Source organism: Streptomyces sp. WAC 04229, from assembly GCF_003947455.1.
In the GTDB taxonomy this organism is placed as follows: Bacteria; Actinomycetota; Actinomycetes; order Streptomycetales; family Streptomycetaceae; genus Streptomyces.
Genome location: NZ_QHJH01000044.1, coordinates 1 through 45859, shown reverse-complemented (window position 1 = coordinate 45859; position 45859 = coordinate 1). Strand labels below are relative to the sequence as shown.

General features: G+C 72.6%; 32 protein-coding genes and 1 pseudogene. 16 read left to right on the top strand and 17 right to left on the bottom strand.

From position 1 onward, the window contains the following. Positions 1-214 precede the first annotated feature (214 nt). From DMH12_RS15020 to DMH12_RS14980, 9 genes are all read right to left on the bottom strand, one after another. Positions 215-868, bottom strand: coding sequence for a maleylpyruvate isomerase N-terminal domain-containing protein (locus tag DMH12_RS15020; protein WP_125492066.1), 654 nt, complete (start codon positions 866-868; stop codon positions 215-217). 74 nt (positions 869-942) lie between these two features. Continuing rightward, a complete protein-coding gene (locus DMH12_RS15015) occupies positions 943-2049 on the bottom strand; it encodes an AI-2E family transporter (protein WP_125492065.1) in 1107 nt (368 codons plus the stop codon). Between the two features lie 70 nt (positions 2050-2119). After that, complete coding sequence (gene glpK / locus DMH12_RS15010) at positions 2120-3643, bottom strand: glycerol kinase GlpK (RefSeq protein WP_122619255.1); 1524 nt, start codon at positions 3641-3643, stop codon at positions 2120-2122. Between the two features lie 25 nt (positions 3644-3668). After that, positions 3669-4514, bottom strand: coding sequence for an MIP/aquaporin family protein (locus DMH12_RS15005; RefSeq protein ID WP_125492064.1), 846 nt, complete (start codon positions 4512-4514; stop codon positions 3669-3671). 244 nt (positions 4515-4758) lie between these two features. Beyond that, entirely contained in the window at positions 4759-5589 is an 831-nt protein-coding gene (gene nadE / locus DMH12_RS15000) for an ammonia-dependent NAD(+) synthetase (RefSeq protein WP_125492063.1), read from the bottom strand. Positions 5590-5704: 115 nt separating this feature from the next. Then, a complete protein-coding gene (locus DMH12_RS14995) occupies positions 5705-8713 on the bottom strand; it encodes a family 16 glycoside hydrolase (RefSeq protein WP_125492062.1) in 3009 nt (1002 codons plus the stop codon). Positions 8714-8891: 178 nt separating this feature from the next. Next, the gene (locus tag DMH12_RS14990; RefSeq protein ID WP_125492061.1) at positions 8892-9827 is read right to left on the bottom strand and encodes an alpha/beta fold hydrolase; all 936 of its coding nucleotides are present in this window, start codon (positions 9825-9827) and stop codon (positions 8892-8894) included. A 71-nt stretch (positions 9828-9898) separates the two neighbouring features. Further along, entirely contained in the window at positions 9899-10333 is a 435-nt protein-coding gene (locus tag DMH12_RS14985; RefSeq protein ID WP_125492070.1) for a PGPGW domain-containing protein, read from the bottom strand. Positions 10334-10395: 62 nt separating this feature from the next. After that, positions 10396-11130 (bottom strand): N-acyl homoserine lactonase family protein, encoded by a 735-nt coding sequence (locus DMH12_RS14980; protein WP_125492060.1) that lies wholly within the window; start codon positions 11128-11130, stop codon positions 10396-10398. Positions 11131-11335: 205 nt separating this feature from the next. Here DMH12_RS14980 and DMH12_RS14970 point away from each other — a divergent pair, with 205 nt between their 5' ends. Both DMH12_RS14970 and DMH12_RS14965 read left to right on the top strand, forming a co-directional pair. Further along, complete coding sequence (locus DMH12_RS14970) at positions 11336-13201, top strand: CocE/NonD family hydrolase (RefSeq protein ID WP_125492058.1); 1866 nt, start codon at positions 11336-11338, stop codon at positions 13199-13201. A 39-nt stretch (positions 13202-13240) separates the two neighbouring features. Then, positions 13241-13480, top strand: coding sequence for a DUF5302 domain-containing protein (locus DMH12_RS14965; protein ID WP_125492057.1), 240 nt, complete (start codon positions 13241-13243; stop codon positions 13478-13480). 74 nt (positions 13481-13554) lie between these two features. On the opposite strand, the gene DMH12_RS14960 is transcribed toward DMH12_RS14965, so the two are convergent. Continuing rightward, positions 13555-14502, bottom strand: coding sequence for a methionyl-tRNA formyltransferase (locus DMH12_RS14960; RefSeq protein WP_125492056.1), 948 nt, complete (start codon positions 14500-14502; stop codon positions 13555-13557). Between the two features lie 180 nt (positions 14503-14682). Between DMH12_RS14960 and DMH12_RS14955 the strand changes: the two genes are divergently transcribed. The 9 genes from DMH12_RS14955 to DMH12_RS40505 all read left to right on the top strand — a co-directional run bounded on the left by DMH12_RS14955 (position 14683) and on the right by DMH12_RS40505 (position 34982). Beyond that, entirely contained in the window at positions 14683-16038 is a 1356-nt protein-coding gene (locus DMH12_RS14955) for a lysine N(6)-hydroxylase/L-ornithine N(5)-oxygenase family protein (RefSeq protein ID WP_125492055.1), read from the top strand. A gap of 11 nt (positions 16039-16049) precedes the next feature. Beyond that, entirely contained in the window at positions 16050-17108 is a 1059-nt protein-coding gene (locus DMH12_RS14950) for an iron ABC transporter permease (RefSeq protein ID WP_125492054.1), read from the top strand. Positions 17109-17119: 11 nt separating this feature from the next. Next, a complete protein-coding gene (locus tag DMH12_RS14945) occupies positions 17120-18208 on the top strand; it encodes a FecCD family ABC transporter permease (protein WP_399187392.1) in 1089 nt (362 codons plus the stop codon). Positions 18209-18246: 38 nt separating this feature from the next. Further along, positions 18247-19107: an ABC transporter ATP-binding protein gene (locus DMH12_RS14940; RefSeq protein ID WP_125492052.1), complete on the top strand. Its 861-nt coding sequence runs from the start codon at positions 18247-18249 to the stop codon at positions 19105-19107. A gap of 87 nt (positions 19108-19194) precedes the next feature. Next, positions 19195-20250 (top strand): iron-siderophore ABC transporter substrate-binding protein, encoded by a 1056-nt coding sequence (locus DMH12_RS14935; protein WP_125492051.1) that lies wholly within the window; start codon positions 19195-19197, stop codon positions 20248-20250. Positions 20251-20252: 2 nt separating this feature from the next. Beyond that, positions 20253-22040 carry an ABC transporter ATP-binding protein gene (locus tag DMH12_RS14930; RefSeq protein ID WP_125492050.1) on the top strand — a complete coding sequence of 596 codons (1788 nt, stop codon included), beginning with the start codon at positions 20253-20255 and terminating at the stop codon, positions 22038-22040. Between the two features lie 70 nt (positions 22041-22110). Then, positions 22111-33060, top strand: a complete 10950-nt coding sequence (locus DMH12_RS14925) for a non-ribosomal peptide synthetase (protein WP_125492049.1) — start codon at positions 22111-22113, stop codon at positions 33058-33060. After that, positions 33047-34747, top strand: a complete 1701-nt coding sequence (locus DMH12_RS14920) for an ABC transporter ATP-binding protein (RefSeq protein ID WP_185832323.1) — start codon at positions 33047-33049, stop codon at positions 34745-34747. Before DMH12_RS14925 ends, DMH12_RS14920 begins: the two co-directional genes overlap by 14 nt. A 157-nt stretch (positions 34748-34904) precedes the next feature. Then, positions 34905-34982: a 50S ribosomal protein bL37 gene (locus DMH12_RS40505; protein ID WP_370443954.1), complete on the top strand. Its 78-nt coding sequence runs from the start codon at positions 34905-34907 to the stop codon at positions 34980-34982. An 86-nt stretch (positions 34983-35068) separates the two neighbouring features. On the opposite strand, the gene DMH12_RS14915 is transcribed toward DMH12_RS40505, so the two are convergent. Beyond that, a complete protein-coding gene (locus DMH12_RS14915; RefSeq protein WP_125492048.1) occupies positions 35069-36769 on the bottom strand; it encodes a glycosyl hydrolase family 28-related protein in 1701 nt (566 codons plus the stop codon). A 230-nt stretch (positions 36770-36999) separates the two neighbouring features. Here DMH12_RS14915 and DMH12_RS14910 point away from each other — a divergent pair, with 230 nt between their 5' ends. Next, positions 37000-38238 carry a glycoside hydrolase family 88 protein gene (locus tag DMH12_RS14910; RefSeq protein WP_125492047.1) on the top strand — a complete coding sequence of 413 codons (1239 nt, stop codon included), beginning with the start codon at positions 37000-37002 and terminating at the stop codon, positions 38236-38238. Between the two features lie 21 nt (positions 38239-38259). On the opposite strand, the gene DMH12_RS14905 is transcribed toward DMH12_RS14910, so the two are convergent. Both DMH12_RS14905 and DMH12_RS14900 read right to left on the bottom strand, forming a co-directional pair. Next, positions 38260-39351 (bottom strand): alpha/beta hydrolase-fold protein, encoded by a 1092-nt coding sequence (locus DMH12_RS14905; protein WP_125492046.1) that lies wholly within the window; start codon positions 39349-39351, stop codon positions 38260-38262. 206 nt (positions 39352-39557) lie between these two features. After that, positions 39558-40955, bottom strand: a complete 1398-nt coding sequence (locus tag DMH12_RS14900; protein WP_125492045.1) for a helix-turn-helix transcriptional regulator — start codon at positions 40953-40955, stop codon at positions 39558-39560. A gap of 218 nt (positions 40956-41173) precedes the next feature. Here DMH12_RS14900 and DMH12_RS14895 point away from each other — a divergent pair, with 218 nt between their 5' ends. After that, positions 41174-41797 (top strand): hypothetical protein, encoded by a 624-nt coding sequence (locus DMH12_RS14895; protein ID WP_125492044.1) that lies wholly within the window; start codon positions 41174-41176, stop codon positions 41795-41797. A gap of 68 nt (positions 41798-41865) precedes the next feature. Here DMH12_RS14895 and DMH12_RS39070 read toward each other — a convergent pair whose 3' ends face one another. The 4 genes from DMH12_RS39070 to DMH12_RS14880 all read right to left on the bottom strand — a co-directional run bounded on the left by DMH12_RS39070 (position 41866) and on the right by DMH12_RS14880 (position 44033). Further along, on the bottom strand, positions 41866-42003 hold the full coding sequence (locus DMH12_RS39070) for a hypothetical protein (protein WP_185832322.1): 138 nt from the start codon (positions 42001-42003) through the stop codon (positions 41866-41868). A 241-nt stretch (positions 42004-42244) separates the two neighbouring features. After that, the gene (locus DMH12_RS14890; RefSeq protein WP_125492043.1) at positions 42245-42562 is read right to left on the bottom strand and encodes a hypothetical protein; all 318 of its coding nucleotides are present in this window, start codon (positions 42560-42562) and stop codon (positions 42245-42247) included. A gap of 169 nt (positions 42563-42731) precedes the next feature. Continuing rightward, positions 42732-43238 (bottom strand): cupin domain-containing protein, encoded by a 507-nt coding sequence (locus tag DMH12_RS14885; RefSeq protein WP_125492068.1) that lies wholly within the window; start codon positions 43236-43238, stop codon positions 42732-42734. A 285-nt stretch (positions 43239-43523) separates the two neighbouring features. Beyond that, on the bottom strand, positions 43524-44033 hold the full coding sequence (locus DMH12_RS14880; RefSeq protein WP_125492042.1) for a nuclear transport factor 2 family protein: 510 nt from the start codon (positions 44031-44033) through the stop codon (positions 43524-43526). 85 nt (positions 44034-44118) lie between these two features. Between DMH12_RS14880 and DMH12_RS14875 the strand changes: the two genes are divergently transcribed. The 3 genes and pseudogenes from DMH12_RS14875 to DMH12_RS14860 all read left to right on the top strand — a co-directional run. Next, positions 44119-45051: a LysR family transcriptional regulator gene (locus tag DMH12_RS14875; RefSeq protein ID WP_260474213.1), complete on the top strand. Its 933-nt coding sequence runs from the start codon at positions 44119-44121 to the stop codon at positions 45049-45051. Between the two features lie 237 nt (positions 45052-45288). Further along, positions 45289-45459: pseudogene (locus DMH12_RS40500) on the top strand (IS5/IS1182 family transposase); the annotation flags it as partial. Positions 45460-45579: 120 nt separating this feature from the next. Next, positions 45580-45859, top strand: a 280-nt coding sequence (locus DMH12_RS14860; RefSeq protein ID WP_148107525.1) for a leucine zipper domain-containing protein, incomplete at its 3' end; no start/stop codon positions are given.

Below are 45859 nucleotides of genomic sequence, written 5' to 3'. Positions count from 1 at the left end.
GCCGGCGAGCAACACCGTGCTGGCAAGAACGCCGAAGGCCGAGATCAGAGCGCTGACGCGGTTAGTCACACGGACATCATCACAGGCAACCTCGCTGAGCGGGAGTGATCCAAACGAATCGCCCTAGACCTGCTCGGCACTCTCCACGCCACCCGCCGGCGCACCGGGCCGCGGGATTGACCGGCCGCTCGATGGGCGCGGTACCGGCGCCGTCTCAGCCCAGCGCGAAGGGGAGCCGCGCGGCGAGCCCGCTCAGTGCCGTCGTCTCCGCCGCGGTCGGGGCACGCCGGCCCGTGCCCACCAGCAGCGCGTCGGCGTCGCCGAACGACCGGGGGAACTCCTCCCCGACGATCTGCTCCAGCAGCGCCCGGGCCCCGGACAGCGCCTCGGCGGGAGGCGTGGCCGCGTCCGGGAGGCGGGCGACGAGGTCGAGGTGGTGCAGCGTCCACTCCAGGACGTACGCCGAGAGGTAGTCGCCCGCCGTGAGCACCTGGTCCCGGGTCTCCACGCGGGCGGCGGGGTCCGCCAGTCCGGCGGCGCGGCCGGCGGCCGAACCCACGTCGTCCAGATGGAACTTGAGCAGCCACGGCTCCTGGTAGGCGGCGGCCAGCCGGACGGTCAGCGCGTCCAGCGGGTCGTCGCCCGTGGGGGTCTTGACGACGTTCCAGTAGGTCGCCGCGGACCGGGTCGGCTCCGACGAGGCCGGGGTGGCCAGGGTGATCAGGACGTCCTGGGCGTCGATGACCAGGTGGCACACCAGGTCCCGGACGAGCCAGCCGGTGCAGCCGGACGGCCGTGCGAAGTCCTCGTCGGCGAGCTCGGCGACGGCCGTGCGCAGGGCCGACCATGAGCTGGTGAAGAGATCCATGACCGCAAGCCAACAGCACCCGTGCCGCGGCGGCGACCGGTTTCCCGCCCGCCGCTGCCCGCCCGGCCGGACGCTCAGGCCCCCGCAGGCGCCGCCGGTGCCTGAGCGGGTTCCTCCGGTGGTTCGACGAGTTGCTCGCGCACGTAGTTCCAGACCACCGCGATCAGCGCCGCGATCGGCACCGCGAGCAGACTGCCCACGATCCCGGCCAGGCTGCCGCCCAGCGTCACCGCCAGCAGGATCACCGCCGCGTGCAGACCGAGGCCGCGGCTCTGGATGATGGGCTGGAACACGTTGCCCTCCAACTGCTGTACGACGACGATGATCGCCAGCACGAGCAGCGCGTCCGTCAGCCCGTTGGACACCAGCGCGATGAGCACCGCGACGAAGCCCGCGAACAGGGCGCCCACGATGGGGACGAACGCGGACACGAACGTCAGCACCGCCAGCGGCAGGACCAGGGGCACACCCAGGATCCACAGGCCGAGTCCGATGAAGACCGCGTCGAGCAGGCCCACCAGTGCCTGCGAGCGGACGAAGGAGCCCAGGGTCTCCCAGGCACGCAGGGCCACGGCCGGGACGTCGCCGGCCAGCCGGCCGGGCAGCTGACGGGTGAGCCACGGCAGGAACCGCGGTCCGTCCTTGAGGAAGAAGAACATCAGGAAGAGGCCCAGCACCGCGGTGATCAGACCGTTGACCACGGCGCTCACCCCCGTGGTCACGGCGGTCACCACGCTGCCGACGCTGTCCTGGAGGCGGGCCATGGCCGAGTCGAGCGCACCCGTGATCTGATCGTCGCCGATGTTCAGCGGCGGACCGGCGGCCCACTCGCGCAGCCGCTCGATGCCCTCGACCACACCGTCGGTCAACTCCCCGGTCTGGGACGACATCGGTACCGCGATCAGCGCCCCGATGCCGAGGAGGGCCAGCAGGAACCCGACGGTGACCGTCGCCGCGGCGAGCGCGGGGCGCCAGCCGTGCCGGCGCAGGAAACGGGCCGCGGGCCAGGTCAGCGTGGTCAGGAGCAGACCGACTATCAGGGGCCACACGATCGACCACATGCGGCCGAGGAGCCACAGGGCCACCGCGAGCATGACGAGTACGATCAGCAACTCGGCAGAGACGCGGGCGCCGGTGCGCAGCGCGGCGCGGGTCCTCGCGGAACTCAATCTGGCAGACATGGGGGTCACCCTATGGGCAAGCCCCGCCGTCCCCGGGAGTGAGGGTCTCCGCGGGAACCCGCGACCGTGCTCAGCTCTCGGGCACCTTGACCCAGTCGAGGGTGCGCTCCACGGCCATCTTCCAGCCGGCGTAACCTTCCGCGCGCCGCTCCTCGGACCACTGGGGTTCCCAGCGCCTCGACTCGCGCCAGTGCGTGCGCAGTTCGTCGGTGTCCCGCCAGAAGCCCGTCGCGAGCCCCGCCGCGTAGGCCGCGCCGAGCGCGGTGGTCTCCGCGACGACGGGTCGGCTGACCGGGACTCCGAGGACGTCGGCCTGGATCTGCATGCAGAGGTCGTTGGCGGTCACACCGCCGTCGACCCTGAGCACGTCCAGGTGGACGCCGGAGTCCTGCTCCATGGCCACGACGACGTCACGGCTCTGGTAGCAGATGGCCTCCAGCGTCGCCCGCGCCAGGTGCGCGTTGTCGTTGTACCGGGCGAGCCCGACGATCGCGCCCCGGGCGTCGGAGCGCCAGTAGGGGGCGAACAGGCCGGAGAAGGCGGGGACGAAGTACATGCCGCCGTTGTCCTCGACGGAACGGGCCAGTTCCTCGCTCTCCGCGGCGGTCTTGATGATCTTCATCTGGTCGCGCAGCCACTGCACCGCCGAACCCGTCACCGCGATGGAGCCCTCCAGCGCGTAGACCGCCGGGCTGTCGCCGAACTGGTAGGCCACCGTGGTGAGCAGGCCGTGCTCCGAACGGACCAGCTCCGTGCCGGTGTTGAGGACCAGGAAGTTGCCGGTGCCGTAGGTGTTCTTGGCCTCGCCGGGCGAGAAGCACACCTGCCCGACGGTCGCCGCGTGCTGGTCGCCGAGGACGCCGGTGATGGGAACGGCGGCGCGCAGCGGCCGGGAGGTCCGGGTGGTGCCGTACGCCTCCCGGTGCGAGGAGGGGTTGATGGTGGGCAGCATGCTCCGCGGGATCCCGAAGAAGCCCAGCAGCTCGTCGTCCCAGTCGAGCGTCTCCAGGTTCATCAGCATGGTGCGGCTCGCGTTGGTCACGTCGGTGGCGTGGATGCCGCCGTCGGGACCGCCGGTCAGGTTCCACAGCACCCAGCAGTCCGTGTTGCCGAACACGGCGTTCCCCTGTTCGGCCGCCTCGCGGACGCCGTCGACGTTCTCCAGGATCCACTGGATCTTCCCGCCGGAGAAGTACGTCGCCGGGGGCAGCCCGGCCTTGCGGCGGATGACGTCGCCCCGTCCCGAGCGCTCCAGGTTGGCCGCGATGGCGTCGGTGCGGGTGTCCTGCCACACGATGGCGTTGTAGTAGGGACGGCCGGTGCGCGGGTCCCAGACCACCGTCGTCTCGCGCTGGTTGGTGATGCCGATGGCCGCCAGGTCGCTGCCCGACAGGCCGCCGTTGCGCAGCGCGTTCTGCATCACCGAGTTGGTGCGCTCCCAGATCTCGACCGGGTCGTGCTCCACCCACCCGGAGCGCGGCAGGATCTGCTCGTGCTCCAGCTGGTGCTTCGCGACCTCGTTGCCGCCGTGGTCGAAGATCATGAATCGGGTGCTGGTGGTCCCCTGGTCCACCGCGCCGATGAAGTCCGCCATGGTTGTGCCGCCTCTCCGGCCGGTGTCAGCCTTCTGATGCCGGGACACGCCCCGGCGGTTCGGGCTCGGCGGTCGGCAGGAACCGGCCGACGAAGACCTTGTACAGACCGGCGCCGAGGACGCCTCCGATCAGCGGACCGAGGATCGGCACCCAGAAGTACAGATTCCCGTACTGATCTCGCCACGCGCCCCCGTACCCGGTGAGGAAGCTGGCCAGCCGGGGGCCGAAGTCACGGGCCGGGTTGATGGCGTAGCCGGCGTTGGTGCCGTAGGCCATGCCGATCGCGACCACGATCAGGCCGATGATGAAGGCGCCCAGGTTCGCGCCCGGCGGGGTGTTCAGCATGTCCGTGACGGCCAGGATCAGCAGCAGCAGGATGGCGGTGCCGATGACCTGGTCGCGGAACGCGCCCCACTCGTGCACCGGGAGCGCCGGGTTGCCGTTGGCGGGAAGCGTGGAGAACACCGTCTGCGTCTTGATGGTGTGCCCGGGGTCGGCCTTCGCCAGGGCCTCGCTGTAGTTCCAGCGGACGATGAGCGCCGCCACGAAGGCGCCCGCCGTCTGGGCCAGCGCGTACGGGAGCACCTTGCGCCAGGGGAAGCCCTTGAAGGTGGCGAGGGCGAGGGTCACCGCCGGGTTGAGGTGGGCGCCGCTCAGCCGGGCCGCCACGTAGACGCCGAGCGTGACACCGAAGCCCCACGCCCAGGCGATGCTGTCGTGGTCCCCGAGGCCGCCGGCGGGGTCGGTGAGGGCACCGCCCGCCGCGACCTGGGCGACCACGCCGCAGCCGAAGAGGATGAGGATCATCGTGCCGGCGAATTCGGCCGACACCTCACCGATCAGACCGTGTCTTTTGAGCCGCTCAGCCATGGAAGCTCACCTTCCGCCGGCATGACCGGCTGTCGACTGTTCGAGCCTCTGCTCGGACAGACTAAGGTCGCTTCCGACAAACCGCACATAAGGGACAAGCGTGACGGGTGGTCACCTCGTACGCGGGTGCCGTACGTTTCCTCCCACGCCTGCGGGTGGACGACGTCGAGCACCGGGGTGCGCGGAATCAGCCGGACCACCCGCAGTGCTCCGTCCGAGTGATCGGCGCAGGCGGCGGGCTGTCTCAGGGCGCGATCGGCAGCCTGCGCTTGTGGTCGGTCTGCCGGTAGCGGGTGACGATCCTCTGGAAGGCCTCGTCCTTGACCCGCTTGCCCTCCAGGAAGTCGTCGATCTCCTCGTAGGTGACGCCGAGGGCCTCCTCGTCGGCCTTGCCGGGGTCGAGGGACTCCAGGTCGGCCGTCGGCACCTTGCCCACCAGCTCGGCGGGCGCCCCCAGCCGGTCCGCCAGGGCGCGCACACGGCGCTTGGTGAGACCGGTCAGCGGTACCAGGTCGGCGGCGCCGTCGCCGAACTTGGTGAAGAAGCCGGAGACCGCCTCGGCCGCGTGGTCGGTGCCGACGACCAGGCCCTGGTGCGCCCCGGCCACCGCGTACTGGGCGATCATGCGCTGCCGGGCCTTGATGTTCCCGTGCACGAAGTCCTGGTGGTGGTCGTCGCGGAACGTCACGTCGGCGGCGAGCAGGGCGTCGAGCGCCGCGTCGCTCGCGGGCCGGATGTCGACGGTCAGCACCTGGTCCGCCTGGATGAAGGAGAGCGCGAGCTGGGCGTGGTGCTCGTCGGCCTGGACGCCGTGCGGCAGCCGCATGGCGTAGAAGCGCGCCTCGTGGCCCGCGGCCCGGGCCCGCTCCACGGCGAGCTGGCACAGCCGGCCCGCGGTGGTGGAGTCGACACCCCCGCTGATGCCGAGCACGAGGGACCGCAGCCCGGTGGAGGTCAGCCGTTCGGCCAGGAAGGCCACCCGGCGTTCGATCTCCCGGTCGGCGTCGAAGGTCTCCGCGACCTCGAGTTCCCGGGCGATCTCCAGTTGCAGGGCGATGGACGCCGGCTCGCTCATGCCGCTCCTTGTTCGATGTGCAGGGCCTCGGCCACTCACCCTACCGAGCGATGGCCTCCGGCCCGGAGCGGGAGACGCGGGGCGGCCGTCAGGGGCCGCCCCGCGCGCTCGCCGGTCAGGTGAGCGGTTCCACCCGGATGTTCCGGAAGCGGACCTTGTTCCCGTGGTCCTGCAACCGGATCGCCCCGGCCGCCGGTGTCTCGGCCCGGCCGGAGGCGGTGGGCCCGTCGAGAACGATGCCGTCGTGGACCTTCTCGCCGTTCCACATCACCGTCACCCGCGCGTCGGCGGTCTTGCGGCCGCTGTCGTCGAAGCGGGCGGCACGGAAGACGACGTCGTACGTCTGCCAGGTCTCCGGGGCCGCGGCCGCGTTGGTGTCGGGCGCCTTCTTGAGATAGATCGCACCTGCCTCGTTGGTGTCCAGGGTGGTGTCACCGTAGGAGTCGAGGATCTGCAGCTCGTAGCGGTCCTGGAGGAAGATGCCGCTGTTGCCGCGGTCCTGTCCGGTCACCTCGGGCGGCAGCAGCGGGACGCGGAACTCCACGTGCAGCTTGAAGTCCTGGTAGGCGTCCTTGGTGCGGATGTCACCGCAGCACACCTCCATCGACCTCTCCTCGGCGAGCGGCCAGGCCACCCGCCGCCCGTCCGTGTGCTGCCACTGCTCCTGCGAGGCCGCGGTGCCGTCGAACAGGGCGACGCGGGCGCCCCGCGGGTGCACGGTCACCAGGTCGAGGTTGACGTGGCCGGTGTCCCCGGCGTCGTACCGGTAGGACACCGTGTTGTGGCCCGCGCGCAGCTTCAGCCGTTCGGTGCGCGTGGACCAGGTGTCCCAGTCCCCGGTGGAGTCGAGCCGCGTCTGCCGCACCTTCTTCCCGTTGGCGTACAGGGACAGCGACTTGGTGCCCTCGAAGGGGTCCGGGCCGTTGGAGTAGCGCAGGCCCACGTCGTAGGTGCCCGACTTCGGGACGGTCACGTCGAACGTCGTGGCCACCTCGCCCTCGGTGGCGTAGCGGTCGACGAACCCGCTTCCGGAGTAGCCGGCGTGGTCGGTGTTGATGCCGGCCTTGCCCGTCAGGCGCGCCTCCTCGGCCTCGTACAGGGTGGCCGGCGGGGGCTGCTTGCCGGGCATCTCGTTGAGCGTGTACCAGGCCTCGGTGCTCCACAGCGCCTCACCGGACTCCGAGCTGAAGGGCCGCGGGGAGCGCACGTGCACCACGCGGTCCGGCTTGAGCCCGTCCAGCCGCAGCCGCACGGTCCGCCCGTCGCCGGAGAGGGTCGCCGAACGCACGGCCAGCTCCTCCTCGGCGATCTTCGGGCCGCCGTAGTCGGCGGTCGGCGTGTAGCCCCACTGCTCGACCTGGTAGCGGTCGGCGAGTTCCGCGGCGGTCTCCTCGGAGACCGGCTGGGTGTACGTGAGGTCGAAGCCGCCCGGTACGGCCCGCATCTTCTGTATGTCGAAGGTGTTGCCGCCGTTCGGCGTCAGCTTCTGCAGACCGAACTTCAGCTTGCCCTCCTGCCCCCAGTTGCCGTCCGCGCCCAGCCCGCCGGCGTAGACCGCGCCGTCGGGGCCGACGGAGATCCGGTTGACCCCGGCCTCCAGGCCCTGGGTGTAGCGGAAGACGGCGCCCTGGTACTGGCCCCTCACCTTCTCCAGGTAGGCGCGCTGGAGGCCGCCGTAGGTGACGTCGCCGATCAGCATCTGACCGGCGAAGGTGCCCTTGCTCACGTACAGCGGCGTGGAGGGCGAGTTGCCGATCTCGTTCTGCGGCAGCCACAGCACCGGCTCGGTGACCGGGGACTTCTCGAAGGGGCCCGCGGGGTCGGTGTAGTGGTTGAAGAAGCGGTCCTGCTTGACGTGGACGAGCTTCGAGGACGGCAGCCATCCGCCCTGGTTGTCGGTGGCGAACAGGTCGCCGCCGGGGCCCCAGCCGATGCCGTTGGGCGTGCGCAGCCCGCCCGCGACCGGGCTGATCTTCCCGGTCTTCTTGCTGACCTTGTACGTCGTCCCGCGGCCCGGCGCGGGCTGCGGTGTGGTGGTCGCGCCGCCCAGGTCGATGGCGACGGAGAGGTTCACGTAGAAGTACCCGTCGCGGTAGAGCAGCCCGAAGGCGAATTCGTGGAAGTTGCCGCCGTACGGCCAGGTGGCGACCGTGCGGTACTCGTCGGCCACCTCGTCGCCGTCCTCGTCGACCAGCCGGGTGAGTTCGTGCTTCTGCGACACGTAGAGCGCGCCGTCGACGTACTTGATGCCCATCGGCTCGCGCAGCCCCTCGGCCACCTTCTTGACGGTGACCTTGTCGCGGCTGGTCGCGCCGGTGACGTTGTCGAGGAGGTACACCTCCCCGGCAACGTTGTCGGTGCCGCCCCAGGTGCTGATCGCGAGACGCCCGTCGGGCAGCCAGTCCATGCCGCTGACCTGGGGCTCGAACCCCTCGGGGCGCAGGTCGGTGAGGGTGAGGTCGGGGCGTACCGAGTTCAGCGGCAGGCCGTCGCCGGGGGTGTCGGTGCCCGCCTCGCACTCCTTGCGGCCCGGCGCCGTCACCCGGACCACCCCGGCGTCGGTGCTCAGCGCCTCCTGCGGCACGACGCTGAAGCCGCTCTCGCCCGGCGGTATCCAGGACAGTTGCAGCTGCTGGCCACCGCCGCGGTCGAAGTGCTCGACGCGCAGCGGGTGCGCGCCGGCGGTGAGTTCGACCGTGCCGTCCTTCGGCTCGGCGCCGTGCAGGCCGTCGTGGTCGATCACCGTGGTGCCGTCCAGCGTGAGCCGGGAGCCGTCGTCGCTGACCAGCCGGAACGCGTAGGTGCCGTCGCGGGGGGCGACGAGGTAACCGGACGCCTCCGTCACGAAGTTGTCGGCGATGCCGCCGAAGTCGGCCGTACTGGACCAGTCGACCGTCGGCATCAGCTTGTCGTGGTTGGGGGTCTGGCCCGGTTTGAGGGTGCACAGCTCGTTCAGGGGCGTCTGGACGTCGAACACCCGCATGGTGACCCCGGGTTCCTGCGGCGGGATGTCAGCCGGGGCGGCGGAAGACGCCGGGGCCGCCAGGACGCCGCCGACGGACACTGCTGACGCCAGCAGGAGGATGAGGTGTCTTCGGGCGCGCGAGAACAGCCGTGGGGGCATTGGTCCTCCAGTGGGTGGGGACCGGACCGTGCCGGAAATCGCTCCGGTCATGAGCGGCAGGACGGTGGTTCCGCCGCAAAGGTAGGAGACTTCCGCTTGGCATGTCCATACTTTGTCATCGATGTGTTCAAAGTTCCCGGCGCTCGAAGTGGGCTGCCCCGCCGCGTGGTTGGGGGAACTACTTGGACTCGAGGCGCGCGGACGGGTTCGGTCCGGCCGTCAGCTCCTCGCCCGCCGCCCGCCAGGCCGTGTCCCCCGCGTACAGCGCGCCGCGCAGGTAGGCCCAGGTGAGCCGCTGCACCGCGGCCACCCGCCCGGGGTTCTCGTCGGTGGTCTCGGCGACGTCGTATCCGGCGATCCCGCCGAGCCCGTGTTCCGCGTCGAAGAGGGTGAGCAGGGACCTGGGGCCCGGGGCGAGGGTGTAGGGGTCGGCGTGCCACTCGGGCCCGCCGACCGTCAGGTGGGGCGAGTCGTCCTTGTCGCCGGCGACCACGAGCGCGGGTGCCGTCATCGTGGAGAAGTCCGTGGCCAGCAGGAACGGCAGGTTCGCCGCCGCCCACCCGCTGAGGGCGTCGCCGCCCCGGCCGGGCGCCGCCAGCAGGACGCCCGCCTTGATGCGGGGTTCGGTCAGGTCCACCTCCCTGCCGTCGTCCGGGTCGGTGAGCCGGGCGCCCAGCAGCAGGCTCGGGGTGTGTCCGCCCATCGAGTGTCCTGCCACGGCGACGCGGTCCCGGTCCAGCCGGCCGGAGAGCTGGGGAACCGCCTCCTCCAGGATGTCGAGCCGGTCGAGGATGTGCGTCATGTCCTCGGCGCGGGAGCGCCAGAAGAGGGGTGCGCCGGGGGTGCCGGGGTCCAGGCCGAGGCTCCGGGAGCTGAGGTGGGTCGGCTGGATCACGACGAAGCCGTGGGCCGCCCAGTAGTGGGCGAGGGGCGCGTATCCGTCGAGGGAGGAGAGGTGGTTCGAGCGGCCCTGTCCGTGCGAGAGGAGCACGATCGGCAGCTCGCCGCCGGTGACGGGTGCGGAGACCCGGACCTGGAGGTCCACGGCGCGGCCGGGGGCGGGCAGTGTGACCGGGGCGACGGAGAGCACGGGCGTGGGAAGTGTGGCGTGCACGGTGAGGTGTCCTTCGCGCGCAGGAAACGAAACAATGTCCCGTTTAATATACGGAACGCTGTCCCGTTTGGTCAACGCGCGCGGTCCCCGGGAGGCTCCGGCTCCCGGCGCTGCGCCCGGACGCGGCGGTGACTCCACACGAGCAGGGCGAAGAGGACGCAGCCGGAGATGATCAGGCTCGCCCCGGTGGCCCACCCGGAGAACGGCAGCTCGGGGAAGAGGCCCCACACCACGCCGGCGGCGAGGAGGAACAGGCCCACGAGCACGGCCCCGGCGATCCGCCAGCGGGAGGAGACACTCTCCTCGGCGGCGCGCATCGCCCGCGCCCGGGCGGGGGCGACGAACCGGTCCAGCGCCGGGATCGCGCGCGAGAGCAGCAGCACCCCCGCGAAGACGAGCAGCAGGCCCGGGCCGGGCAGCACCAGGAGGGCGACGCCGATCACCAGCAGGACGGCGCCGACGGCACCGAGTGCGGTCCGCCGGATCGATTCGACACCGCGCGCCATGGCGCCCCACTCTCCCGCGATCGCGATCGGCAAGAACTCCGGTTCGGCCGGCGTCTTCAACCCTAGGCAGGGTTCGCGGTGCGGGCGATTCCGGACGGGCGAGAGGGTTCCCAGACCGAGCAGTCGTGGGCGAAGAGGACGCGCCGGGGGTCGAAGTCGGCGAGCCGGTCCAGCCAGGGCCGGTACTCCGGGAGCGGCGGTGCCGTGCCGTGCAGCGCGGCCTCGCGGGCCAGCTGGTCCGAGCCGAACTCCGACGCGAAGTCGTGTGCCTGCCCCGCGAGGATCACGGTGCCGTCGTCCTGCCCGACGACCAGCGACTGGTGCCCCGCGGTGTGTCCGGGGGTGGGGACGATCCGGACACCCGGCCAGACCTCGGCCTCGCCGGTCAGCTCCTCGTACACGGCGCCGGGGAAGTCGACGAGTTCGTCGAAGGTGTGGCCGCCCGCGCGGGCGGTGGCCAGCTCCACGTCCTGCACCAGGATCGGCCGGCCGGCCAGCAGGGGATTGCCGCCGCAGTGGTCGAAGTGCAGGTGGCAGTTGACGACCAGGGTGATCTCGTCGGGGGCGGCTCCCGCCGCCGACAGCGCCGCCCGCAGCCCCCGCCGCCGGGGCCGGTAGTGCGCCTCGGTCCCGGCGTCGGCGTCACCCATCCCGGTGTCGAAGAGGAGGAGCCCCCGCTCGTGCCGAACCAGATACGCGAGCACGGGCTCGACGCGCGGCCGCGGCCCGCCGGTCTCCTCGGCCGGCCGGATGAACTGTCCCAGGTCAAGGCGGAGTACCGCCGGGTTCATCGCCATCTCCCCATGTTCACAGGCCGTGTGAGCGCGTCGGCCGGGATCTGCCCACGGCAGAAGCGGAGTTGGACGCCCCGTCGACGTACCTGAGGCCGCACTGCTAAACCTGCACAGCAGCCTGCACCGCCGGTACCACCTGCACCACCGGTACCACCTGCACCACCTGCACCACCTGCACCACCTGCACCCAACGTTCAAGGAGGAGCATGTGAGAGCACGTCGCGCCGCCGCCCGAAGCGCCTCGGCCCTGGTCGCCGCCCTCGCCCTGACAGCGAGTCTCGCCGGTCCCGCCGTCGCCGCGCACGAGGAGGAGGCCCGGCCGGCCGCCCCCACGGCCGACCCCGTCACGCACGAGGAGAACGACCGTGTCCCGGAGGGCTCGGTCTGGACCCAGCACTACTTCCCGTCCGCCGACCGCTCCGGCACCCGGCTCCACGCCGACGTCCTGCTTCCCGAGGGGCTGACACGGCGTGAGAAGGTGCCGGTGATCCTGTCCGTCGGCCCGTACTTCGCCCACGCCGGCCAGACCGGGCCGGAGGGGTGGACCCACACCGGCCCGTCCGCCCGCTTCCAGGACTTCATCGAGGGCACCGACCTCTTCGACCAGGGCTACGCCTTCGTCATGGTGGACCTGCGCGGCTTCGGCGGCTCCACCGGCTGTCTCGACTGGGGCGGCCCCGGCGAACAGGCGGACGTCCGGGCGGCGATCGACTGGGCGTCCCGGCAGCCGTGGTCCACCGGCGCGGTGGGCATGTACGGCAAGTCGTACGACGCCGTCACCGGACTCATCGGCAACAACCTGGACCAGCGCGCGCTCAAGGCCGTCGTCGCCCAGGAGCCGCTGTGGGACATGTACCAGTACATCTACTCCAACGGCGTGCCCCGCCCGAACGTGACCGGAACGGCGAACGCCTACAACTCCATCGCCACCATGGCGCCCATGCCGGACGACGACCCGCGCTACCGAGCGGCCGCGCGGCACGAGGAGACCCATCCGGAGTGCCTGACCGAGAACTCGGCCGGCTACCGGATATCCGACCAGCGGGACGAGCACTGGACCTCCCGTGACCTGGCGAGGATGGCGAAGGGCAGCGACACCCCGCTGTTCGTCACGCAGGGCTTCATCGAGAACAACACCAAGCCCGAGGAGATGGAGGAGTACCTCGACAACCACAGGGGCCCCGAGCGCGGCTGGGTCGGCCAGTGGGACCACGTGCGCGGCGGGGACCGCACCGGTGACGGCCGCCTGGCGATGGGCCGCGAGGGCTGGTACGACGAGACCCTGTCGTTCTACGACCAGTACCTCAAGGGCGTACGGCCGTCGGTGCGTTACCCGGCCTACGCCGTCGAGGACTCCACCGGCGCGTGGCGTGCCCAGCGCACCTGGCCGGTCACGGAGCGGTCGGTGACCCTTTCGCTCGGCGACGGCTCCTACGTCGACGACGGCGGGGCGTCAGCCCGCGCGGCGCTGGCCGCACCGGGGCGGCCGGCGCCCGCGGCACCGCCGCAGCCGACCGGCCGGTGGGACATGGAGAACGCCCCCGCGATCGAGCGCCCGGCCCCGGAAGGACTGGCCGCGGAGCTGGCGGAGCGTCAGCACGACGGTGAGGTCGCCTCCAGCTTCTTCGTGTGGTCCGAGCCGCTGAAGAGGTCCGTACGGGTCACCGGCACCCCTCGGCTGTCCCTGAAGGCGAAGGGCGAGGGCAACGTCATGGTCAAGCTGTACGACGTCGCTCCGGACGGCACCGCCGTCATGTTCGACGAACAGGTCTCCCTGGTGGACTCCGGCCGCCTGACCGTCGACCTGAAGGCCACCGACTGGACCCTGGCCGCGGGGCACGTGCTGGCCGTGGAGATCGGGTCGGTCCAGACCGGGTCCTGGCGGGACACCCCCTCCGGCGAGACGATCCGGGTCGGTGACGCCAGGCTGCGGCTCGCCCTCGACGACCCGGCCGACGACGTCGCCACCCCCGGTGACCGGTCGCCGTACCTGGACACCTACCTGAGTCAGTACACGGTGACCCTGCCGGCCGGGCCGGGGACATTTTCGGTGGTTCCGGGTCGCCGGCCGTGACAAGCTGTGCTCCTGATTGTCCGAGCCCAGGAGGTCGTCATGACTGAAGAGTCTTCATCGCAGGCAGGTTCGGAACCGGCGGAGGACGAACGCCCCGCCCTGACACCCGACGAGGACGGTCAGTACGACCTGAAGGGCAAGTTCCGCGAGGCCCTGGAGCGCAAGCGCGGCAAGCAGGCGGAGGCCGCGGCCCTCGCCGCGAACGCCGACGTGGCGAAGATCCGCGGTACCCACGGTCCGGCCGCCAGCCAGCGGTCGTTCCGGCGCAAGAGCGGCTGAGGCCGCGACCGGTCGTACGCGGCGGGGCCCGACCGTGGCAGCACGGTCGGGCCCCGTCCGTCATGCGCGGCCGGTCACGGGCGGCTGGTCAGGTAGCCGCCCATCGAGGTGAAGTAGTCGGTCGCGGACAGCTCCCGGCCGTCCTCCGTCCGCACCCGCGTGATGGCCAGGCCGTGACTGCGGCCCGCCCGCGCGTCGGCTCCGGCGACGATCACCACGCCGTCGCCCTCGCGGTAGAAGACGCGGCCGGGCGTACCGCCGTAGCGGCCCTGCGAGACCACCGCGGCGAGCACCTCGAGCCGCCTGCCCCGGTGGAAGGTGAAGGCGCTGGGGTAGGGCTCGGACTGGGCGCGGACCAGGCGCTCCAGATCCTGGGCCGGCCAGTTCCAGTCGATCCGGATGTCCTCGGCGGACCGCTTGTGGAAGAAGCTCGCCTGCGACCGGTCCTGCTTGGTGAACTCGGTCTGCCCGGCGGCGATGAGGCCCAACGCGCCCACGGTGACCGGGGCGATGAGGCCGACCGTCTTGTGGAACAGGTCCGTCGCGGTGTCCCTCGGCCCGACCGGCACCGCCTCCTGCCGGACGATGTCGCCGGCGTCCAGCTCGTCGTTCATCATGTGGGCGGTGACGCCCACTTCGGACTCGCCGTTGAGCAGGGCCCAGATCAGCGGGGAGAACCCGGCGTACTTCGGCAGCAGTGAGTCGTGCACGTTGAGCGTGCCGTGACGGGGGAGCCCGAAGATGCGCGGGGGGATCCAGGTCCGCCAGTTGTTGGCCACGATGATGTCCGGGTCCGCGTCCTTGAGGCGCTCGAACAACTCGTCGTCGTCGGGGCGGTTGCGGATCAGTACCGGGACGCCGTGCTCCTCGGCGAGGTCGGCGACGGAGTCGCTCCAGATCTTCTCGTAGGCGTGCTCGCTCTTGGGGTGGGTCACGACCAGTACCACGTCGTGCTCGGAGTCCAGGAGGGCTTGCAGGGTCCGGTGCCCCCAGGTCTGGTAACCGAACATGACGACCCGCATGGGGTACCTCCTCAGAGCAGGGACTGATCCGGCAAGTTTGGCAAGGCTTGCCTTAGTATGCAACGGCGTTGTGAGACGGACCAGTTGACGGCCGTACTCGCCGGTTCGCCCTCTCGACAGCACCAGGGCATTAGCTTAGGCTAACCTAAGTTTCCGGCTGTCCCGCAGAATGGGAGTGACATGTCACAGGTTCTTCCTGATGACGCACCGCTGGTCCACGACCTCATTGGCATCGGCTTCGGCCCGTCCAATGTCGCCATGGCGATCGCGATCCGCGAGCACAACGCACAGGCCGGCAGTCAGGAGGAGGTCAGCGCCCGCTTCTTCGAGCAGCAGCCCCGCTTCGGCTGGCACCGCGGCATGCTGATCGACGACGCGACGATGCAGGTGTCCTTCCTCAAGGACCTGGTGACACTGCGGAACCCGGCCAGCGAGTTCAGCTTCCTCTGCTACCTGCAGAGCAGGGGCCGGCTGATCGACTTCATCAACCACAAGAACCTCTTCCCGCTGCGCGTGGAGTTCCACGACTACTTCGAGTGGGCCGCCGCCAAGGTCGACGACCAGGTCTCCTACGGCCGCGAGGTGGTCGGCGTCGCACCCGTGGAGCGTGACGGAGCCGTCGACCACCTCGAGGTGACGGTCCGTTCGGGCCAGGGACTGGAGGTGCACCGGGCGCGCAACCTCGTCGTCGGCACCGGCCTGCGCCCGCTGATGCCGGAGGGCGTCGAGCGCGGCGACCGGGTCTGGCACAACTCCGAACTGCTGGCGCGGGTCGACGCGTTGGAGGGCACCTCGCCCTCCCGGTTCGTGGTCGTCGGCGCCGGGCAGAGCGCCGCGGAGAACGTCGCCTACCTGCACCGCCGCTTCCCCGGGGCCGAGGTGTGCGCGGTCTTCGCCCGCTACGGCTACAGTCCCGCCGACGACAGCGGCTTCGCCAACCGGATCTTCGACCCGGCCGCCGTGGACGACTACTTCGCCGCGCCCGGCAGCGTCAAACGCCGGCTGATGGACTACCACGGCAACACCAACTACTCCGTGGTGGACATCGACCTGATCGACGACCTGTACCGGCAGATGTACCGGGAGAAGGTCCTCGGCACCGAGCGGCTGCGTTTCCTCAACGTCTCCCGGCTCACCGACGTCAAGGAGACCGCCGACCGGGTCCGTGCCACCGTGACCTCCCTGGTCACCGGCGAGGAGACGTTCCTCGACGCGGACGTCGTGGTCTTCGCCACCGGCTACCTCGCGGCCGACCCCCTCGGGCTGCTCGGCGAGGTCGCGGACCGCTGCCTGCGCGACGACGAGGGCCTGGTGCGCGTCGAGCGCGACTACCGCGTCGCCACCGACCCCGCACTGCGCTGCGGCATCTATCTCCAGGGCGGTACGGAGCACACGCACGGCATCACGTCGTCGCTGCTCTCCAACACCGCGATCAGGGTGGGCGAAATCCTGGAGTCCCTGGTCGACCGGAACCTGAAGTCCGCTTCCGACGAGGCCCTGACCATCGCCGACGGAGCCGGCGGCGGCGCGCGTTAGTCTACGTCGCCATGACCACGACTGCGGTTGAGCGCCCCGCGCCCGGGGGCACGGCGGAGGCCCGTCGCCGACGGGTCGCCGGGTTGGGCGTACTCGCGGTGCTGCTCGTGCTCGCGGCGGCGGCCTCGTTGGCCGTCGGCGCGCGGGCGTTGACCCCCGCCGAGGTCTGGCACGGGCTGACGGCCGCACCCGAGGCCGACCAGCGGCTCACCGAGATCAGGCTCATCGTGCGGACCGTGCGGGTGCCCCGCACGGTCCTCGCGGTCGTGGCGGGCGTCGCCCTCGGGGCCGCCGGGGCGCTGATCCAGGGGTACACCCGCAACCCGATCGCCGACACCGGGCTGCTGGGGATCAACGCCGGCGCCTCGTTCGCCGTGGTCTCCGGGATCGCCCTGCTCGGCCTGACCGACCCGTTCCTGTACGTCTGGCTCGCGTTCCTCGGTGCCGGGCTCGCCGGTGCCGTGGTCTTCGGACTGTCGAGCATCGGCCGGGGGGCGGGCAACCCGCTGACGCTCGCCCTGGCCGGGCAGGGGATCGCGGTCTTCCTCGCGGCGATGACCACGGCGGTCTCCCTGACGGACAAGGCCTCGCTGAACGCCCTGCGGTTCTGGAACGCGGGCTCACTGGCCGGCGTCGGCTTCGACGTCATCGGGCCGGTGTCCGCGTTCATCGCCGCCGGGCTGCTGCTCGCGCTCACCACGCTGCCCGCCGTCAACCTCCTCAACCTCGGTGAGGACGTGGCGCGCGGGCTCGGGGTGAACGTCGCGCGGAGCCGGACGGCCGGCATCGTCGCCATCACCCTGCTGGCGGGCGCGGCCACCGCGGCCTGCGGCCCCATCGCCTTCCTCGGGCTCATGGTGGCCCATGTCGCGCGGTACCTCACCGGACCGGACTACCGCTGGCTGGTGCCGTACGCCGGTCTGCTCGGCGCGGTGGTACTGCTCGTCTGCGACATCGTGGGGCGCCTGGTGGTGCGGCCGGGGGAGCTGGACGCCGGGGTCGTCGTCTCGCTGCTGGGGGCGCCGTTCTTCGCCGTACTGGTGTGGCGCGGAAAGTTCAAGAACACGTGAGCGGGGCGGACGTGAAGGCAGACGGGACGGACGTGCGGCCGGGCGGGGCGGACGTGAGCGCGCCGGTGGCGCCGGGAGTGCGGCTCGGCGGTGTGTCGTTCGTGTGGCGGCCCTGGACCGCGGGCGTCACGCTGCTGCTGGCGGCGGCGGCATTCCTGGTGTTCTGCCTGTCCATCGGCGTCGGGGACTTCCCCATCGCGCTGCCCCGGGTCCTCGCCACCATCGTCGGACGGGGCGAGCAGGTCGACGAGTTCGTCGTCCTGGACCTGCGGATGCCCCGCGCGCTGGCCGGGCTCGTGGTGGGCGTCGCGCTAGGGGTGTCCGGCGCGCTCACCCAGTCCATCGCGCGCAACCCCCTGGCCAGCCCCGACGTCCTCGGCATCACCAGCGGCGCGGGCGCGGTGGCGGTGTTCCTGGTGACGGTGTCGGGCGGCGCCGCGACGGCCGTCGTCGACTCCGTGGGCCTGTCGGTGGCGGCGCTCGCGGGCGGGCTCGGGACCGGCCTGCTGGTCTACTTCCTGGCGTGGCGCCGCGGGATCGACGGCTTCCGGCTGATCCTCATCGGCATCTCGGTGACCGCCGTCATGCAGGCGATCACGACCTGGCTGCTGGTCACCGCCGACATCAGGGACGTCGCCCGGGCCCAGGCGTGGCTGGTGGGTTCGCTGGACAACCGGTCCTGGGACGAGGTGCGGGTGGCGCTGTGGTGCACGCTCGCACTCCTGGCCGTCGTGTCGTGCGCCGCCTTCCAGTTCAAGCCGATGCACTTCGGCGACGAGATCGCCGCGGGTCTCGGCGTCCGCTACGGGGCGGTGCGCGCGGTCCTGCTGCTGTGCGCCGTGCTGCTGGCCGGCGTGGCCGTGAGCGCGGCCGGACCGGTGCCGTTCGTGGCCCTGGTGGCGCCCCAGGTGGCGATGCGGCTGGCGAGGTGCCCGACGCCGCCGCTGGCGGCCTCCGGCATGGTGGGCGCCCTGCTGCTGACCGGATCGGACCTGGTCGCGCGCACCGCGCTGCCGGTCTCGCTGCCCGTCGGGGTGGTCACCGCGGCGATCGGCGGACCCTTCCTCGTCTACCTGCTGGTGCGGGCGAACCGCCGATAGCTGGTACAAAGTAAGGCGAGCCTAATAGAGGGGGCCTTGTGGCCGTTGAGTCCATCACCGGGGCCGGGAGGGCGGTCGGCGCCACGCGGCTGGCCGCCAGGGGAGTGGCGGTCGGGTACGGGGCCCGGCCGGTCATCGACGGGCTCGACGTGGCGATCCCGCCGGGGGTGATCACCACCATCATCGGCCCCAACGGCTGCGGGAAGTCGACCCTGTTGCGCACCCTGTCCCGGCTGCTGAAGCCGACCAGCGGCACGGTCGTGCTGGACGGCGAGGACATCGCGGGGCTCAGGACCCGGGACGTCGCCAAGAAGCTCGGACTGCTGCCGCAGGCACCGGTCGCGCCGGAGGGCCTGACGGTGTCCGACCTGGTCGCCAGGGGCCGCCACCCGCACCAGAGCTGGCTGCGGCAGTGGTCGTCGGACGACGCGGCCGTGGTGGGCCGCGCGCTGGCCATGACCGGGGTGTCCGACCTCGCGGACCGTCCGGTCGACTCGCTCTCCGGCGGTCAGCGCCAGCGCGTCTGGATCTCCATGACCCTGGCCCAGGGGACCGATCTGCTGCTCCTCGACGAGCCGACCACCTACCTGGACCTGGCACACGCGATCGACGTGCTCGACCTGGTGGACGACCTGCACGAGTCCGGGTGCACGGTCGTCATGGTGCTGCACGACCTCAACCTCGCCACCCGCTACAGCGACAACCTCGTCGTGATGCGGGACGGGGCGATCCTGGCCCAGGGGCATCCGCGGGAGGTCATCACGGCCGAACTGCTGCACGAGGCCTTCGGGCTGCGCGCCAGGGTGATCGACGACCCCGTGGGGGACCGGCCCCTCATCGTGCCCATCGGGCGGGCCCACGTGGAACTCGGCCCGGTCTCACCAGAGTTGTCGCGGTGAGGGTAGGCTAACCTCACTCAGGCGCGATAAGGTTTGCTGCCCTCAGAACGGGGCGCAGTGGACGGCGCGACAGCAAGGGATCTCCGCATGCTCCTCAGAACGACGCGTATGACGCCCTGGCGACGACTGGCGGCGGCACTCTCCGCCGCCGCGCTCGGCGTCGGCCTCCTCGCGGGGTGCGGTTCCGACTCGGACGACTCGTCGGACAGCGCGGGCGGCGACAAGCCGACCGCCGGCGCCGGCGCGTTCCCCGTCACCGTGGAGCACGCGTTCGGAACCACGAAGGTCGCCAAGGCGCCCGAGCGGGTCGTCACCGTCGGCTACACGGACGACCAGACCGTCCTGGCCTTCGGCGTCAAGCCCGTCGGCATGGTCGACCAGTACCCGAACCCGGAGGGTCGGAGCCCCGACATCAACACCCAGTGGCCGTGGGTGAAGGAGAAGTGGGGCGACGCCAAGCCCGAGGTCGTCATGAAGAACGGTGACACCGGCCCAAACTTCGAGAAGATCGCCGCCCTGCGCCCCGACCTGATCATCGCGGTGTACTCCGAGGTCGACCAGGCCGCCTACGACAAGCTCTCCAAGATCGCGCCGACCGTGGGACGCACCAAGGCGGAGAAGGAGCCGTTCAGCGCCCCGTGGCAGGACAACGCCCTGCACATCGCCAAGGCCCTCGGCAAGGCCGAGGAGGGCGAGAAGATGGTCACCGACATCCAGGGCAAGCTCGACACGGCCAAGAAGGCGCACCCCGAGTTCGCGGACCAGACCGCCGTCGCACTCTCCTGGTACAAGGACTCGGTGGCCCCCTTCACCTCCACCGACGTGCGCGGACGCCTGCTGACGGGCATCGGCTTCAAGTACCAGACCAAGATCGACGAGGTCGCCGGCGGCGACTTCTACACCACGCTCTCGCCCGAACGCGTCGACCTGGTCGACGTCGACCGCGTCTTCGTCATCAACGACAAGGCGGACCAGGACGCGTTGAAGAAGTTCAAGCTCTTCACCAACCTCGACGCCGCCAAGAACGGCAAGGTGACCTACCTCCTGGACAGCGAGGGCCCGGCGGTCGGCGCGGCCATCTCCCAGGGCACCCTGCTGTCGATGCCGTACGCGGTCGACGAACTCGTCAAGTCGGCCGGGTAGGTGTGAGCGTCACGGACACCCGGGTCGCCCCGGCCGCCCTGCGTACGGCGACCGGACGCGAAGCCACCCGCTGGGTCGGGGCGCACTGCCGTGAGGTGCCGTGGCTGACCCTCGCCACGGCACTCACCACGGTGGCCGGAGCGGCTCTCCAGGTACTCCCGGTCCTGCTGCTCGGCCAGGTGGTCGACGCGGTGGTGGGCGGTGAGTCGCGCTCGGTCCTGGTCACGATCGGCGCCGTGATGGTGGCGGCCGCGCTGCTCGGCGCGGCCGCCACCGCGGTGTCGACGTACCTGATCGGGCGGCTCGGCGCCGACCTGCTCGCCCGGCTGCGGGAGGGCGCCGTCCGCGCGGTGCTGGCCATGCCCAGCGCCCGTGTCGAACAGGTCGGCCGCGGCGACGTGCTGTCCCGCGTCGGCGACGACGTGGCCGTCCTGTCCAAGGGCATCCGTACCGCCGTGCCCACGGTCTTCTCGGCGGGGGTGCTGGTCGTCATCGCCACGGCCGGCATGTTCGGCCTGGACTGGCGGCTCGGTCTCGCGGGCGCGGGCGCGCTGCCCGCGTACGCGCTGGCCCTGCGCTGGTACCTCCCGCGCTCCGCCCCCCTCTACCAGCGGCAGCGGGTGGCCCAGGCCGACCGCGCCCAGGCCCTGATCAGCGGTCTCAACGGCATCGACACGGTGCGGGCGTACCGGCTGGAGGACGCCTTCCGCGAGCAGGTCACCCGTGAGTCGTGGCGGGTGCGCGATCTCGGGATCGAGGTGTTCCGGTTCTTCGGACGGTTCGTCGGCCGGGAGAACCGCGCCGAGTTCATCGGTCTCACGCTCATCCTGGTGGTCGGGTACGCCCTGCTGGAGGCCGACGCCGCCACGCTCGGCGAGGTGTCGGCGGCCCCGCTGCTCTTCCACCGGCTGTTCACGCCGCTGGGCGCCATCATGTTCACCTTCGACGAGGCGCAGAAGTCGGGCGCGAGCCTGACCCGGCTGGTCGGGGTGATTGGCGAGGACGCCGAGGACCGGCTGGTGGGCGACGCCTCCGTCGGGCCCGCGGCGGCCGGGGCGCACCCGGTGCGGGTGGAGGGGCTGACGTTCACCTACCCGGGCGCCGAGGAGCCGGTGCTCAGGGACGTCGACCTGACGATCCCCGCCGGCGGTTCGCTCGCCCTGGTCGGCGCCACGGGCGCGGGGAAGACGACGCTGGCCGCGCTGATCGCGGGCATCGGGACTCCGCAGGCGGGGGCGGTGCGGGTCGGGACGACCGACCTGGCCGGACTGGACGAGGCCGGGGCGCGGTCCCTGGTGACCATCCTCACCCAGGAGACACACGTGTTCTCCGGGCCGCTCGCCGACGACCTGCGGCTGGCCGCGCCGGAGGCCACCGACGCCGAACTCGCCGACGCCCTGCGGACGGTGGGCGCGGACCGGTGGGTCGACACCCTGCCCGAGGGACTGGACACCCTGGTGGGGGAGGGCGGTGAGCGCCTCGACGTGACCAAGGTCGCCCAGGTCGCCCTCGCCCGGCTGGTGTTGAGCCGCTCACCCGTGGTGGTGCTGGACGAGTCCACGGCGGAGGCGGGCAGCGAGGGCGCCGCCGAGCTGGAACGGGCCGTGCTCGCCGCGTGCGCCGGGCGGACCACGCTGTTCGTGGCGCACCGGCTCACCCAGGCGATGGCGGCGGACCGGATCGCCGTCCTGGACGCCGGGCGGGTCGTGGAGGAGGGGACGCACGAGGAACTGGTGGCGCTGGGCGGCCGGTACGCGCGGCTGTGGCGGGCCTGGAGAGAGGGCAGTTAGACAAGGGTGGTTAGGCAAGCCTTAGTTAGGTTAGCCTGCCTTCATTCCTTGGAAGGGCGTGGATTCTTCGATGATGGAACCGACCGCTCGTCTCGTACTGCTTTCCCCGCGGCACCTGAACGACATCCGCAGGCGCACCGGGGACTTCGCCGACCGGACCGTCGCCGCGGCGTGCGCCATCGGACTGTCGTACTGGGCGACGGGCCGGAGCCCCGCCGGACTCGACCTCACCGCGGGCACCCTCTTCGGCGACGTGCTCGGCTGGGTCGCCAACGGAGGCGCCACGCCCGGTGGTTGGGAGGTCGCGGCGGACGGCCGGAGCATCTCTCTCCCGGACGGCGTCGTACCGGACGACGCGCAGCTCGCGCTCGACGACCTGGCCGACTTCCCGGACCGGCCCCTCGGCACCATCGGCCCCTCCGGCCCGGCGGCCCGGCTGGCGACCCTGGCCGCCTGGAACGACACCGACGTCGAGCGGGCGCGTCCCACGCTCGTGGAGATGTTCCTCGCCCAGGCGCGCACCAGACCGGACGCCATCGCGGTGGTCGACGAGCACCGCTCACTGACCTACCGTCAGACGGCGGACATGTCGGCCCAGCTGGCCCACCGGCTGGCCGGACGCGGGCTGACCGCGGAACAGGCCGTGGGCATCTCCCTGGAGCGCTCCGCAGACATGGTCGTCGGGCTGCTCGCCGTGCTCCGGGCGGGCTGCGCGTTCGTACCGCTCGATCCGCACTGGCCGGCCGAGCGCCGGGCCGTCGTCATCGAGGACGCCGGGGTCGTCGTACAGCTCAACGCCACCGGCGAACACGCCCCGGACGAACCGGAGGCCCTCGCCGTCGACCTCGGCGACTGGCGCTACGGGGCCCACCCCGCCGAGGCGCCGGAGACCTCCGTCCGGGGCGACGCCCTCGCCTACGTCATCTTCACGTCCGGGTCGACCGGACGGCCCAAGGGCGCCATGATCCGCCACGAGGCGATCAGCGAACGGCTGCTGTGGCAGGCCCAGGACATCCTGGGCTTCGGCCCCGACGACGTGTCGCTGTTCAAGGCGCCGCTGTCCTTCGACATCTCCGTCAACGAGATCTTCCTGCCGCTGGTCCGCGGCGGCCGGCTCGTGGTCCTGCGCCCGGGCGGCGAACGCGACCCCCACCACCTGCTCGGCGTCATCGCCGAACAGCGCGTCACCTTCACCTACCTCGTCTCGTCCATGCTGGACGTCCTGCTGGAGATGGCGGGCGACTCCGGGCGACTCGACAGCCTGCGCCACGTGTGGTGCGGCGGCGAGGTGCTGACCCCCGAGCTGTACGAACGCTTCCGCACCAGGCTCGACATCCCCCTCTACCACGGCTACGGCCCGGCGGAGACGACCATCGGCGTCTCCCACGTGGTCTACCGGGGCGCGGCGGAACGCCTGTCGACGTCCATCGGAAAGGCCAACCCCAACACCCAGCTCTACGTCCTCGACGACGAACTGCGCCCCGTCCCGGTCGGCATCGGCGGCGAACTGTACGTCGGCGGCTTCCTCCTGGGCCGCGGGTACGTGGGCGCGCCCGGCCTGACCGCGTCCCGGTTCGTGGCCAACCCCTTCGCCGACGACGGATCCAGGCTCTACCGCACCGGAGACCTCGCCCGCTACGCCCCCGACGGCTCGCTGGACTTCCTCGGCCGCGCCGACAACCAGGTCAAGATCCGCGGCATGCGCCTGGAGATCGAGGACGTCGAGATCGGCCTCGCGGAACACCCCGGAGTGCGCCACACCTGCGTCGTCGCCAGGAAGAACGCCGCGGGCGGCACCTACCTCGTGGGCTACGTCATCCCCGCCGCCGGCCACGAGGACCTCCGTGCCGACGACGTCAAGGCGTGGGCCGGCGCGCACATGGTGGAGTACATGGTGCCCACCCACGTCGTCGTGACGACCGGGTTCCCGCTCACCGCCAACGGCAAGATCGACCGCCACGCCCTGCCGGAGCCCGTGACCGGTGCCGCGGCGTCCGTGCCGCCCGCCACCGAGAACGAACGCGCGGTGTGCGCGGCGGTCGCGGCGCTCCTGGGCCTGGACGAGGTCGGTGTCGACCAGGACTTCTTCCAGCTCGGCGGGGACAGCATCCTGGCGATCTCCCTGCTCGGCGCGCTGCGCGAGGCGGGCCTCTACGTCACGGCCCGGCAGATCTTCACCCACAGCACCGTGGGAGCGCTGGCCGCCGTGGCGAGCCGCGAGGACACCACGGCCGTGGACCACCGCGACGTCCCGACCGGCACCGTGGCGGGGTCGCCCATCGTGCAGTGGCTCGGTGAGACCACCGACGCCGTCGACGGCTTCGTGCAGTCGGTCGTCCTGAACACCCCGGCCGACCTCGGGCCGGACGCCCTCGACGCGGTCCTCACCGCCCTGACCGGCCGCCACCCCATGCTCCGCGCCCGGCTGGTGCGCGGCGACCGCTGGGGTTTCGACATCCCCGACGCGGCCCCGGCCGCCCCCCTCTGGCAGGAGAGCGACCGGCCCCTCGACGCGTGCGTCACCCTCGCCACCGAAGCACTGGACCCCGAGTCCGGCGCCATGCTGAGCGCCGTCTGGCGGCGCGCGGCACGGCAGTTGGTCGTGGTCGTCCACCACGCCGTGATCGACGGCGTGTCCTGGCGGGTGCTCATGGAGGACCTGGCCACGGCCTGGCAGCGGTTCTCCACGGGCGCACCCGTCGGCCTTCCCCCCGAGGGGACGTCGTTCCGGCGCTGGACCCAGCTGCTGGAGCGCGCCGCCTTCGACGCCGACAGCGCCCCCTTCCGGCGCCCGCTGCCGGGCCCCGACGAACCGCTGGGCCGCCGCGCCCCGGCCGCGACCGACACCGTGGCGAGGGAACGGGTACGCACCCTGTCGCTCGACGCGGGTGCCACCGCCGCCGTCCTCGGCGAGACACCCGCCCGATTCCACGCGGGCGTCAACGACGTCCTGCTGACCGCACTCGCCGTCGCCCTCGCCCGGTGGCGCCGCGACCGCGGCCAGGCCCAGACCTTCGCGCACATCGAGCTGGAGGGCCACGGCCGCGAGGGGCGCTTCGTCGCCCCGTCCGCCGGCTTCGAGCCCGACCTCTCCCGGACCGTCGGCTGGTTCACCACGCTCTTCCCGGTCACCGTGGACCCCGGCACCGCCCCCGACCCGACCGCACCCGCCTACCTGGCCACCGCGCTCAAGGCCGTGAAGGAAGACCTCGCGCGCATACCCGACAACGGCGTCTCCTACGGCGCCCTCCGCCACCTGGCCCAAGTCTCCTTCGACGCACCGGCACCCCAGGTGCTCTTCAACTACCTCGGCCGGTTCGCAGCCGGGGGCTCCGGCGAGTGGCAGCTCGCCCGCAACACGGAACAGCTGGGCGAGAAGCGCGACCCGCGGATGCGCCTGCCGCGCCCCCTGGAGTTCAACGCCGTCGCCGAACCCGGCACGGACGGCGCCTACCAGCTCGTCACCACCGTCTCCTGGCCCGACGGCATGTTCACCGACGCGGACATCACCACCCTCGGCGGCTACTACCTGGACGCGCTGAGCGGCCTGGCCGCACTCGACGGCGGCGGCCACACCCCCAGCGACTTCCGGCCCCTGTCCCTCACCCAGGCCGACGTCGACGCGCTGGACGGACCCGCGCTGCGGGACATCCTCCCGCTGACCCCCCTTCAGGAGGGCCTGTACTTCCACTCGGTCTACGACGACGAGGCGAACGGCAGCTACGTCGAGCAGCAACTGCTGACGCTGGACGGCGAGGTCGACACGGACCGGCTCGCCACGGCGGCCACCCGCCTGCTCAGCCTGTACCCGAACCTGGCCGCGCGGTTCACGGCCCTCGACGACGGCCGGGTGGTCTCCGTCCTGGAGAACGGCGTCCGGGCGCCCTTCACCGTGCTCGACCGCCCCGGCATCACCGACGACGAGATCCGCGAGCACGCCGAGCGCGACCGCCGTGCCGGGTTCGACCTGGCCGCCGGCCCGCTGATGCGGTACATCCTCGTCCGCACGGGCGGGGGCCGGCACGTCCTGGTGCAGACGGTGCACCACATCATCGCCGACGGCTGGTCGGTGCCGCCCATGCTGCGCGCCCTCCTCGCCGAGTACCACGCGCCGGGCACCGTCCACCCGCTCGGCGGCTTCCCCGACCACGTGCGCCGCCTCGCCGCACGCGACGACGAGGAGAGCGACCGGGTCTGGCGCGAGCAGCTCGCCGGGCTGCCCGGCCCTTCGCTGGTCGCCGAGGGCCACACCCCCTCCGACCGCTTCGCGGACACCGCCGTGGTGCCGGAGACCGACGTCGAGGCCGCCGCCCGCGCGGCCGGCGTGCCGCTCAGCGTCGCCGTGCACGGCGCCTGGGCCCTGACCCTGGGCTCCGTCCTGGGCCGCGACGACGTCGTGTTCGGCTCGACGGTCTCCGGGCGCGACGCCGACGTGCCCGGCATCGAGGACATGGTCGGCCTCTTCATCAACACCATCCCCCTGCGCGCCCGGTGGACCGGCACCACGACCGCACGCGACCTGCTCGCCGCCGTCCGGGAGCACCAGAGCGCGGTCCTGCCGCACCAGCACGTCCCGCTCGCCGGGATCACCCGCCGGACCGGCACGGGACCCCTCTTCGACACCCTCGTGGTCTTCGACGTCGCGACCGACACCGCGGACCTGCGTCGCCCCGGCGACACGCTGGCCGTCACCGGCATCGTGAACGAGGGCGCCCCGCACTACCCCCTGACCCTGGTGGTGGAGCGCACCCCCGAGGGCCGACCGCGCTTCAACCTCATCCACGACGCCGAACTGCTGCGCGAAGCCCGGGCCCGACGCATCCTGCACACCTTCACCCGCACCCTCACCGGCCTGCTCACCCGCCCGGACGCCCCGGCCGGCCACCTCGCCGATGCGGAGTCCTCGCGCGTCGAACCGGTCGCCCCGGCCACCCTGGGAGGGCTCTTCGACGCCGCCGCACGCCGCGACCCCGCCGCCACCGCCGTCACCCAGTGCGCCCTCGACGGCACCAGCCGGTCCCTCACCTACGGCGAACTCGCGCACGCCAAGGACGATCTCGCCGCCGTCCTGCGCGCGGCCGGCGTGGCACCGGGCCGACGCGTCGCCGTCGCCGTCCCCCGTTCCGTCGAACAGGTCGTCGCCCTCGTCGCGGTGGTCGGCGCGGGCGGAGCGTACGTGCCGCTGGACCTGGCCTACCCGGACGAGCGGCTGGAGTACGTCCTGGCCGACGCCGCGCCGCAGGTCGTCCTCGTGGCCCCGCAGCAGCGGGACCGCTTCACCCGGCTGCTGGAGCGCGCCGGCGTCACGGCCCGGGTGCTCGTACAGGGAGAGGAGCCCGTACCGGCGCCGGCAGGCACCGGGCCGGATCCGGAGGCCGACTGGCGCGACCCCGCCTACGTCATCTACACCTCCGGCTCGACGGGCCGGCCCAAGGGCGTCGTCGTCCCGCACGCCGCCGTGGTGACCCTGCTCGCCCGCACGCGGCCCGCCATGGAGTTCGGCCCGCACGACGTGTGGGTCCAGTTCCACTCCTTCTCCTTCGACTTCGCGGTCTGGGAACTGTGGGGCGCGCTGACCCACGGCGCCGAACTGCTGGTGCCCGACTACGCGCTGACCCGTTCGCCGGTCGACTTCCACCGGCTGGTCCGCGAGCGCGAGGTGACCGTGCTCAACCAGACGCCCTCCGCCTTCCACCAGTTCGCCGAGGCCGACCGGCACGCCGGCGGCCCCCTCCCCGCACTGCGCCGGATCGTCTTCGGCGGCGAACCGCTGGACCTGGGACGCCTGCGCGGCTGGGTCGAGCGGCACGGCACCGCCTCGCCCGAGCTGGTCAACATGTACGGCATCACCGAGACCACGGTCCACGTCACCCACCGGGTCCTGACCGACGCGGACTTCGGCCACGGAGACGACGCCAGCCCCATCGGCGGCCCGATCCCCGGCCTGGTCACCCACCTGCTCGACGACCGGCTCCGGCCGGTACCGCCGGGACGGGTGGGCGCCATCTACGTCGCGGGCGACCAGGTGTCCCTGGGCTACCTGGGCCGGCCGGGGCTCACCGCCGGGCGTTTCGTGGCCGACCCCTTCGCCGGTGACGGCTCCCGCATGTACCACACGGGCGATCTCGCCCGCCGCACGCTCGACGGCGAGCTGGAGTTCGCGGGCCGCGCCGACGACCAGGTGCAGCTCAAGGGGTTCCGCATCGAGCCCGGCGAGGTGGAGTCCGCGCTCCGGGACCTCGACGGGGTCGTGGACGCGGCCGTCACGGTGGCGGACACCGGCGACCACCTGGTGGCCCACGTCGTGGGCCGGGTGCCCGACGGCCTCACCGCCCTCCTGGCGGCGAAGCTGCCCGCGCACATGGTGCCGGGCCGGGTGCTGCCCGTGGACGCGCTCCCGCTGACGGTCAACGGCAAGCTGGACCGCGGGGCCCTGACCGCGCGCGCCGCCTCGGCGCACCGCGACGCGATGCCGCCCAAGGACCCGGCCGGGGCCCGTCGGCCCGGAGTGCCGCCGGTGACGGACCCGGGCGCCGACGCCCTCGCCCCGCTCGTCGGCATCTTCACCGAAACGCTGCCCGGCGCGGCCGTGGACGCCGACACCGACTTCTTCACCGCCGGCGGCGACAGCATCGTCGCCATCACCGTGATCAACCGCGCCAGGGCGCTCGGCCTGCCGCTCACTCCGCGCGACGTGTTCCTGCTGAGGACACCGCGCGCCCTGGCGGTCCACCTCGCCGCGACCGGCGCCACGCACCCCGAGCCCCCCGCACCCGCTCCCCGCGAGGACGGCCCGCTGCCCCTCACACCGATCATCCTGCGCCAACGCCGACTGGGCGGCCCGCTCACCCGGTTCGCCCAGGCCAGGACGCTCACCGTCCCCGAGGAAGCCGGACCCGCCGACGTGCGACGCGCCGCACAGGCCGTCGTGAGCGCGCACCCGGCGCTCAGGCTGTGCCTGCGCGTCCGGCACGGCGTGTGGTCCCTGACCACGGAGCCCGACCGCGAGGTGACGGTCGTCCGCACGGACGGGACCGACGCGACCGCCGCCGCCGACCTGGCCGCCGGCCGACTCGACCCCGAGTCCGGCGAGGTCGTCGCGTTCACCTGGCTGGAGACGAGCCGCACGCTGGTCGTCGTCGTCCACCACCTCGCCGTGGACGCGGTGTCCTGGCTGATCCTGCTGGACGACCTGGCCGACGCCCTGCGCGGGACGCCCCCGGCACCGCCGACCACCTCCTACGCCGAGTACGCCGAAGCGCTGACGTACCGGTCCGCCACCGCCGTCGAGGACCTGGACCACTGGCTCACCACACTCGCGGCCCCCACGCCCCTGCCCCCGGCCACGGGGCTGCGCGAGACCACGGCCGTCCTCCCGCCCGAGGTGGGCGAACGCCTGACGCGTACCGCGCCCGCCGCGCTCGGCCTCGGTCTCACCGAGCTGCTGTGCGGCGCGCTGCGCGCGGCACTCACCCGAGTCCAGGCGACGCCCACCGACCTGGCGATCGACCTGGAGCGGCACGGCCGCGTCCCGGCCCTCGCACACCACGACTACACCCGCACCGTCGGCTGGTTCACCGCCATCGCGCCGGTACGGCTCACCCCGCACACCGACCCCGTCGCCGCCGCGCACGAGATCACCGAACGGCAGCCCGACGAGGACGCGCACGCCGCCTACGGCCGGCTCAGGTACCTCAATCCGCAGACCGCCCCGCTCTTCGACACCCACCCGCAGGTGCTGTTCAACTACCTGGGCCGCGGCGGTGAATCCGAGGTGCCCCGCCTGACCGGCGAGAACGGTCACAGCCCGTACGCCGTCGAGGTGAACGCGTGGACCGACGCGGCCACCGGCGCCCTGCACGCGGAGTTCACCCTCGCCGAGGGCGTCCCCGACGCGATCACCGGGCACTGGCTGACGGCACTCGGACAGATCGCGGACGCCGCCGGGACCGCCGAGCGCACCGCGCCGGTCACCCCCCTCCAGCGGGGCCTGTTCTTCCAGGCCCAGCTGGCCGGCTCGACCGGGCACTACGTCGCCCAGAGCTACTTCACCTTCGAACGGCGCCTGGACACCGACGCGTTGGCCGAGGCGATGGCCTTCGTGATCGCCCGGCACCCGGCCGTCGGCGCCGGCTTCACCACGGACGCCGACGGCGCCCCCGTCCAGGTCCTCGCCGCCGGACGGCGGGTCGCCGTGCGTACCGTCGACGCGGCCACGGACGCGGAGGTCGAGGCCCTGCGGCTGGCCGACCGGGACACGGGATTCGACCCGGGCGAACCACCGCTGATCCGGCTGACCGTGGTGCGTCTGCCCGACGACCGCGACGGCCTGCTGCTCAGCTACCACCTGCTGCTGTGGGACGGCTGGTCGCGCGAGATCGTGCTGCGGGACCTCTTCGACGCCTACCGGGCCGTCCTCGCGGGCACGCTCCCGGTCCCGGTCCCGGCCACGCCCGGCTTCGAGGACCACGTGCGGGCGCTCGCCGCCAAGGACCCCGCCGCCTCCGAACGCTTCTGGGCGGAGCACCTGGCCGGGCTCCCCGGCCCCACCCTGCTGGCCGGACCCGCCCCGGCCCTCGCGGACGACCTGCCGCGCGCACTCGTCCACACCCTGGGCGCCGAGGAGTCGGAACTGCTGCGGGCGGCGGCCAGGACGCACGGGGTCACCCTGAACTCCGTCCTCACCGGCGCGTTCGGCCTCCTCCTGGCCGCCCGGACCGGCCGCACCGACGCCGTGTTCGGCGTGACCGTCTCCGGCCGCGACGGCGAGGGGCTCGCCGACATCGTGGGCGTACTGCTCAACACCGTGCCCACCTGGACCCGGGCCCGGCCGCACGACACGGTCCGCGACTACCTGACGGCGGTCCAGACGGCCAGGGTCGAGGCCATGGAGCACGAACACCTCGGGCTCGGCGAGATCCAGCGGGCCGGCGGCCACGACACCCTCTTCGACAACCTGTTCGTGCTCCAGAACTTCCTCGACCTGGACGCCTTCGCCGAGATGAACGCCCGGCACGGCATCACCTCGGTGCGCGCCGACGACTCCACCCACTACCCGTTCACCTGGGTCGTCACCCCCGGAGACCGGTTCACCGTCAAACTGGAGTACCGCGACCACGACACCGCGCACGCCCGGCGCCTGCTCGACGACTACCTGCGCGTCCTGGACGACCTGGCCCGGTCCACGGGCCCGGTGGGCGCGCTGCCCGGCCTGGGCTCCGAGCCCCGCCCCGTCGAACGCACCGACGTCGGCACCGACACCGTCGTAGACCGGTTCGACCGGGCGGCGGACCACGACCCGCAGCGGGTGGCGCTCGTCGCCGACGGCTCCACCATGACCTTCGCGGAACTCCGCGACCGCAGCCGCGCGGTGGCGGGCGTCCTCGCCGGGCGCGGCATCGGACCCGAGACGAACGTGGCCATCGCGGTCCCACGCTCGCTCGACTCCATCGTGGCCCTGTTCGCCGTACTGCGCGTCGGTGCCGCCTACGTGCCGCTGGAGCTGGACCACCCCGACGAGCGGATCGCCGCGATCGTGGCGGACGCCCGCCCGGACGTCACCCTCACCGTGAGCGCCGTCTCGCCCCGGCTGACCGGCGACCTGATCGAGCTGGACCGCCCGCTGCCCGAGGCCGAGCCGTACCGCACCTTCGCGCCGGACGATCCGCGCCGGCTGCGGCACCCCGCGTACACCATCTACACCTCAGGATCGACCGGGAAGCCCAAGGGCGTGGTGACCGAGTACGCGGGGTTGACCAACATGCTGGTCAACCACCAGCGCCGGATCTTCGAACCGGTACTGGCCGAACACGGCCACCGGACCTTCCGGATCGCCCACACCGTGTCGTTCGCCTTCGACATGTCGTGGGAGGAGCTGCTGTGGCTGGCCGACGGCCACGAGGTGCACATCTGTGACGAGGAACTGCGCCGTGACGCGCCCCGCCTGGTCGAGTACTGCATCCGGCACGGCATCGACGTCGTCAACGTGACCCCGACCTACGCGCAGCAACTGGTCGCCGAGGGACTGCTCGACGACCCGGCCCGCCGGCCCGCGCTGGTGCTGCTGGGCGGCGAGGCCGTCACCCCGGGCCTGTGGCAGCGGCTCGCCGAGACCGAGGGAACCGTGGGCTACAACCTGTACGGGCCCACCGAGTACACCATCAACACCCTCGGCGTCGGCACCTTCGAATGCCAGGACCCGGTCGTCGGGGTCGCCATCGACAACACGGACGTGTACGTCCTGGACCCGTGGCTGCGGCCGCTGCCCGACGGCGTCCCCGGCGAGCTGTACGTGTCCGGCATCGGCATCGCCCGCGGCTATCTCGGGCAGCCGGCGCAGACCGCGCACCGCTTCGTCGCCTGCCCCTTCGGCGCCCCCGGCGCCCGCATGTACCGCACCGGCGACCTCGTGCTGCGCCGCCCCGACGGCAATCTGACGTACCTCGGCCGCACCGACCAGCAGGTCAAGATCCGCGGCCACCGGGTCGAACTCGGGGAGGTCGAGGCCGTGTTCACCGCGCACCCGGCGGTGCGGTTCGTCGCCGCCGTCGCCCAGCCCGACCCGCAGGTCGACGGCGCGCACCGGCTCGCCGCCTACCTCGTGCTGGACGGGGCCGACCTGGCGGAGGTCGCGGCGGAGGTCGGCGCCGGGCTGCCGGACTTCCTGCGCCCCACGCACTACGCGCAGGTCGACGCCATCCCGCTGACCGTGAACGGAAAGGCCGACACCAAGGCGCTGCCCGAGGCCAAGCCGCTGGGCGCGCTGACCACGGCGGGGGAGCGCGGCCCTCGGACGGAGACCGAGACCACCGTGTGCGAGTTCTTCGCCGAGGCACTGGACCTGGACGACGACGAGGTGAGCGCGGTCAGCGACTTCACGGCCCTCGGCGGGCACTCCATGCTGGCGGTACGGCTGACCGGACTGCTCCGCCGGGAGTACGGTCCAGTGATCACGATCCGCGATCTGTTGACCCTGCGAACCCCGGAAGCGATTGCCCGCCACCTCGATGAAGAATCCTGACAAGCAGCGGACCCGCCAGGGGTCCGACATCCTCCGCACCGCCCTGCGGCGCAACCTCGGCGCCATGGCCTGGGGCACCCTCCTCATGGGCCTCTACCAGGCCGCCGAGACCGCCTTCCCCATCGCGCTCGGACTGATCGTCGAACACACCATGCGGGACCGGAGTCCCGGCAGGCTCGGTGTCTCCATCGGTGCCCTGGCCGTGATCATCACGACCGTGTCGCTGTCGTGGCGGTTCGGGATGCGGGTGCTCCAGAAGGCCAACACGACCGAGGCGCATCGCTGGCGGGTGCGGGTCGCGGGTCGCGGACTCCAGCCCGTGGCCCAGGACGTCGACCTCAAGTCCGGCGAGGTGCTGACCATCGCCACCGAGGACGCCGACCAGACCGCCGACATCATCGAGGTCGTGCCACTGCTGATCAGCTCGCTGGTCGCGGTGCTGATCGCGGCGGTCGCGCTCGGCCTGGCCGACATCCGGCTCGGCCTGCTGGTGATCGTGGGGACCGCCGCGATCCTGTCGGTCCTGAGCGTCATGTCCAGGCGGATCGGCTCCAGCACCCGTGAACAGCAGGCCCGGGTGGCCCGGGCGGGCGCCAAGGTCGCCGACCTGATCATCGGGCTCCGTCCGCTGCACGGCTTCGGCGGCAACCACGCCGCCTTCCGTTCGTACCGGAGGGTCAGCACGGAGGCGAAGCACCAGTCCATCACCGTCGCCCGGGTGAACGGCGTCTACGCGGGCACCGCGCTGGGCCTCAACGCGGTGCTCGCCGCGGCGGTGACCCTGACGGCGGGCTGGCTCGCCTTCGCCGGCCGGATCAACATCGGCGAACTCGTGATGGCCGTGGGGCTCGCGCAGTTCATCATGGAGCCGCTGAGGCTGTTCTCGGAGATGCCGAAGTACGTGATGATCGCCCGGGCCTCGGCCGAACGGATGGCGCTGGTGCTGACCGCGCCGCCGGTGACGACACCGGGCACCGGCCGGCCGGCCGCCGGCTCGGACCTGGAGGTCGACTGCGTACGGCACGGGACGCTGCGCAAGGTGCGGTTCCGGGTGGACGCCGGCGAGTTCGTCGCGATCGCCGCCTACCAGCCCCGCGCGGCCGCCGACCTGGCCTCGGTCCTGGCGCTGCACGTACCGCCCGACGGGTACGACGGGAGCGTGCGGCTCGGCGGACGCGACCTGGCCGACCTCCCGGTCGAGGCGGTCCGCGAGCGTCTGCTGGTCAACCCGTACGACGCGGAGATCTTCGCGGGCACCCTCCGCACGAACATCGACCCGTCGGGCACCGGCCGGACGGTCCCCGAGGCGGTCGAGGCATCGATGCTGACCGATGTCGTCGCCCTGCACCGCGAGGGCCTCGACTACGCCGTCCGCGACCGCGGCGCCAACCTCTCCGGCGGACAGCGTCAGCGGCTCTCCCTGGCCCGCGCCCTCGCGGCCGACACCGACGTCCTCGTCCTGCGCGACCCGACGACGGCCGTCGACGCGGTCACCGAACAGCTCATCGCCCGCAACGTCGCCAAGCTGCGCCGGGGCCGCACCACCCTGGTGATCACCAGCAGCCCCGCCCTCCTGGACGCCGCCGACCGCGTCCTCGTCCTCGACGAGGGCGTCATCACGGCCGAGGACACGCACCGCAACCTGCTCGCCACCGACGAGGAGTACCGCCTGGCGGTGACCCGCTGAACCCGGTGTTCGGGTGCTTCGGCGGTCTCGCACGTGTGTCTCCCGTTACACCCGTGCCGGATGTTTGCCATGGCGCGGACGGGAAAGGGGTCCTGTGATCACCGGAGCCGACAATCCGGTGCAGAGCGTGGCAAAAGTGAGTAGCAAGGAGGTTTCGATGTCCTCGAAGCGACGTCGCAAGAAGAAGGCCCGCCGCAAGAACGGCGCCAACCACGGTAGCCGTCCGCAGAGCTGAGGGCGTCCCGTCGTATCGGGTGGGTGGCGAACGCCACCCACCCGACGCGTGTCCGGGGCCTACTGCTCCATCCTCCCCCGCTGGGCCTAGTACAGGTTCCGCGGCCGTACGGCGTCGGTCGTGCCGTACAGCTCCAGGCGGGCGTGGAGGTCCCCGGCGAAGTCGGGGACGTCGATCTGGTCGAACTCGCGCACCTCGTTGATCCCGACGGTGGCGGACCAGGGAGCCAGGCCGTCGATCTTCATCAGACCGGCCCGGCCGTTCGTCACCCTGATGTTCCAGTGGGCGAAACGGGCTTCGAAGAGGGGGCCAGCGCTCGCGTCGCCCCCGTGGCGGCCGTTGTTGTCCACGGTGATGTCGGTGCGCACGTTCGCGAAGGGCAGGCCGCGGTGACTGTCGAAGGTGCCCATCTCCATCACCCCGCGTGACCAGACGTTGTGCGAGGAGAGCCCCTCCACGTTGATGCCGTGCACCTGGGTGCCGGCGGGAGCGGGCGTGGTGCGTTCCTCGACGGTGAAGTCCTCGATCAGGTTGTCGTGGGACCCCTCGCGGCAGAAGTACGGATGGTGGGAACCGCGCCCGGCCACCTTGGTGCGGCTCAGGGTGCACGCCGAGGCGGCGACCAGTCCGAACCCGTTGTCGACGTGGCGCACGGTCACGTCGTCCACCCGGCAGTCGTAGGCGCACTGCAGCACGACGCCGTTGTACCCGCGGTCCAGCAGGTGCGGCTGCTGGGGAACGTCGGGGGCCTCCAGGGTCAGCCCCTCGACTCCGGCGCCGGTCAACTCCCCGACGTGGGTCGTCAGCCGGGGATCCCACTCGGGGCGGAGGTCGAGCGGCAGCGGGCGCTCCAGGGTGACGCGCCGGCCGTGTACTTCCGCGAGGCGGACCGGCCACTCGTAGGGCACGTACGACGTCAGCTTCGTCTTGTCGTCCCAGGCGTAGGACTCCGCGCCCGGGCCGCCGCCCGCCATGTGGGCGAGCAGGGTGTGGTCCGCGTCGTCGGCGAGGCGCAGCAGGACGAGGTCGCCGGGGCGGAGCCGTGAGGGGTCGTTCACCCGGACCGTCCACGAGCCCCGCCGGGCGGGGGCCACGGTGGTCAGCGTGCGCCACTCGTCGCGCCGGTTGCCGGTCCAGCCCTCGAACGGCCACTCCTTCGCCCTGATGGCGTCGGTGAGGGAGTTCCAGCGGGCCTCGGGGGCCAGCCAGATCAGGCCGCCCGCCCAGGACCAGGAGGACTTGTCGCCGCCGTACCGGGACCCGTAGGCGCCGACGAGTTCGGTGAGGTGCCTGGTGGCGCGCAGTGTCGTGCGGTCGCTGCCGGCGCCGCGCAGCACGACGTTCGAGTGGCCGACGCGGATCAGGCCGTCGACGCGGAGGGTGCCGGGCGGCAGCGTGACGGTGCCGCCGCCGGACCGCCCGGCGACGGCGAGAGCGCGATTGATCGCCGGGGCGCAGTCGGTCGTGCCGTCCGCCACCGCACCGAAGTCGCGGACGTCGGCGACCACGGGGCGCCGGGGGAGCCCTGCGGCCCCGCCGAGACAGCCGGCCCGGCCGACGAAGGGGATCTGGGGGTGGGTGAAGGGAGACCCGGCGAACTCACGCCACAGGGGCGGCACCACCCCGGGCGGCACCACCCCGGGCGGCGCCCCGGCCGCGGCGAGGGCCCGCGGCGGCGCCCCGGCCACGGCACCCGCGGCCACGACAGCGGCACCGCCGAGCAGCCCCCGTCTGGTGACCGGCCCGGCGCAACCGCCCGCGCCGCCGTGGCTCTTGTCGTGAGACATATCCGCCCCTTCTCCGTTGCTCCGTCAGACATGTATGTGAATCACGTTCGCGGTGGAGTTCCGGGGAGCATGGCACGACGGTGGAGCGTCGGAAAGACCGCCCGCACAATTCCTGAGTGATCACCTCCGTTCATGTACAGGAACGGCGCTCAAGGGTGTACACCCATGGTGCCGTGTGCCACGCTCGGACAACTCCCAGGTCCCGCCGCCCAGTTGGAGGACGACCACCCATGAGTGTTTCCCGTCGAACCGTGCTGGCCTCGGCCACCGGTGTCGTGGGCGTTCACGCCCTGGCCCAGCAGACCGCGGCCGCCGTCGACGCCGGGGCGCCCGCGCCGGCCACCGACCGCGTCCTGCGGGACGCGGCGGACTACGCCGTCGCGAAGCTCCGCGTCGTCGCGCCTGGGGTGAGCGACTTCCCGGTGGGGACGAAGTTCGAGAAGTGGGTCTACTCCAAGAACGGTGACTGGGTGGGCGGGTTCTGGCCCGGGACGCTCTGGATGGCGTATCTCCACAGCGGCGACGAGGACTTCCGCACCCTCGCCCTCGACTCCGCGCGGGGACTCGCGCCGCGCCGGTACGACACCTCCACGCACGACCTGGGCTTCCTCTTCTACCCGTCCTGGGTCACCGCCTGGCGCCTGACGGGCGACGCCGCCTGGAAGGACGGGGCGATCAGGGCGGCCGACTCCCTCATCCAGCGGTACAACCCGCGCGGCCGCTTCATCCGCGCGTGGGGCGCGCTCTCCGACCCCGGGAACGCGGGCCGGGTCATCATCGACACCATGATGAACCTCGACCTGCTGGCCTTCGCGAGCCGGGAGACGGGGGACGGGAAGTACCTGGACATCGCCACCGAGCACGCCAGGACCACGCAGCGGGTCTTCCCCCGCCCCGACGGATCGATCCCGCACGTCTACGACTTCGACCCCGACAGTGGCGCGCCCGTCGGACCCGGCACCGTGCAGGGGTACAGCCCCACGTCGTGCTGGGCGCGCGGCCAGGCCTGGGGCATCTACGGCTTCACGACGATGTACCGCAGAACCGGCGACCGCGCCTTCCTGGCCACCGCCCGCGGCCTGGCCGACTTCGCGACGGGCGCCCTGACCGAGGACCACGTCCCCGTGTGGGACTACCGGGCGCCGCAGCAGCCGTACGACGTCAAGGACGCCTCGGCCGGTGCGGTCATGGCCTGCGGTCTGCTCGACCTCGCGGCGGTCACCGGCAGGCGGGAGTACCGCGAGACCGCCCTGCGGCTGCTCACCGCGCTGGCCCGGACATGTCTCACCCGGGGGTCGACGCGGGCCGAGGCGGTGGTCGCCCGCTGCACGCGCAACCGCCCGGCCGAGGACGGCGTCGAGATCTCCCTTCCCTACGCCGACTACTACCTGCTGGAGGGCATCATGCGCGTCCTGCGCCCGCGCGACGCCGACCGCGCCCTCGACCTCTCCGCCGTCGGCTCGTCGTAGGCCCTGAGCTGGGGGCAGGACCTAGGCGAGCGCCCAGGCCACGTCCCGGAGCAGGGCGTGCCGCCAGCCCGCCCGGTCGTGGTCCGAGGCCGAGCGGGAGACGAGCACCGTCGCTCCGGCCTGTTCGGTCAGGGACTCCACCAGGGAGCAGTGCGGGAGCATCCGGGTCTCGTGCTCCCCCACGTCGAACGCGATCCGGAGCCCGGACAGGTCCGGACCGCTGCGCAGCCGTGCCGCGACGGTGCCGCCGACCGGGCCGCCCAGCGGGTCCGGCAGGTGCGCGGCGTCCGGCGTCCACCAGAACGACGGCGACTGGCACGCCACCCGGGACACCAGGTCCGGGAACTCCAGCGCGGCGTACAGCGCACTCAGTCCGCCGAGGCTCTGGCCCGCGACCACCAGCCGGTCCGGGTCGGCGTGCGCGGCGCTCTCCGCCACCAGGGGCAGCAGCTCGTCCCGGACCGCCTCCCACAGCGCGGGCCGGCACCCGAACTCGGTCTGCCGGTCCTTGGCCGGCAGGAACACCAGCGTGACCGGCGGCATCTCGCCCCCCGTGACCGCCGAGTCGAACGCGGCGGCCGCCGGATGCAGATACAGCCAGTCGTCGCCGTCGAGCAGCAGGACCACCGGCCCGCCCCCGCCCACCTCGTGGACCCGCACGGTGCGCCGCCCACCGAGGCGCGCGCTGGTCCAGCGCAGCCGGGTGCGGGGGAGGGGCAGGACGTCGTCGGCGCCGACCACGGGCCAGTGCGGCTGCGGCGGGGCGTCCGGTGTCGCGGCGATGGACCGCTCGCCGCCCGCGCCCACCGGGTTGCACGGGTCCGCGTACGCCTCGTCGCCCACGAGGAACTGGTACGTCACGCGCAGCCGCGCCGGCATGCGGACCTCGGCGTACCAGCAGTCCGTGAGCCCCCACCTGCGCAACGGCACCGGGTCCGACCAGCTCTCGAAGCCGATGCTGGCCGCCTCCCGGCCGCGCCGCAGGAACAGGGTCGTCCAGCCGTCACCGTCGGCCAACGACGCGGGAGTCCGCGCTCCGGCCCAGAAGGCGTCGGTGCCGGGCGCGCCGGAGAGCCCGTACGCGGCGAAGGTCTCTTCCCCCACCAGCCTCATGAACGTCTCCTTGTGGAGCGGAAAATGGGACGGCCGAGCTCGCTCTCCATTAGGCGAGCCTAACCTAATGCCTCGGGAGGGATCTTCCGGGACAACGGACGCCGCGCCGGCCGGCTGGAGGAGGTCCGCTGCACCGACATCGAGCCCCTTGAGTTCGACCTGTGGAGAACGGCTGTGACGGGATGAGACCCGGGTGTGCCCCGCTGCTAGCCGTAGGGCGCCCACCGGCGGTTCAGGGTGTCGTACATGTACCGGGGCAGGCCCTCGATGGCGCTGGTGCGGAACGGGCGGCCGCCGTCGTCGATGCGGACGGTGCCGGTGCGGCCCTGGGAGGACCAGTCCAGTTCCAGGTACCAGCGGCAGTCGCACGCGCGGGTGCCGGCGGTGACCAGCAGTACTTCGGGATCCGTCGCGGAGACCCGGTAGGGCATGCGCACGGCCGGGATCGGCGTGCCGGAGTCGTTCCCGGCGACCGCGCGGGCGATGGGACGGTCCTTGTCCAGGTCCACGGCGAACTCCCGGGGTGTGACGGCGCCGCCGCAGCCCTGGTCCATGGCGTAGGCGCTGCCTTCGGCCGGCGCGGTGCGTCCGCTCACGCGCACGCGCAGCGCCTCCAGCACGACGGCGGTGTCGCTGCGCCCCTGCACCGTCAGCTGCACGAGTGTCTCGCCGCCGTGTACCGCGCCCTGCGTCGCCGCCCAGGGCGCGGCGTCCTGCGGGGCGGGGGGCGGGGGGACCCGGGCGGGCTCTTCGGCGATGACGTAGTCGTGGCCGCAGCCGAGTTTCCAGGCCTGGGAGTTCACGGACCAGGCCAGCGGCGGGCGGGCGGTCGGTCCGCCGCCCGCGGTGGCGGACGCCGCGCCGGACGGCGCCGTGGCGGCCGGCTTCTTCCCGGGTGCGGGCGTATGCGGAGAGCGTGCGGTGGCGGGGGTGCGGCTGGGACGGGGCGAGGTGCCCGGCGGCTGGGATGCCTCGGTTGTCGCCGTGCCGGAGGCGGACGGGACGGCTCCCGCCCGGGCGGGGGTGCCGGCGGGCGCCCGGTGCCCGCCCGGCAGCGCGGTCAGCGCCCCGAGCGTCGCGAGCACGGCGCAGGCGCAGGCCAGCGCGGCCACGGCACGCCTGCGGCGGAACCACGGCCGGCGCGGCGGGGACCCCGCGGGCCCTGCGGGCGCGGGACCCGGCCCGCCGCCGGCCGTGGCGCCCCCGCCGGCCCCGGCCGCGGGACCCGGCCCGACGGCGCCCTCCACTGCGGCGCCCGCACCGTCGTCCGCACCCTCGTACGCCGCCTCGTCCGCGGCCTCCGCCGCAGCACCCGCTGCGCGGGCGGGACGGGGCCGGTGGCGGGCGGCCACGGCCAGGAGCCAGCAGCGGTGAAGTTCCAGGCGCTGCTCGGGCGTTGCCCCGCACAGCGCCGCGAAGCGTTCCACGGGCGCGAAGCCGAGCGGCACCGCGTCGCCCGCGCAATAGCGGTGCAGCGTCGAGGTGTTCATGCCCAGCCGGCGGGCCAGCGAGCCGTAGCTGCGGTCGGTGCGCTCCTTCAGCGCCCGCAGCTGCGCCGCGAACCGCGCGACCTCGCCGCCGTCTTCGTCGTCCTGTGCCGACACAGGTCCCCCGTCCTCGTTGCGGCCCACGCCCCGGCCCGGGACGGCGTCCCAGGCATCCGTGTACCTGCACGTCAGCGGGGCTGGGATGGTTCCACCGTGCCAGGTCGCCGGCCGGCTGTTGCGCCCGCCCGCGGCCCGGGCCGATGCTCTGGGTGGCGCACCGGCCGGGCCGGATCCGGCCGCGCCGTCCACGCACTCGTCCCACGGGGGGAACGTCCATGTCCATGCGCATCCGAACGGGCGCCGTGACCGCCCTGGCCGTCACCGCCCTCACCGCCGGCGCGGTCCTGACGGTGCCCGCCGCGACGGCCGCACCGAGGACGCCGGCGCCCGCGTTCCTGTCCGCGTCCCAGCTGCCGCCGCACCCGACGTCGTCCTGGACCGCCGGGCCGGTCACCGAAGGCTTCCCCGAGGAACTCGACCTGTGCGTCCACACGGAGGGTGTGCCCTCCTACGACTACCGGCACCGCACCTTCCGCACCGACCTGGACACCGGCGCCGTGCAGCTGACCGTCGTCGCGGACACGGCCGCCCACGCCAAGGCCCTGGCCGAGCACTACGACGACCTGATCCGCACCTGCGCCGCCCGCGTCGAGCAGTCCTCGCCCGACACCGTGGCCGAGGGCCGCGACTACGGGACGCTGCCGGTCGAGGAGGGCGCCCGCGTCCGCGGCCTGCACACCGAGACGTCCTGGGGCGCCACCGACATCGCCCTGCTGTCGGTCGGACGGGACAACAGGACCGTCACCGTCGTCCAGTGGGCACAGCTGGGCGACTTCACCGACGCGCCCGTGGCCGCCTTCAAGCAGACCACGGCCCGGGCCGTCAACAAGCTGTACTGACCCGGCCGCCACCCCAGAGCCGGGGCCGTCCTCCCGCCACGGGGGTCGGGAGGACGGCCCCGCCCCGCTCACCCCGCCCGGACCGCGTCCACCTGCACCTCGTCACCCGCGCAGCCCAGGAGGCGGCGGACGCTGCCCGGCTCGCCCGGTACGGCGTCCGCCAGAACGAACGTCTTGTCCCCGGCGGCCGGGACCGGGCCGGCCACGGACCTCGACGGGTCCGGGGCCTGGCGCGTGGGAATCGGGTGCAGCCAGAACCGGCTGCCCTCCTCGTCGGAGGTCAGGACGAAGAGCTGCTCGCCGTCCCCGGAGAACTCCGTGCAGGACGGGACGACGAGCCGGCCCGCGTCCCCGTCCTCGAAGCTGATGCGCAGCGGCTGCCGCCCGAGGGCCGGGTCGGCGAACGCCTGGGCCAGGTCGGTCTCCTCGCCCGACGCCGCGCCGCCCTCAGCGAACCACGTGCCGTCGGGACTGAAAGCGACGGCCGCGGGCGCCGCGGCCGCCGAGCAGCACGCCCCCCCTGGCCCCGTCGGTCACGGCGAGGACGGAGCCGTCCACGGAGAAGGAGGCGTCCCGGAGGTCCGTGCCCGGGCCGGTGCCCTCCTCGGCGACGCGGCACCCGCCCAGGAACTCCAGCATGCCGCCGTCCGCCCCGTCCGTCACCCGGCAGATTCCCAGGCCCGGGTCGTCGCGCGGGTTCGTGCGCTCGGAAGCGGTCACCAGCAGTGCGCCGGGCCCCCCTTCGAGATGGACCGGGGAGCCCATGCACATGACCGTGCCGGCCACGGGGGTACCGCAGGACCAGCCAGGCGTGGCCCTCAGGGACAGGCGCCGACGTGCCTGCCGTGATGCTGCTCGCCCTGTGCTGAAAGCAGCTGGAAGCGTTCAGCGGTGCCGCAAGGGCCGGGCAAGCCGGACACGGACGGTGCGGTGATCATGCCGACGCTTCCAGGACGGAGCGCCAGAGGGGGCTGTCGACGTAGTGGTTGTCGAACCGCTCCGCCGATGCGGCGATTTCCTTCGCGTCCGCCTCGCCGCGCATCACCCGGCCGAGCAGCCGCAGGTAGTCGAACCGGCCCATGCCCGGTGTGAAGACGAACAGGACGTCGGCTTCACAGCCGGGTGCCGCGGCGAAGGCGTGCGGGGTGTGCGGCGGCACGGCCAGGAAGTCACCCGCCTCCAGGACGGTGACCTCCTCGCCCACCAGCACCTGAAGGGATCCGCTGATGACGAAGAACAGCTCCGTCGCCTTCGTGTGGAAGTGGGCGGGCGCCCCCGCGGCTCCCTCGGCGAAAGCGGACCGGTAGCTGGTGAAGCCGCCGGCCGTGGCGTCCGAGTCCGCGAGGAGCGTCATCACACTGCTGGGGTCGGCACAGGTCTCGGCTTCCGCGTGGCGCGTGAGCACCGGCGGGAACGGCGCGGCGGGCGCCCCGGCAGGCATGGCCCCGGCGTGCACGTCGGTGGCGAGGGCCTCGGGCGCGCCGGCTGTCGCCTCGGACCGGCCATGGACGCTGTGCGGGTCCATGCCGGTGGGGCGGGCAGGCGGCTGCGCCTGGCGCCCGGCGGCCGTCGGCGGCCGCCCGGTCTCGTCGTGGCCGGTGCGGCTCGTCCCGCCGATGTCGGAGTACTTCATGTCGTTGTCCTTCCGTCGTGTGCTGGGGGGTGTTCGTGTGCTGTTGCTGCGGCCGTGTGCCGCGTCGGCCGGGACACCGGCGATCTAATGCCGTCAGGCGCCGAAGATCGCGAGCGGGTCGCCGGTGAGCCAGGTGTTGTCGATGTGCATCCGGCGGATGAGCCAGCGGCCGCCGTCGCGGGCCAGGTCGACGGTGTAGGGGTTCTTCAGCAGGGCGTGCGTGCCCGGGGCGTCGACGAGCACGTGCTGGGCCTCGACCAGCGCGGTGGCACGGGCAGTGTCCCCTTCGATGCCGATGCGCACGTTGGTGACCTGGTGGGTGGTGTTCACCCTCCCCGCGAACAGGGCCAGGATGGTGCCGACGATGGTGTCCCGGCCCCTCATCACCGGCGGCTCGCCGCCCCAACGCGCGGCGGCCGGGCGGAAGTCCAGCTCCGCATCTACGGTGAACGCTGAGGCGAACAGGTCTGGGTCCGTCAGGTCCTGCCCCAGAGCGAACCGGTAGAGAGCATCGGTGATCTCGGCGCGGTCGCGCAGTTCGGCGACAACGGCGGCCGTGTCGCCAGGTCGTGAGGCCAGAGCGAAGAGACTCTCGGCGTCCATGTCATCCTCCGGTTGCGGGTAACGTCGTGTTCGACGTTCCCCACTCTGCTGCCACGGCAGCTGGCAACCAACGTCCGTCTGCGCAATGATCGTGAACTCGGACTTAACGATGGGGGAGGGCGTGATCGAGCGGCACGAGGTGGAAACGTTCCTGACGCTCGCGGAGGAGCTGCACTTCGGCCGTACCGCCGCGACGTTGCACGTGTCCACCGCCCGCGTCAGCCAGACCATCCGGAAGCTGGAGCGGAGGGTGGGCGTACCACTGTTCAACCGGACCAGCCGTCACGTCTCACTCACCACGGTGGGCCGGCAACTGCACCACGAGCTCCGTCCCGCCTGGGACGACTTGCGAGCCGCCGTGCAGCGCGCGATCGAGACCGGGCGCGGCCTGTCCGGCGCCCTGCACGTCGCCTTCGTCAGCCCCGCCGCCGCGCAGCTCCTGGCCGGTGTGACACAGGTCTTTCACGAGCATGCACCCGACTGCGAGGTACGCATCCGAGAAGCGCAGGCCGACCAGATACTGCCGCGGATCCGCTCGGGAGAGATAGACCTCGGGCTGACGACCCTGCCCCTCGACGACCCCGACCTCACCCACGGCCCGGTCCTGGTACGTGAGGCACGCATGCTCGCGGTACCCGCCGGCCACCCCTTCGCCCGCCGCGCAAGCGTCCTGACCGCCGACTTGACACGCGTCCCGCTGGTACGGCTCCCGGGGCACACGGACATCCCACCCCGGCAGGCCGGCGCCCCGCCCGCCACCACGGCCCCGACCGCCGGAACGTTCCAGGAGGCACTCACTCTCGTCGGCACCGGACAAGGCGCCCTCCCTGCCGGCGCCCACGCCCGCCGCTACTACGCGCGCCCCGACATCGCCTACCTCCCCATCAGCGACGCCCCTGCCCTGGAATGGGCCCTGGTCTGGCCGGCTGACCGTCACACCGCGCGCGTACGCGCCTTCGTGGAGGCAGCTGACACCTTGATCCACGGCCACGGGACAACACGGCAGCCACCGCAGTGAACTGCCGAACCCGCCCCCGCCGAGACCTGCCCGTCAGTGCCCGCCCGGACGTCTTCTGGGCGTTGATCCGGCCCCACGGCCCGTACTCAACGGGTATTCCCGCCACGGAACACCAGTACGGACCCGGAACCGTATGCCGGTGATCAGTTGTCGCCGGGACACGAAGGTCCACCTCGCCGGCGAGGCCGTCATGGCCGCGTCCCGCGTTCCGCGAAGCGGACGCTGAGGTGAGCCGGCGCCGACGGCCGACCACCGGCCGACGCGGAGCCGTGAAAGCAGCGCGAACGCGGTAGAGCGGTGCATCAACCGGTCCAGCAGTGGCGCGGCTTGGCCATGCGAACGGAAAAGCGTGCGATCGCCTATCAGGCTGCGCTCCACGTCCCCGCCGTCCTGATCTGCCCGCAATGACCCCTCGGAGAGGCGCTAGGTGTATTGATCACGAGCGTTGTTAACGCTGGCGGGGCTTGATCATGGCGAAGACCTCCGGTGTGGTGGAGCTGTCTAGGACTGCACCGCACGGAGGTCTTCGTGTCCCACCGTAATGCCCGGCTGACCGTTCACGGCAGGCGGCTGCTCATCGAGCGTGTCCGCAGCGGCCGTCCCGTGGCACATGTCGCAGCCGAGATGGGCATCTCCCGCGTCACGGCCCACAAGTGGGTCCGCCGCTGGAGGTCCGAGGGCGAGCAAGGGCTGCACGACCGCTCCAGCCGGCCCCTGACGACACCGCACCGTACCCCGGCGGCGACCGAGACCCAGGTGTGCCGCCTGCGCCAGGACCGCAAGCTCGGCCCCGCCCGCATCGGCCCGA

Coding starts and splice junctions, on each gene's coding strand:
- DMH12_RS14935 (WP_125492051.1), top strand. CDS start 19,195: ATGCTCCTCAGAACGACGCGTATGACGCCCTGGCGACGACTGGCGGCG.
- DMH12_RS14985 (WP_125492070.1), bottom strand. CDS start 10,333: ATGGCGCGCGGTGTCGAATCGATCCGGCGGACCGCACTCGGTGCCGTC.
- nadE (WP_125492063.1), bottom strand. CDS start 5,589: ATGAGCGAGCCGGCGTCCATCGCCCTGCAACTGGAGATCGCCCGGGAA.
- DMH12_RS14890 (WP_125492043.1), bottom strand. CDS start 42,562: ATGGGCTCCCCGGTCCATCTCGAAGGGGGGCCCGGCGCACTGCTGGTG.
- DMH12_RS14895 (WP_125492044.1), top strand. CDS start 41,174: ATGTCCATGCGCATCCGAACGGGCGCCGTGACCGCCCTGGCCGTCACC.
- glpK (WP_122619255.1), bottom strand. CDS start 3,643: ATGGCGGACTTCATCGGCGCGGTGGACCAGGGGACCACCAGCACCCGA.
- DMH12_RS14905 (WP_125492046.1), bottom strand. CDS start 39,351: ATGAGGCTGGTGGGGGAAGAGACCTTCGCCGCGTACGGGCTCTCCGGC.
- DMH12_RS14960 (WP_125492056.1), bottom strand. CDS start 14,502: ATGCGGGTCGTCATGTTCGGTTACCAGACCTGGGGGCACCGGACCCTG.
- DMH12_RS14910 (WP_125492047.1), top strand. CDS start 37,000: ATGAGTGTTTCCCGTCGAACCGTGCTGGCCTCGGCCACCGGTGTCGTG.
- DMH12_RS14885 (WP_125492068.1), bottom strand. CDS start 43,238: ATGCCTGCCGGGGCGCCCGCCGCGCCGTTCCCGCCGGTGCTCACGCGC.
- DMH12_RS14980 (WP_125492060.1), bottom strand. CDS start 11,130: ATGGCGATGAACCCGGCGGTACTCCGCCTTGACCTGGGACAGTTCATC.
- DMH12_RS14950 (WP_125492054.1), top strand. CDS start 16,050: ATGACCACGACTGCGGTTGAGCGCCCCGCGCCCGGGGGCACGGCGGAG.
- DMH12_RS14915 (WP_125492048.1), bottom strand. CDS start 36,769: ATGTCTCACGACAAGAGCCACGGCGGCGCGGGCGGTTGCGCCGGGCCG.
- DMH12_RS14920 (WP_185832323.1), top strand. CDS start 33,047: ATGAAGAATCCTGACAAGCAGCGGACCCGCCAGGGGTCCGACATCCTC.
- DMH12_RS15020 (WP_125492066.1), bottom strand. CDS start 868: ATGGATCTCTTCACCAGCTCATGGTCGGCCCTGCGCACGGCCGTCGCC.
- DMH12_RS14875 (WP_260474213.1), top strand. CDS start 44,119: ATGATCGTGAACTCGGACTTAACGATGGGGGAGGGCGTGATCGAGCGG.
- DMH12_RS14965 (WP_125492057.1), top strand. CDS start 13,241: ATGACTGAAGAGTCTTCATCGCAGGCAGGTTCGGAACCGGCGGAGGAC.
- DMH12_RS14995 (WP_125492062.1), bottom strand. CDS start 8,713: ATGCCCCCACGGCTGTTCTCGCGCGCCCGAAGACACCTCATCCTCCTG.
- DMH12_RS14925 (WP_125492049.1), top strand. CDS start 22,111: ATGATGGAACCGACCGCTCGTCTCGTACTGCTTTCCCCGCGGCACCTG.
- DMH12_RS14955 (WP_125492055.1), top strand. CDS start 14,683: ATGTCACAGGTTCTTCCTGATGACGCACCGCTGGTCCACGACCTCATT.
- DMH12_RS14880 (WP_125492042.1), bottom strand. CDS start 44,033: ATGGACGCCGAGAGTCTCTTCGCTCTGGCCTCACGACCTGGCGACACG.
- DMH12_RS15005 (WP_125492064.1), bottom strand. CDS start 4,514: ATGGCTGAGCGGCTCAAAAGACACGGTCTGATCGGTGAGGTGTCGGCC.
- DMH12_RS15015 (WP_125492065.1), bottom strand. CDS start 2,049: ATGTCTGCCAGATTGAGTTCCGCGAGGACCCGCGCCGCGCTGCGCACC.
- DMH12_RS40505 (WP_370443954.1), top strand. CDS start 34,905: ATGTCCTCGAAGCGACGTCGCAAGAAGAAGGCCCGCCGCAAGAACGGC.